This window comes from Corynebacterium sp. HMSC036E10 (assembly GCF_001836265.1).
GTDB classification, from domain to species: Bacteria; Actinomycetota; Actinomycetes; order Mycobacteriales; family Mycobacteriaceae; genus Corynebacterium; species Corynebacterium coyleae.
Genome location: NZ_KV827965.1, coordinates 27,359 through 81,860, shown reverse-complemented (window position 1 = coordinate 81,860; position 54,502 = coordinate 27,359). Strand labels below are relative to the sequence as shown.

Here is a 54,502-nt window from a genome sequence, read left to right as displayed (position 1 = left end):
CAGATCGAGCTCGGCGTAACAGGGATGACCTGTTCGTCGTGCTCTTCGCGTATTCAGCGCAAGTTAAACAAGCTCGACGGCGTGGATGCGTCGGTAAATTACTCCACGGAGACTGCGACTGTTTCGTTTGATCCGTCGTCGACGTCGACGCAGTTGCTTATCGACGAAGTCCGCGCCGCCGGCTACGACGCCTTTGAAATGGGTGACGAAAACGGTGGGGAAACTGGAGGGGACGGGGGGTCGTCGACAAGCAATGCTCTCGATGAGGCGCGCGACAATGAAGCGGAGCAGTTGAAGCGCACGACGATTTGGGCGGCGCTGGTGTCGCTGCCAGTGATGCTGGTGAGCATGATCCACGGGCTGCAGTTTCCGAATTGGGAGTTTGCGGCGCTGGCGGCCACGACGCTGGTGTTTTTCTCCGCGGGCAGTGTGTTCCACCGTGCGACGTGGGTGAATCTGAAGCACGGCGCGATGACGATGGACACGCTGATCACGCTGGGTACGTCGGCGGCGTACCTGTGGTCGATTTGGGCGCTGTTTGTTGGTGGCCCTGGTGAGCCGGTGTACCTGGAGACCGCGTGTGTCGTGATCACGTTCCTGCTCTTGGGTAGGTGGTTTGAGACGCGCGCGAAAGGGCAGTCCTCGGAAGCGCTGCGCGAACTGCTGAGCATGGGCGCCAAGGACGCGGCGGTGATCCGCGGGGATAAAGAGGTCCGGGTGCCGATCTCGCAGGTAGTTGTGGGGGATCGTTTCGTGGTTCGCCCTGGTGAGAAGGTGGCCACGGATGGGCGTGTGATCTCGGGGCATTCAGCTATCGACGAATCCATGCTGACCGGCGAGTCCGTCCCGGTGGAGGTCGGCGAGGGCTCGATGGTCACCGGCGCGACCCTGAACACGTCGGGGCGACTGGTGGTGGAGGCCACCCGCGTTGGGTCGGAGACGACGCTGGCGCAGATGGGGCAGCTGGTCAAGGACGCGCAGGCTGGCAAGGCGCCGGTGGAGCGCCTCGTGGACCGGATCTCTCAGGTGTTTGTGCCGACGGTTGTTGTGATTTCCCTGATCACGCTGGTGGGACACCTGTTGGTTGGCCATGCGGTGGAGGACGCGTTCACGGCTGCGGTGGCGGTGCTGATCATCGCGTGCCCGTGCGCGCTGGGCCTGGCCACGCCGACGGCGATCTTGGTGGGTACCGGCCGTGGCGCCCAGATGGGGTTGTTGATTAAGGGCCCGGAGGTGCTCGAATCGACTCGCCAGGTGGACACGGTGGTGATGGATAAGACCGGCACGGTGACTACCGGCCAGATGGGTGTGGCCGAGGTGCTGCCTGGTCCGGGCTACGAAACCGAGGAGGTGCTGCGCCTGGCTGCCGGTGTGGAGGCTGGCTCCGAGCACCCGATCGCACAGGCGATTGTTGAGGCCGCCGACGATGTCCCCGAAGCGACCGGCTTTGAGAATCTTCCAGGCCAGGGCGCTTCCGCGCGTATCGACGACCGCCTTGTCCGCGTCGGCCGCCCCACCGGGGACCTTGGTGCCCTGGCGGATGCGTTCACTGAGGCCGAGCAGCGTGGCGCGACCGCCGTTGCCGTGGAGGTCGACGGGGTTGTGGCCGGTGTGATTGCTGTGCGAGACACCGTAAAGGAGGACTCGCGCGATGCCGTCGCACGCCTGCGAGACCTGGGGATGACCCCGCACCTGCTCACCGGCGACAACCAGGGCGCGGCGGAGGCTGTAGCGGCTGAGGTTGGGATCGACCCCGCCAACGTCACCTCCGGCGTGCTACCGGAGGACAAGGTCAACGTGGTCAAGCGGCTGCAGGAGTCGGGCCACCGGGTGGCCATGATCGGCGACGGTGTCAACGACGCCGCCGCCCTCGCCCAGGCAGACCTTGGTATGGCGATGGGAGCTGGCACCGACGTGGCCATTGAGGCGTCGGACATTACGTTGATGCATTCGTCGCTACGTTCCGCCGTGGACGCCATCCGCCTGTCGCGCAAAACGTTGAAGACCATCAAGGGCAACCTGTTCTGGGCGTTCGCCTACAACGTGTTGCTCATCCCGGTGGCTGCGCTGGGGCTACTCGACCCGATGCTTGCCGGTATTGCGATGGCCTTCTCGTCGGTATTTGTGGTGTCCAACTCGCTGCGCCTCCGGGCGTTCAAGTCGGCGTAGGTGAGCGTTAGTTTCTTGCGCTGCTGCGATCCAGCATGAGCAGGACGAAGCCAACCGCGATCCAGATGGCAAGCACCCACCAGCTGGCTCCGGCGCCGAGCCCGTCGAAGAAGGAGACGGAGCGGATCAGGTGACCGGTGGCGCCGACTGGCATCCACTGGCCCAGTGTCGACCACCCGGCGGGCAGCAGCCACGGCCCAGTTGCCAGTCCTGAGAGCGGATTGGCCAGGAAGATGGTCAGGATTGCGCCGATGCCCACACCTGGGATGCCGATGATCGCGGCGAGGCCTGCAGTGAGCATGGAGGTTGCCAGGATGCCGCAGCCGATGCCGAGCCACTCAAGTGCGAAGTTGCCGGTCAGGGTGCCGTACGCGGAGTGCAGCATCCAGGTGACCACAAGCGAACCAACTGCGGCGATACCGGTCAGTACCGCGAGTTTTGCCCACTTGTTGCCGCGGAAGAGGAAGGTGGCGATCACCGCGGAGATGATGCCGCCAAACGCCAGCGGCAGGCCGAGGACTGCAAGGCCGGTTGCCTGCGGGTCATCTTGAGAGGTCGGTGCCAGCTCTTCGCGGGTGACCTCTACGCCCTGTGCTTCCATCTTGCTGGCCATGCCCTCAATCATCTGCGCGTAGGGTGCGCCGTTTCCGGCCGCGGTGTAGGCGGTTGCGCCGGTGGGTGCGATGCTCAGCCCGCCGACGGCGTCGCGGTTGAGGACGGCATCGCGCACCTCCTCGCCTGAGCCGTAGACGGTGATGTCTGGGCCGTCTTCGCCCATTGTTTGTTCGAGTTGGCTGGCCATTGGTTCGGGCGCGGCGATGGCGATCGGCACGTCCTTTGGCCCGGATGCGAACGTTGGCGCGAGGAACGCGAACAGCATCAATCCGATGATGATTGGGATACCGATGCTCGCTCCAAGCACCTTTGCTACGGCTGGTCGTTGTGTTTTCGATGCGTTAACCATTGCAAATCTCCTATCTGGAACACGGTGTTCTATTTCTATAGTTCGAACATAGTGTTCCGTTTGCTATGGTGTCAGGCATGAGACAGGACGCCGCTGACAACCGATACGCCATCGTCACCGCAGCCAGGCAATTGCTTCTCGACGAAGGCCCGGGTGTGTCCATGCGCACCATCGCCAAGGCCGCCAAAGTGGGTGTGGCAACCGTGACGCGCCACTTCCCTGAGCGCATCGAGCTTCTCGGTGCCGTCGGCGCCCAAGCCGTTAACGACATCGCCCAAGTCATCGACGACCATGCCGTCGAGTTCACGGTTGATACGCGTAAGGCTTGGCGCAGCACCGTCCATGCCATCGGCAACCTTCAACATGCCGCCCTCGCTCAGGCAATATTTATGGACTCCATGCAGGATCCAGGGGTGGGGCCGGAGCGCCAAGGGGTCGTCGATAAGCGTGCTGCAGAGCTCCGGGAGATTTACGGGGGCCTCCTCGCGCCGGCGAAGCGCGCCAAACTGTGTCCGGCCAACCTGGATCCGTTGGAGTTTCACATATCGCTTGGCATTGTGAGCCGACCGCTACCTGCTCAGGCACCGGACCTACTGGGCCAAGACAAGCTCACACACAAGTTGATCGACACACTGCTCGACGGCTTGGAGGCCCAGGCACACTCAGCTGAATATTAAGTTCCGAGTTTTCGCAGGCCACGGCCTAAACTCCCCCTGCATGAACACTGATCAACAGCTCACGCGCACTGAGCGCCTCGACCGCCTTCCTGTCACCCCGAAACACAAACGCCTGCTTGTCGGCTCCGGCATTGGCTGGGCGCTGGACGCGATGGACATCGGCTTGGTGTCGTTCATCATCGCAGCACTCGCCATCCACTGGGATCTAGACAAGACCACGACGAGTTGGATCGCGTCGGTTGGGTTTATCGGTATGGCGATCGGCGCGTCGCTCGGCGGGTTGCTCGCCGACAAGATCGGACGCCGCCAGGTGTTCGCCGCGACGCTGCTGCTCTACGGGTTGGCCACGGGCGCATCGGCGCTGGCGTGGTCGGTCGCGTCGCTGATCGTGTTCCGCTTCCTGGTGGGCTTGGGCCTCGGCGCGGAACTTCCCGTTGCGTCCACACTGGTCAGCGAGTTTTCTCCACGTAAGGTGCGCGGGCGCATGGTGGTGCTGCTCGAAGCGTTTTGGGCGGTGGGTTGGATTCTGGCGGCGGTGATCGGCACGTTTGTCGTCGCTAATGGCGAGACCGGTTGGCGCTGGGGCTTCGCCATCGGCGCGCTACCCGCCCTGTACGCGATCGTGGTGCGCCTGGGCCTGCCGGAATCGGTGCGCTTCCTGGAATCCAAGGGCCGCCACGACGAGGCTGAGGAGATCGTGCGTTCCTTCGAGGCTGAGGCCGACCCCGCCAACTACGACACCACTGTCCCTGCACAGGAGGAGCCGATCCAAGGTGGCATCTGGGGCGCTGCTTTGCGACGACGCACCGCCGCCTTCTGGACCGTCTGGTTCTGCGTGTCGCTGTCCTACTACGGCGCCTTCATCTGGATCCCATCCCTGCTGGTGGAGCAGGGTTTCTCGCTCGTGCGGTCATTCACGTTCACGCTGATTATCACGCTTGCGCAGTTGCCGGGCTACGCGGTTGCCGCCTGGCTCATCGAGGTCTGGGGGCGCAGGACGACCCTGTCCGTGTTCCTCGCAGGGTCTGCGGTCTCCGCGTTCGGCTTCGGCATGGCGAGTGCCGAGTGGCAGATCATCCTCGCGGGCTGCCTGCTGTCGTTCTTCAATCTCGGCGCATGGGGCGCGTTGTACGCGATCGGCCCGGAGCTCTACCCCACCGCGATCCGCGCGACCGGCACCGGCGCGGGTGCCGCGTTCGGCCGCATCGGTTCGATCCTCGCCCCGCTCGTGGTCCCGCCGGTGCTGGCGTTCGGCGGCTCGACCGCAGTGTTCGGCGTGTTTGCCGCAGCGTTCCTGCTGGCGTGCGTCGCTGCGTTTACGTTGCCGGAGCAAAAGGGAGTTGCGCTTGCCTAGCGACGACACCACGTACCATCCCACTCATCCCCCGTTCCCGTGTTAAGGATTGCCATGCGTCGCGTACTCGCCCCCTTGTCTCTGCTGACCGCCTTGTTGCTCGCCGGTTGCGCGGGTGGGACCGGCGAGCCGGAGACCATCGTGGTCACGTCGACCGAAGTCGTCGACGCACCCGCACCTGAATCGGCGCCGGAGGCGAATCCTGAAACCGAGCCGGAATCCGAACCTGCACCTGCTTCAGAACCAGAGCAGCCCGCTGCCCCGCTAGCCGGAGCGTTCGAACTCGACCCGGCGTACAAAGATCAGGTCGGCGGCAAGTGCGGCATGACACCCGACGGCGCGAAGATTTCCGTCGGCGACACCACCTCCTGCGACCTCGCGGCAGCGGCCTACCCACATGCGATTAACGCCACGTGGGCCTGGAGTAACAAACCAAACGTAACGTCGGTGCCGTTCACGAATATCTCCGGTGTACCCAGCCCCATCACCGGCGGTGCGTATGACCTGCGCTGCGCTGTCGGATCTTCGGGGCAGACGATGAGCTGCTACGGCCCGGACAACGACCCGTACATGACCTACGAGCTCGAGATGACCACAACGTGGCACCCGCGCATCAACATCGTTGGGGAGTACCCACACAACTAACTAACCGTGGGCCATGTTGACAAAGCGCGAGTAGTGCAGCTGGTGCGCCACCGGGATGGTGTCAATCGGGCCGCCACGGTGCTTGGCCACGATGATGTCGGCTTCGCCGGCGCGCTCGTCGTCACGATCCTGTGAGTCCGGGCGGTACAGCAGGAACACCATGTCGGCGTCCTGCTCCAGCGAGCCCGACTCACGCAGGTCAGCCAACTGCGGGCGCTTGTCGGTACGTGCTTCGGGGCCACGGTTGAGCTGCGAAATCGCAATGACCGGCACCTCGAGCTCCTTGGCCAACAGTTTCAGGTGGCGGGAGAACTCCGAGACCTCCTGCTGGCGGGACTCAACGCGCTTGCCGGAGCTCATCAGCTGCAGGTAGTCCACCACAACCAGGTCCAGGCCGTGCTGCTGCTTGAGGCGGCGGGCCTTGGAGCGAATCTCCATCATGGTGAGGTTCGGGGAGTCGTCGATAAATAGCGGCGCATCCTGGATCTCCGTGAGGCGCTTGGTCAGCTTCTCCCAGTCGCGCTCCTCCATCTGGCCGGAACGCATCGCGGAAAGCTTGATCTCCGTCTCGGCGGAGAGCATGCGCATAATGATCTCGGAGGCACTCATTTCCAGCGAGAAGATCACGCTGGTTTTGCCCTGGTGGATCGAGCAGGAGCGCATGAAGTCCAGCGCTAGTGTCGACTTACCCACACCAGGACGTGCTGCGATGATGATCATCTGGCCGGCGTGAAGGCCGTTGGTGAGCTTGTCTAGGTCGATAAACCCAGTCGGCACGCCGGCCTCGAGGGCGCCGCCGGATGCGATCATGGTCAGCTCGTCGATAGTTGGCTTGAGCAATTCCGAGAGCGGACGGTAATCCTCGCCCACGTTATTGCGGGAAATGGAGAACACCTTCTGCTGCGCATGGTCGACGAGCGCTTCGATCTCCATGCCCTCTTCGCCCTCGTAGCCCAACTGGACCACCTGGGTGCCGGCGTTAACCAGCTGGCGCAGGATCGACTTCTCTTCGACGATCTCCGCGTAGTAGCCGGCGTTCGCCGACGTCGGCACCTCAGAGATCAGCGTGTGCAGATACGGGGCGCCACCGACGCGCTCCAGTTCGTTGAGACGGTCCAAGCGTGCCGCGACAATGAGCACGTCGACGGAGCTTCCCTGGGAGAACAGGTCCAGAATCGCCTGGTAGATAAGCTGGTGCGCCGGGTGGTAAAAGTCATCCGGCCGCAGCCCGTCGGCCACGTCCAGGATCACGTCCGGGTTGAGCAGCATTGCGCCGAGGACGGAACGCTCCGCGCGCTCGTCGTGGGGCGGGGTGCGGTACTCCTGCTGTACGTCACCACGGTTGTTGCCGTACTTGTTGTAGCGCTTCTGGCCACCCTTGCCGTTGCCGCCGAAGTTATCGCCGCCGGCGAAGCGGTTGGAGCCGCCAGTGTTTTGTTCGAAGTCGGCGAAGTCCCCAAAGTCGCCGTAGTCCGCTACCGGCTCCGGTGGTGGTACGTAGTCGTCGAAGCTGTCGTTCGCACCCATGTTTTCCCCTTTCACTGTGGCTATGACACTACCCTCTCCTCCGACATTTTCTAGACCCACTAAACGAGTTATCCACAGGGGCTGTGAAATCTTTCGACATTGTGCGGGTAGTTATTCACAAGTCATCCACCCAGCTTGTGGAGAACTTGTGTACAGCGACACCAAAACCGCAGGAACTTATCCCAAACGCGCAGGTCACACGCTATTCATCCAAACCGCATACCCCGGGTGTAGCCGGGGGATAACTTCTCACCACGGGGTTTGACAAAGCACATTTCAACAGTTTCGGACCCCTTTTTCGACCCTGCAGCCACGTGCCCAGGCACTTTGGATCCACACTTATCCACATCTTTCACACCACGCGACACCTGTCTCGCAGTTAGAGTGCATACATGGAAACACGAGGCATTCTTTGGATCTACGCCATCGCGATGGTGGCGTTTCCCGCGGCGTGGATAAGCCTGTTGCGTCTGATCGGCGGCGGTTGGGAATTTCGGACCGTCACGGCGGCCTTCGGCACTCTCGAGGCCGTGACCGCATTGCTCGCACTCGGTGGTGCCACGTGGTTCACCGCCGCGGCGCGCGGTCGCAAGAAAATAGGCGCACTGGTCACGGTGTGGCTCGCAACCGCCTGCCTCGTCGTCGGCTGGGGCTCGATGGCCGTTGCGCATTGGGAGGAGTACCAGGCCGACATGGCGTTACCGATCATCAACTTGTTCATGCTCCTCATCCCAGTCGGCACGGTGCTTGTCTTCGCCGCCGCTATCGCCGAGTCCGCATCACGCGCGCGAAGCAAACGCCAGCGGTAGCACCTCCACCCCGTACCGCTCCGCAATGTCGGCCGCCGCAACCGTGACCGACCAGCCCGAATCCATCTCCCCGGTCAGCAGCAGCACGGGGCCTGTCTCCACCTCAAGGCCCGTGTAGTCGTAGTACCGGTCAAGCCCGTTGACGCGAAACGCCGAGTTTCGTGCTTCTACCTCGCGCGATGGCGTATCGACGACCCCACCAAACCGCATCTGCCCCACCCTTGCCAGCGCTTCTGCGGTAGCCACGATCATCTCGTTTCGTGCCGGATCAGCATCGCCCAAAGCGACGACAGTGGTGGGGCGTTCCTCCCAGGCCCAGTCCGCGAGCACGGCGACGAACCGGCCCAGCCAGGCATCCTCACGCCAGTTGCTCAGCGGCCGGTAGGTGTTCGCCCGCAGCAGCTCTGCCAGGGCGGGACCGCGGGCGACGTCGTTAAGGCGCCCCAACGCTTTGCCTTGCAGCACGCCCTTGATCTTGCCGCGGCGCGCGGAGCCGGTCGGCCACATTTTGCGTTGGGTGATTTGGACGCCGGGGGTGCGCAGTTGTTCGTCCATACGCTGCGCCAACGCAGCGTCCACGTCCACTGGCAGGTGATTGCCGGTGCAGTTGTCGCAGCGCCCGCAACGCTCATCGGGCGCGAGAGTGGGGTCGTCGAGTTCACGACGTAGAAACGCCATACGGCACCCATCCGTGGCTTCGTAGGCCAGCATCAGGTCCTGTTCGCGCTTACGCGCTTCGGCGAGCCCACCGTAGCGCTCGTGGTCATACTTCCAGGCAGCACCCGTGGATACCCAGCCGCCCTTCACGCGACGCACGGCGCCGTCGACGTCGAGAACCTTCAGGGCCTGGTCGATACGCGTACGGGAGAGGTCCACGAAGTTCTCCAGCCGAGGTGTGGAGAACGGTTCCTCGCTCAGCGCACCCAGCAGTTGATGCACCACGTGTTCCTCCGGCATGGACACGGACGCAAAGTAGTCCCACACGCGTTCGTCCTCAGGGCCGGGCAGCAGCACAACCTCGGCGTGGTCGGTGGCACGCCCGGCGCGGCCGATCTGCTGGTAGTAACTCACTGGCGACGACGGCGCCCCCAAGTGCACAACGAAGCCCAGGTCCGGTTTGTCGAAGCCCATGCCCAGCGCGGACGTAGCCACGAGCGCTTTGAGTTCGTTGTCGATCAGGGCGCGCTCGAGGCGTTCGCGCTCCTCCGCTTCGGTGCGTCCGGTGTACGCGGCGACGTTCCAGCCAGCGTTTTCGAGTGCCTCGGCGAGGTCGTGCGCAGCGGCGACGGTCAGGCAATAGATGATGCCGGAGCCGTTGACATAGGCGAGGTACTGCGCGATCCACGCCGCGCGCTGGGTTGGGTCCGGCAACTGCACCACGTTCAGCGCGAGCGACTCGCGGTCCAGCCCGCCACGCAGCACACCGGTGTTCTCGCCGAGTTGAGCCACAACGTCAGCCACCACACGGTCGTTCGCGGTCGCTGTCGTGGCGAGGACCGGGGTGGCCTCCGGGAGGTCGCTAATTAGCACCGCAATACGGCGATAATCGGGGCGGAAGTCGTGGCCCCAGTCCGAAATACAGTGCGCCTCGTCCACCACCAACATCCCGGCGGAGCGCGCGAGTTGCGGCAGCACCTGCTCCCGAAAGTCCGGCGCGTTGAGGCGCTCCGGGCTGATCAGCAGCAGGTCGTAGTCGTTCAGGCGCGCCTGGATCTCGTCCCACTCGGTCATGTTCGCCGAGTTGATCGTCGCCGCGCGAATCCCTGCGCGCGCCGCCGACTCCACCTGGTTACGCATCAACGCCAACAGCGGCGACACAATAATCGACGGCCCGGCCCCTTCCTCACGCAGCAACTTCGCCGCAATGAAGTACACCGCCGACTTACCCCAACCGGTGCGCTGCACGACGAGCATGCGTTTTCGCTGATTCACCAACGCGTCGATGGCGGTCCACTGGTCGTCGCGAAGCATGGCCTCGGGACCCGCAATGCCTTTGAGAAGTTCGTCTGCTTGTGTGCGCGTCGCTGTCATGGCGCAACCCTATAACACCGCCACGACACGGCCCTGGCCTGCAGCTACAGTAGTATCAGCGTCATGGAATCATTCGACGAGTCGGAAGTCGCGAGCTACGAGGAAACACGGCGACTTACGCACGCTGAGCTCGATCGTATTTTCAACGAGCGCGCTAACCTCATGGCGCGACTCAAGGACGCTTAACCAAATTCCCCCTCTGCCCAGTCCGCCATGAACTCGGCGATGCCGTGCGGGTCCGCAAGGAAGTCGCGCGTCGCCCGAAACGCCAGCGTGTCCTCCACCGCAAGGTTGCGCTCCACCCCGTCGTCGCTGATCTCGATGATCTCCGCACCCGGGATCGCCGCCACGATGGGCGAATGCGTGACGACGACTACCTGCGCCCCCACCTCACCCAACGCATGCAACTGCGCCAACAGGGCCATTTGGGCGACGGGGGACAGGCCGGACTCGGGCTCGTCGAGAAGATACAGCGCGTTGGGGATCAGCCGCGATGTCAGTTCGAGGACCGATTCGCCGTGGGAGCGCCCGCCGAATTCGGTGATGCGCGTATGTGTTTCGCCGCGCAGGAAGTAGCCGACTTTCGCCCGCGGGCCGGTGGTCAGGGTGAGCACGCCGTACAGCGGGTCGTGGGCGCCCGCCTTTTCCACACCCCACGTGCCGCCTTCCAACGTGAACCCCCAGGCACGCGCCATGCCTTCCAACAGCGTGGACTTGCCCACCCCGTTGCCGCCGGTAATCACCGTGATTGGCCGCCTCAAGGCAAAACCGAACTCGGCGACGTGCGCGATGGCCGGGGTTTCCACAGCCCATGGCGGTGCGGCTTGGGCGTCGACGTCAACGCGTTGAATGAACATCATGGCCCCACCAGGTAGCGGGCGGTGCCGGCTGGGTCGTTGATGAATTCGCGGGTGGCGGTGACGGGCTCGCAGTCGTCGTAAAGCATGGGCTCAAGGTCGGGAACATGCAGGATGCGGGCGTCTGGGATGGCGAGGAGCACGGGCGAATGCGTTGCGACGACCACCTGTGCCCCACGCCGCGCTAGCACCGTCAGCAGGCCGAGGAGTTCGAGTTGGGAGAAGGTGGAGAGGCCGTCTTCGGGCTCGTCGAGAAGAATTAGCGAGTCCGGGCCGAAGCGGGTGCGCGCCAGGTCCATGATGCCCTGGCCGTGGCTGCGTCTGGTGAGGCCTACAAGCGGGTCGGCGGGCCCCAGGCTCTCGTGGTATTCCGCAAGGTCAAGGTATGTTTCGCCGCGCAGGAAGTAGACGTCGCGGGGGTTTTCGCGGCGCGTCAGCGTGAGCGAGCGGTGCAGGGCCGAATGGTCTGCGGCGGTAAAGCGCGCGTGGCGCGAACCGCCAGCAGCGTTGGCGCCCATGGCCACGGCGATCGCCTCGACGAGCGTGGATTTTCCGGAACCGTTATCGCCGGTCAACAGCGTGACCTGGCCTAACTCGAGCGGCGTTTGCTGGAGGGAGTGCACCACCGACAGATCACGCGCGTAGCCCTGGACAGGAGCATCAATGCGCACACGGGTAAGAAACATGGGGCTACCGCCAGTTCTCAATCTTCAAGCCGCCAACCCGTGAAAACTCTTTCTCGTTGGCGGTGACTAGGACTAAGTCTTGTCGGATCGCTTGGGCCGCAATCCATAGATCGTTAGCCCCAATCGGTAGCCCTCTATCTAGAAGATCTGCCCGAAGCCGTCCGTAAATCGATGCACATTCCTCATCGACTCCCAATATGCGTCTACCGTGTAGCAGTACCCTGTACGTCCGGTGCAGGATCTCTGGATTTACCGACCGCTGAATACCCGCTTCAATCTCACCGAGAACAACAGTAGAGAGCCATAGCTTTGAGCTCGCACATTCAGTTACTCGTTGGACAACCCGGGGTTGAGTTCCCCGTTCAATGTCGATCCAGACATTCGTGTCAAGAAGATATCCCATCGAATCGTTCATCCTCCGTGATCAGGGGAATGATCGAGGTTCGGCACTTCGTCGAGTGGGAGGTCTTCAATTTCCTCAATTAGTCCCTGCTCGAGGTTGTGTTCCTTCTGGAATTCACGAAGCCTGGCGACGACAAGTCCGAAATCCTCTTCCTCCGGCCTCAGAAGAAGCCCTTCCGGCACGGCTTCAATGGACACAGCCCCAGATGCAATGCGTAGTGCTGCAGGGATTCGCACTGCCTGGCTGTTCCCAGATTTAAAAACAGTCGTACGGATCGGACCGCTCACATTCGGTTCCTCTCGAATAGGTTCTGCCATGACACCCTCCACAGATCGATGTATATCCGCAACGATATACAGATTCGCGGTGTCCAGCAAGACCCTCTTTTACCGCAGACCTGCTGGCAGTGGCGTTGCGGCATCTGCCGCGACGAGGATCCCGTAGGCCGCGCCGGAGATGATCCCGACGATGTTGGTGCTGCCGTCCGGATTCACGGTGTACAGCGGGGAGCCCGAATCGCCCTGCAGCGACAGGATCATCACCGCGATCTCTCCGGTGCGCGGGTTCACGTTGAGCACCGGGCCGCAGGTACGGGACGTGCGTGCGCCGTCCTTGCACACGATCTGACCTTCGCGTACCGAGGTCACCGGCGCGCGCCCCGCCACACGCCGCGTGGGGTTGATGAACTGCGCGAACTGGCTCAGACCATGCAGCGCACCGATGAACGGAATATCGATAAAGCCGCCGCGCATGGCGCGGGCATCGGTGACGTGACGGTCCATGCGGAACCAGGCAACGTCCTTCAACTCGCCGCCGAGCGTGTTGTCGCCCTCGAGCTCAAAACCCGAATCCTGCAGGTTGCTCGCTACTGGGGTGCGCGCATCCGCAGCCAGCACCCGCACCGCGTGCGCCCCACCGATCGGCGCGAGGCAGTGACCGGCGGTCACGCCGTACATCGCGCCGTCCCGGTACGCGATGGAGTTCAACGTGCAGCCATACTTCTCCCCATCGCTGTATTCGATACGGATGCTGTCGCCCGCATACATGGCCAGTGCTTGGGCTGGGGTGGCTGCCATGCCAAGCACGCCCGCTGCTGCGACAGTGAGGGACAAAACGGTGTTGCGCATCCGGCGCAGGCGGGAAGAGATCATGGCGAAGATTCTTCCACACTTTGGGTATGCAAAAAGCGCGGGCCCCACTCCTCACAAGTGGGACCCGCGCTACAAGTGCTGTTGTCGTTGGACTGCTGCGTGCTGTTCTGACGCGCAGTCGTCGTCAAGCGGTGCTTATGCGCTTACGACCTCGAAGTTCACCTTGCCCTCCACGTCGTCGTGGAGGTTAACCTTGACCTGGTAGCCACCGGTCTTGGTCACCAGGCCCTTAGGCACGGTGATGCGGCGCTTGTCCAGGTTCGGGCCGCCGGCAGCCTTGACGGCGTCGGCGATGTCGGCAGCCTTCACGGAGCCGAAGAGCTTGCCGTTGTTCGCAGTGCGAACGGCAACCTTGACGCCGGTGAGCTGGTCGAGCTGGTCGCGCAGCTCCTTGGCGTGATCCAGGTCGCGGACCTGGCGCTCAGCCTGAGCACGCTTAATGTCTTCAATCTGCTTCTCTGCGCCGCGGGTAGCCGGGATAGCCAGGCCGCGCGGGAGCAGGAAGTTGCGTCCGTAACCGTTCTTGACCTCGACGACCTCGCCAGGTTCGCCAAGCTTCTCGACGGCAGCGGTGAGGATCAGCTTCATAATCCTAACCTTCCTTATGGTGAAAAATGCTTGATGTGTGGTTGTCGTTTAGAACGGTGGCTCATCGCCCGCGCCACCGAAGCCACCGGCCTCGGGTGCGGAACCCCACGGATCATGTGCAGGCTGCTGGGGCTGGTTCTGGCCGCCTTGGCCCTGGCCCTGGGTTTGGCCGCCGAAGCCGCCACCCTGGTTACCTTGGCCGCCGCCGAAACCGCCCTGGTTAAAGCCGCCCTGCTGCTGGTTCTGGCCGCCGAAGCCGCCACCCTGGTTGCCCTGGCCGCCGCCGTAGCCGCCCTGCCCGCCCTCACGCGGGTTGCGGTTGACGTTAGCCGTGGCGTACTTCAGGGACGGGCCGACCTCATCGACCTCGACCTCGAACACAGTACGGTTTTCGCCCTCTTTAGTTTGGTAGGAACGCTGCTTGAGCTTGCCGGTGACCACAACGCGCATGCCCTTGGTCAGGGACTCTGCGACGTTCTCGGCCATCTGGCGCCAGCAGTTACAGGTCAGAAACAGTGCTTCGCCATCCTCGAACTGGTTCGTCTCCCGGTTATACGTACGTGGGGTGGACGCGATGCGGAAGTTCGCAACCGCGGCACCGCTCGGGATGAAACGCAGTTCCGGGTCAGCAACCAAGTTGCCGACAACGGTAATCGGGGTATCGCCTTGAGCCATGTTTCGTGAACCTTCCTACCTGCTGATCGTGTGGTTGTAGAGCCTACCGGTCTTACTTATCGGTACGCAGAACCTTGGTACGAAGAACGTTGTCGTTCAGGTTCAGCAGACGGTCGAGCTCCTTGACCGTGTCAGCCTCGCAGTCGAGGTTCACAACGGCGTAGATGCCCTCTTCCTTCTTGTTGATCGGGTAAGCAAGACGCTTCTTGCCCCACACATCAACGTTCTCCACCTTGCCGTTGTCCTTGCGGACAGTCTCCAGGAACTTATCCAGGGACGGGGCAACGGTGCGCTCATCCTGCTGCGGATCGAGGATGATCATTACTTCGTAGTGACGCACGGACCTCATCACCTCCTATGGTCTTAGTCTGTTCGGCCATAACCCTTGTGGTCATGGCAGGAGGGTCGTTGCGTCAAGCAACCTGAACAGACTACCCCACGGTTTGCACTGCTCAAAACCCTGGCCGCGGGGATGACATGAAAGACTCCGCATTGCGGACAATTGGCCGGCAACCAATCGTTGGCAGGCACCAACGGCTGGCGTTAGAACGGCAACCCCGGCAACTTCGGCAGAGCCGGCAGCGGGATGCCCAACGACGGCCCGACCGCCGCAACCGCAATACCCAAAGCTGCGAGAACTCCGACCACAAGGCCCACGATCGCGAGCGGGGATACCTCAACCTCACCCTGAGAACTCAAACTGCTCAAGCCCGCCTCACCGCGCAGCGAGTCGATGTTCCAATTACGAACCTCGTCAATGCTGGTCGGGTACTTCACCTCTCGGTTGCCGCCGTCTGCGCAGGCAACCCGCGCGTTCATATCCACTTCGAGGTACGCCATCGTTCCCCCGATGGCGAGTTGGACATCGTCGGCGGCCAAGAACGTTTTCCGGAAAGTCTTCAGATCGGACTGGGACAGGTTGCCCTGCACAACGAAGCTCTTCCAGGCAACGTCTTCAAAGTCCTGCCGGTTCACGCGCTTGCCCCGCACACGGTTCGCCTCCTCAACACCAAGTGCGCTGACCGGCCGCTCCGAGATGCTGCCCTGTTTGATGCTCGGCTTTACCGCCCACACCTCGACCTTTGTAAGTTCCTCGGTGAGGTGTTGTGCCAGCACATGCTCCATACCTACCTGCTGGAGGCGTTCCGTGTACCGCTGCTCAGTGCGCTTTTGAGCCTCTTTGGCGTCTGCGAGCCTGCTCGCGAGATTCTTCTGTGCCTCCACAAGCTCTGCAAGCGAGGGTTCTGCCCGGAACTCCCGAACGATGTTCTCTGTTCCGGGGTACAGCACCTCAAATGCTTTCACCGCAGCGTTGGCGTACACCTCTTGTGTGCTGACGTTGGCCCAGGCGCTGTAGGTTGCCGCTTCCCGGTCGTTCAGCTTTAACATGCAGATCCCGTTCGCCGCCAACACCATGGGCCCTTCATTCGGCCCGACTGTAGCGGCGACTGCAGCTGGGGCAAGGCCGCCCGCGACCAGCGATACGGCGAGCGGCAGGGTAAGAATTCGACGGTTCAACGCGGGCTCCTTTTTAGCAACAGCAGTCCGGTATCGGACACGGTGCTTTCAGGATATTTTCACCGAGCAGAACCCGCAGCAAAACGCGAAAATCTTCGGTCTTAGCGGTCGACGTCTAAAACGAGGCCGTCCTTATCGATATCAATGTCGATTTCGCCGAACTCCACCTCGAAGTAGCCGTCATCGTCCCACTCCACTTTGGCCTTGCCATCCTGGGCGGCCTTTAAGACGTCTTGGACTTCGGCTTCGGTCACGTTTTCGTCGACAAGATCCTTGCGCGCCTCGTCCGAGTAGCCGGTCACAGCGGCTGGGAGATCCTCGGACACAGCGGCTCCAGCGTTCGACGTTTCCGTCACCGTTTCGGGCGCGACGGTTTCAGTGACTGTTTCGGGCGCAGTCTCGCCAGAATCAGAACACGCCGCCACGGCAAGTCCTGCTGTGGCGGCGACTGTCAGGGCAACCATCTTCTTCGTAAGCATGGCCCCACTGTAACGACGAAGATCAGGTCGGGTTTGGCACCGCGACGAAAAGTGCGAGCGACACCGGGATGATCGTCATGAACACAAACGCAACCGCGCCGTAGATGATCGACTCTTTCTTGCGGCCCTTCGTTGCCATGTAGAACGACGCGCCGAACAGGGCAAACGCGATCAGGATAGAGACGATGCCGAGGACCGTTGCGGTGGTCATGGTTGCGTACTCACCGCCTCCACCTCAGGCTCGGGCGTGGGCTCGTCGATAAGCACAGGCTCTTTCCACTGCGCAGGCAGCGACATCAGCGGGTCGTGGCCGTTGTGCGCGTCGCGGACCTTGTCCGGGCGCTTGCCGAGCATTTGCTTGACGACGAGCACCATCACCGCCACGATAAACGCATCGCGCGCCAGGATGAAGATGTCCAGGAACCAACCCGGCACACCCATGTTGTCGTCGCCCATCATGTGCCACATCAGCACCGGCCAAACCATCATGTCCGCCACCATCCAGGACAGCAGCAGACGCCAGTACGGCAGTGCGAGGACCGCGGGAACCACGAACCACAGAGAGTACTGCGGGCTCCATACCTTGTTAAACAGCAGGAAGAAGCCGACGATGAGCACGATCAGTTCCGCAATGCGCGGGGTTTGCGGCGCACGCAGGCCGAGGATGAGGACGAACAGGCAGCCGAGCAGGAACAGGATCAGGGTGACGGCGTTGAGGATCACCGGGGCGCCCTCACCGGAGTCGAAGCCGGCCCACCCGAACTCGCGGGAGAGCACCGCGTAGATGGTGGTCCACTCCCAGCCGCGGTCGGTGTTGAGGCGGTTGAACTCGCTCCATGCGTCTGGGTAACGCAGGTACACCGGCGCGTTGACGGCGATCCAGGTGATGGCGGTGGCGCCGACCATCTTGAAGAACGGCACGAGGTCACGCTTGCGGATCGCCACAGTGACGTACGCGCCGAGGATGAACAGCGGCCACAGTTTGAACGCGGTGCCCAAACCGACGAGCACACCGGCCAGCCACCACTTGCGGTTGCGCGCCGCGAGCATCGCTGCGACGGCGAAGAAGATCGAGGGGATGTCCCAGTTGGTAAACGCGTGGACGATCAGCAGCGGCGAACCGGCGACGAGCAGCGTGTCCCAGATGCGGTTGCCGGCAAGTTCCGCGACCATGCGGATGGTGATCACCCAGATGATGGACATCAGCAGTGCGGTGACGTAGAAGTACCAGCCGGATTCCGGCAGGAAGCTATCAGTCAGGAAGTAGGTACCGCGCGCGATCCAGGCGCTGAGCTGCTGGAACAGGCCAGCGAGCACCGGGTATTCCATGTAGCGGGTCAGGTCGTCTTCTACCCACGAGTAGGCGTAGACAAAGCCCGGCTGGTCCAGACCGCGTGCTCCGTAGAGCGGGATGATGTCGTTGTAGCAGGCAGCGACGAACTGGCGGTTGCCGTCCCAGTTGAGCTGCATGATGCCGTTGTCGTCCAGTTTGCCGCCAGCGCAGCGCGACTTCTGTAGTGCGCCGAAGGACAAGAAGATGTATGCGACGGCGATGATGGCGCGCAGCGGCGTCCAGAACCGGGCGCGGCCGATCTGGGCGAAGCGGCCCATTGGTCCGCCGAGGTAGTTCACCCAGCCGCGTGCCACCGGTTCGGTTTTGCCGGGCTGGACGCGGTCGGCCGGGTCCGGCCATGTGACGGTTGTTTGATCAGTCTGAGACATGCTGTTACTGGAACGCCTCCTGAACTTGGCCGATCACATCGTTGACAGCATCACGCAAGTCCGGCGCAGGCGCCGGTGCGGGAGCAGGTGCAGGTGCCGGTGCTGGCGCGGGAGCCGGTGCTGGTGCCGGAGCAGGTGCTTCGCTCGGAGCGGAAGATGCAGCCGACTCGGATTCCGTCGGCGCAGTCCCGGTAGCCGAGTTTTGGGTTGCCGGAGTGGAGTAGTAACCACCCAGGCCAACGCCACCCTTGTAGGCGTTCACGCCCCAGTACACCGGGCTTGCCGGCTCGAAGTACTCAAAGTCTTGATCCGCCAGCTCAGTGTCCAGGACCTGCTTCCAGATCTGCGACGGCGTGTTCGAGCCGAACATGTTGCCGCCCCACTCATTGAAGATGGCGGAGGTGTTGTCGGCGGTACCGACCCACACGGCCACAGCGAGCTGCGGGGTGGAGCCGACCATCCAGGCGTCCTTGTTCATGCCGGTGTTGCCCAGCTGCGCAGTGCCGGTCTTTGCCGCGGACGGGCGGCCGCCAGCGAGCACCGCGTTGGAGTACGCCGGCACGGTCTGCATTGCTTCGAGGACGTTGTCCGCCACCTGCTCGGAGACGCGACGTTCGGTGTAGTTGCGGTCCACCTCGTAGAGGACCTCACCGTTGGCGTCCACAACCTTTTCCACGAAGTGGGTCGGGTGCATGGCGCCGCGGTTGGTCAGGGTTGCCACTGCGGTAGCCATGTCCAGCACGCGCGACTGGTACTGGCCCAGCACGATGCCTTCGTAGGGCTGGCCGCCGTTTTCACGCAGCGTTACAGGGATGCCCGGGATGGACTTGGCCACGCCGAGGGCATGCGCCATGTCGGCGGTGTCCTGGGTGGTGTTATCCAATTCGTCCTGGATGCGCAGGTACGCGGTGTTGGAGGACACGCGGGTGGCCTCAGTCATGGACAGCATTCCGCCTCCGCCGCCGTCCCAGTTGGTCACGACGTGGTTGCCCGGCAGGGTCACCGGGGAAGAATCGAACATGGACGTCAGCGGGATGCCCTGCTGCAGGGCGGCCGCGAGCGCGAAGATCTTGAACGTCGAACCCGTTTGCAGGCCCGCGTTGGCGTAGTCCCAGCCAGACGGGTCGTCGCCGCCGTAGTAGGCGCGCACGGCACCGGTACTCGGCTCGATGGCAACGACGCCGGAGCGGGCGTCATCCTGTAGGTAGGACAGGCGCTGACGGGTGATCTCTTCGACGTTTTGCTGGGTGCCGGCATCGATCGTGGTGGTGATCTGCAGGCCACGGTTGGTCAGGTCGTCCTCGGTGATGCCGATGGTGGCCAACTCCGCCACAACCTGGTTTTTAATCAGGCCATTTGCGCCGGTTGCTTCCGTGTAGGCCGAGTAGGTGGCCGGGTCACGGGTCTCCGGGTAGTGGGCGGCCGCGCGACGCTCCTGGGTGATGGCGCCGGTTTCCACCATGCCGTCCATGACGTAGTTCCAGCGGCCTTCCGCGGCTTCGCGGTTGCTCCACGGGTCAAGCTGGCTCGGCAGCTGGATCGACGCGGCCAGGACTGCGCCCTCCTCCAGTGTGAGCTGGGAGGCTGGTTTGTTGAAGTAGGCGTGCGCTGCGGCTTCGATGCCGTAGGCGTTGCGGCCGAAGTAGACCGTGTTCAGGTAGGCGCGCAGAATGTCGGCCTTTTCCCACTGGTTGGTCATCTTCACCGAGTAGACGAGCTCTTTAGCTTTACGCTCGTAGGAGTGCTCGTTGCCCACCAGTGCGTTCTTCACGTACTGCTGGGTGATGGTGGAGCCGCCACCTGCGGATGCGTTGCCGGTGAGCTGCCCGATGGCGGCGCGAGCGAAGCCTGTCGGGGAGAAGCCGGAGTTGGTCCAGAAGTCACGGTCTTCTGCCGCAAGCACCGCGTTTTGGACGTCTTCGGGCACCTGGTCAAGCGGGATCTGCTTACGGTTGCCTTCCGGCGGGACGATGCGGGCGAGTTCCTTGTCGCCGTCGCGGTAGAAGATGTTGGAGATCTGCGCCGTTTCAATCTTGCCCGGCTCGGGCACCTCGGCGCGTGCGTAGCTCCAGAAGAACCACGCCAGCGGGATCGCCGCAATCATGGCCAAGAACAGCAAGAACGCGATAAACCACTGCCATGCGCGCGACCGTTTCTTGGTTGTGACGGTCGTTGAGCCATTGCTTTTCTTTTTGGCGGTCGTGTCGCCGCCGTTGTCTTTATCTGACACTCGTTTTTCCCTGCGCAATTTGACTCGCGGCCCCCGCGGGGAGGGCGAAACCGCGAGCTACCTACTCGTTTTCTATGCACACCCTACCCGGCCAACGCGAAATCACACTACTGGTACTGCAGTGACTTCCTTTAACAGATGGTTCCACTTGCAGTCGCGGCAAACCTCCACGAAGTGGACGGTGATGGGGCCGACCTCGTGCACTATGCGGTCGATTTCTTCTGCGCTGCGGGCGGTGCCGGTGCGTCGGCCGAGTTTTTCGCTGTATACCCAGGTGATCTCCCGCAGTTCAGCGCCACAGATGGGGCAGGGCCGTGGGGATGCGGTGCCGTGGTGTTCGGCGGCGGCGCGGAGGATGAAGTCGGCGTCGCAGGCGTCGTCGATACGCATGCGCCCTGCGTTGAGCTCGCGCAATGCGTGGCGACGACGCCACTCGTGCGACACCTCACCCTCATACACAAACATCTGCGCAATGGTAACGCCGTTTTCGGTGCGTCGCCGACGCCACATATGATGTTGATGTTCAAACGTTTGCTAGCGACACTGCCACTTCGAGGAGCCACGACGTGAGCCACCACGCTGTATCCCCCGAGTCTGCACGCCTACCGAACACTGTCGATTCGGATGCTCCTCTCCGCGTTGCGGTTGGCTGGGACACCACAAGCGGCGAAGCCGTCGAGTTTGCCGCCTGGCTCGGCCGCTCCCTGCCGATGAAGGTGCAGGTCATGGCATCTGCGCAACTGCCGCCGATCCAGGCGCTGACAACCTCGGCGAAGAGCCGCAAGAAGCAGCTGAAGAAGATGCGCGAAGAGTTCCACAAACGCGTGGTCGAAGAACTCGACGGGCAGATCCCGAAAGCGCAGTGGTCCAAAGAGGTGGCCACACTCAAGGACGGCAAAGATACCGTCCGCTCGCTTCTCGACAACGCCTTAGAGTTCAACGCTGACCTCATCGTCATGGGCTCCCGCGCAAAATCACCCAAGGGCCGACTACGCCCGTCCAGCGTTACGGACGAAATGCTCTACTCCTCCCCCATCCCCCTCGGGCTGGCACCGCGCGGAGTGAAGCTGTCTAAGAAGGGCATCACGCGCGTGACCTACGCCGTGGTGGACACCGACGGGAAGAAAGAGCCCGAGTTTTACGGCCTGGACTACGCCACCGCCCTCGCGTGCGCGCTGCCCCTGCCGCTGCGCATCATCGCGTTCTCCCCGACGAGTTACGACGAGCACGGCCCGAAATGGTACGAACGCACCCTTGGCATGCTTGACCACGCCCGCGACCGAGCCTGGGAGTACGCATGCGAACTCTCCCCCGACCGCCTCGACCATTTCGACGTGACCAGCTCCGTGTCCACCGGCAAGAGCTGGAAGCGCTCGATTGACTCGGTGAAGTGGCGCAAGGGCGACATCATGTGCCTGGGTTCGCAGCCGTCGCCGAATCTGCGCACGGTGTTTTTGGGCACGCTCGAAGGCGAGTTCATCCGCTACGCGCCTGTGCCCGTCATCGTCTGTCCGGAGGCAGCGAAGTAGGTTAGGGCGTATGCGCGACCATCCTGAAAACGACCTGCACTCCCCCGCCGACCGCTTTTCCCGCGTTCGCCCGGAGCCCCGTTCCTTTGATGAGTTGGCGGATGCCCCGGATCCGCTGGAGGTAGACCGGCGCAATAAGCGCTCCACCCGTCAGGCGATCACGTGGGCGCTGGGCACCGTTGGGGTGACGTTCCTGTTGGCGTTTGTGTTAGGCCTGGTCGCCCGCCTGCAGGGCGGGCCGCTGTGCAGCGACGGCGACGCCACCTGGCTGTGCACCCCAACCTGGCGCACCACCTGGGCTGTAGTCACCTCTCTCCCACCGATCGCCGGCCTGATTGGCTGCGCGGTGATCATGGTGCGCAAACTCAACCGCTACGAGCGCTGGATCCCGTGGATGGGCGTGTTCTGGATCCCGCTCGTGCCGTTCACCATGGCGTGGCTGATTCTGACTATTGGGATGCTGGCAACGATGTAGTTGCGCACTGCGCACAGTACGGGTTCTTCTCCCGGCAGGCCTCGCAGCTTAAGTACTGCTGGCGGCACTCCGGCTCGTTGGCGCAGTTGTAGAACTGGTTGGTCGCCTCCCCGCAGTGCACGCAGTGGCCGAGCTGGACGTAGTCCGGGTCGTCCGCGGAACCGAATTCGGTGTGCATGCGGTCGTCGAACACGTAGAGGGAGCCTTCCCACAGTCCGGAGTTGCCGAAGGCTTCGCCGTAGCGGACGATGCCGCCGTCGATTTGGTAGACCTCTTCGAACCCGCGGTTGATCATCAGGCTGGACAGCACCTCGCAGCGAATGCCGCCGGTGCAGTACGAGATGACCGGCTTGTCCTTCATCCAGTCGTACTTGCCGGACTCGAGCTCTTTGATGAAGTCGTGAGTGGTTTCCACATCTGGCACCACCGCGTTTTTAAACCGTCCGATCTCGGCCTCGCGGGTGTTGCGGCCATCGAAGAAGACCACGTCCGGGTTGGCCTCCACGAACTCGTTGACCTGCTGCGGAGTGAGGTGCTTGCCTCCCCCGATCACACCGTTTTCATCAACCTTCAACTCCCCCGGCGCGCCAAACGCCACGATCTCGTCGCGGGCTTTGACGCTGAGTTTCGGAAAGTCTTCGGCACCGCCTTCGGACCACTTGAACTCGATGCCCTTGAAGTACTCTTTGGTCTTCTTCGCGTAGGTCTTGCAGGCACGGATGTCGCCACCGACGGTGCCGTTAATGCCGTGTTCGGAGACGATAATCCTGCCGGTCAGGCCGAGCCCTTCGCACAGGTCACGCTGCCACAGACGCACCGCGTCCGGGTCGGCGATGGGCTGGAACTTGTAGTAGAGCAGGATTTTGCTGGTCATGCCTGGCAGTCTACGTCGAGCGGGTCCGTTCTTTGTAGGCGTATACGTCGCGCGTGTACACGCGGCGGTGTGTACCGACTCTGTGGCCGGGCAGTGTGCCTTCGTCGATAAGCTTGACCACGTATGGACGAGACACGTTGAGCAGGTCAGCTACCTGCTGGGTGGTCATTTCATCTTCGGGGCTGGGTGGGCGCATGAGGCGCCCCTCCGCAAGATCCTCGAGCAGATCACGGATCCAGGCAGCGGTCTGTTTGGGTAGCGTGACTTCCTCACGCTGGTCAGCTCGGGCGGCAGCAATGCCGTCGTTGAGCTGAGCCAACGCGGTCTCCACCGGCGGTTGTTGTACAGGCATACAGGCGACCATAAACCACAAATACAACGAGCGGAGCCGTTTTAAAGAAGAAATCTAAGATTTTCTTAGCGTTTGTGGTACAGCCCTTTTCGCCAGTACTGCGGCTCAGACGTTGCAAGCACACCAAGGTTGCGGAAAATGCCCTCGTCCACAGACCCAAGGATCGCCGTGATGTGAGCATCGCAACCACGAAGGGACTTCAGGTGATCCAACGCGAGCGCCGCGTCCGGGTTCGAAGCCGCCGACACGGACAAGGCAATAAGTACCTCGTCGGTGTGCAGGCGCGGGTTGACCGAACCCAGGTGGCGGGTCTTCAGCGACTGGATCGGCTCGATGGAATCGGGGGAGAGCAGGTGCACATCGTCGTCGATACCCGCGAGCTGCTTCAGGGCATTGAGCAGCACCGCAGCCGAAGGTCCGAGCAGGTCAGAAGTCTTACCGGTAACAATGCGGCCGTCCGGCAACTCAAGTGCCGCGCCCGGCTTGCCGGTCGCCTCCGCGACGTCGAGCGCAGGGGCAACCACAACGCGGTCCTGCACAGAGAGATCCGCCTTGCGCATCACGTTCATCACACGGTCAGAGATGGAGGAGTCGGAGCCGGTGCGGCGTTCGTCGACACGCGATGCAAAGTAGCGGCGAATGATTTCCTGCTGGGCGGCGTGGCGGCAGGCCTCGTCGTCGGAAATGCAATAGCCCGCCATGTTGACGCCCATGTCGGTCGGGGACTGGTACGGCTCGGTGCCCGTAACCTCACGCAGCAGCGTCTTCAGCAGCGGGAAGACCTCAATGTCGCGGTTGTAGGAGGTGACCTTCTCCCCGTAGGCGTCGAGGTGGTACTGGTCGATCACGTTGATATCGTCCAGGTCCGCGGTGGCCGCCTCGTAGGCTAGGTTCACCGGATGGGAGAGCGGCAGGTTCCAGATGGGGAACGTCTCAAACTTGGCGTAACCTGCGGCAATGCCTCGCTGGTTCTCGTGGTAGACCTGCGACAGACAGGTGGCCAGCTTGCCGGAGCCAGGTCCCGGCGCAGTCATGACAATCAGGTCGCGGGAGGTTTCCACATAGTCGTTGCGGCCAAACCCTTCTTCGCTGACCACCTTGGCGGTGTCGTTGGGGTAGCCAGGGATCATGTAGTGGCGCGACACCTTCAGGCCAAGGCGAGAAAGACGCTCGAGGAACGCCTCCACGGTGCGGTTGTGGCCGTCGAGTTGGGTGCACACCACATTTTCGACGAGGAAGCCACGGTCGCGGAACACATCCACAAGACGCAGCACGTCATCTTCGTATGTAATACCCAGGTCAGCGCGCACTTTTTGGCGGATGACATCACCAGCGTTGAAGCAGATGACAATTTCCACTTCGTCCTTGATGCGGTCAAGCATGGCGATTTTGTTATCCGGAGTGAATCCGGGGAGAACACGGGAGGCGTGGTTGTCGTCGAAAAGCTTCCCACCCATCTCCAGGTAGAGTTTGCCGCCTACCTCGGCTCTCCGCGCTTGGATGTGCTCGGACTGCATTGCAATGTATTTTTCGCGGTCAAAACCGGTCGTGTACGGCATGCGCGCAATTCTATTGCTTTGCTGCGACACCACGCACCCCGCTACCTCCACACGGTGGTAGCGCTACGGTGGCAGGCATGTTTTCCTCCACGTTTACCGCCGACCAGATCCGAGCTGCGGAAGCACCCCTGCTTGCGGCGCAGGAGTTCGAGGACCAGTTGATGCAATCCGCTGCCCACGCCGTGGCGGAGGTAGCCAACGTGATGCTCGCTGAAGGTACTGAGGCACGCGCCCGGGTGCTCGTGCTTGCAGGGCCTGGCGGCAACGGGGGAGACGGCCTCTACGCCGGCGCGGAGTTGTTGCTGGCAGGCCACCGGGTGGATGCGGTGTTGCCCACAGGCTCGGCGCAGGAGCGTGCCCTGCGGGCGTTCACAGCGGCCGGCGGGGAGGTGCTGGAGGAACTCCCGGAGCAGTGGCAGGACTACGCCCTGGTTATCGACGCGATGACGGGCATCGGCGCGACCGGCGAGGTACGCGAGAACCTTCGCCCCGCCGTCGAGTTAGCCAACGCACTCAACGCCCAAGTGCTGGCCGTGGACGTGCCCACCGGCGTGGAGGCCGACACCGGCTGGGCAGGGCAGTGCCACGTCAACGCCGATGTGACGGTCACCTTCGGCGGGTTGCGCCGCGCCCACGGGCTGTCGCCAGCGTGCGGGGTGCAGTTGCTCGCCGACATCGGATTGCCGGGCAAGCGCCTGCACGAAACGCTCGGCGACCAACTCACCTTGTGGGCAGAGGATGGCCCGCCGCTGTTGATTGCAAACCGGGCGGTGCTGCCGGAGCAGAAGTGGACCGAGCAGAAGTGGCCCGACGGGATACAGACCCTGTGGCAGCCACCGCTCCAAGACATCGCGCCAGGGCCTGAGGACGACAAGTACACCGGTGGTGTGGTCGGCATCCGCGCAGGCAGCGGCGACTATCCCGGCGCGGCTATCCTGTCTACTGCGGGCGCGGTGAACGCCACACCGGCGATGGTGCGCTACGCCGGCCCGCAGGCGGTGGAGGTGGTGCGGGCGCATCCGGAGGTCGTCGCTACGCACACGCTCCAGGATGCTGGCCGGGTGCAGGCGTGGGTGTTTGGGCCGGGCGCGGGCACCGACGAGGCTGCGGCGGCGGAGTTGCGGTGGGTGCTCGGCCAGGAGGTGCCTGTGCTTATCGACGCCGACGGCCTGACCCTCCTCACCCAACACCCCAACCTGCGCGAACAGGTGGCCAAGCGCGAACAGATGACCGTGCTGACCCCGCACGACGGCGAGTTCGCCCGGCTGTGTGAAGCCGCCGACGTGGGGGAGAGCGATCGCATGGCGGAGACCATCGCCCTGGCCGCCGCGCTGCAGTGCACGGTGGTACGCAAGGGGCGGGTGACGGTGATTGCGCACGAGGGCGACCCGTACACGGCGTACGCGATCGACGCGGGGCATTCCTGGGCGGCGACTCCGGGATCGGGCGATGTGCTCGCGGGCATCGCGGGGGCGCACCTGGCGCTTATGCATGCCAAGCGGCTATGGGAGGAGGTCGCACTCGCCGGCGCGGTGGCCGTGCACGCTTTGGCTGCGAAACTGGCCGCTGCTACTGCGTACGGTGACGCGACGGCGCCAGCGAGCCGGATCGCCGAGTTCATCCGCCCCGCAACCGCGAAGATGCGAAATGATGCTTGATGCGGTCGTGATCGGCGGCGGCCAGTCCGGCCTTGCCGTGTCGTATTACCTACGCAAATACGGCGTGAACTTCGTGGTTTTGGATGCCGCCGACGCTCCCGGTGGGGCGTGGCCGAACTACTGGGACTCGCTGACGCTGTTTTCGCGCGCGGAGTTTTCCAACCTGCCGGGTTGGCCGATGCCTTCGTTTGATGGGTATCCGCCGCGTGATCATGTCGTCGATTATTTAACGCGCTACGAGGCCCGCTACGACCTTCCCATTCGCCGTGGGCAGCGCGTGGAGCGTGTGCTTATCGACGACACTGGCTTCACCATCCGCCCCCAAAACCTCCACGCCCGCAACGTGGTGGTTGCAACCGGGATCTGGTCGGCGCCGTTCGTGCCGTTTGTGCCGGGTGAGTTCTCGGGCAGGCAGTTGCACTCGGCGCACTACACGCGACCGGGAGATTTCGCAGGCCAGCGCGTCGCGGTCGTCGGTGGCGGTAACTCGGGTGCCCAGATCACGGCGGACCTCGCGCTAGCCGGGGTAAAGGCGCAGTGGCTGACACGTTCTGCACCGGGTTTCATGCCGGACGACGTGGACGGTTCCACGCTGTTTCGCCGCAATCGTGAGCGCCTCACTGCGATTGCGAAGGGGGAGCCAGATCCGGGCGGGGTGGACTTCGGCGGAGAGATCGTCGTCGTACCGGAGGTGCGCCGAGCGCGCGACGCCGGCCTGCTTCAGGCGCGTCCGATGGTAGGTTCGCTCGACGAGGTGGACGCGGACGTGATCATCTGGGCAACCGGGTTTCGCCCGGCCCTCGGGCCTATCCGCGGGCTGCCCCGGGACACGCATGGTTTGTACGTGTTGGGGTTTGACAACATCAACGGACCGGGTGCCGGAACGATTCGAGGGGTGAGCCCGTTTGCCCGCGATATTGCGGCTCGGATCGCCGATTCTTTTGGCGCACACCGTCGCAGGTAAGCACGCTTCGACAAAATTACATAGGTGTTATTTAGGCCTTGACGTGGAAAAATAGCCCTTTTCGGGGATACATTCACCTTTTCGTTGCATGAGAGTTTCCTGAGTAGCACTAACTCAGCTTTCTCCAACCAGCACGTACGTTAATTAAGCACGGACTGGCCCGCACTTGAGACGCAGGTCACCCTACTCACGAAGGGTGAATAGTTGGACATCTGCGCTACGCTTACTTATGTGTTAAATAAACGGAGGATCGCAGCGCTTGCCCTGACAGCTACTACAGCAGCGGCTGTCACTGCCGTGCCCTCCGCCGACGCGGCCACTGTAGGCAAGCCCATTAACGGCGTGTGCTCATTGCAAATGAGCATTGCAGAAAAGGATTTCGCCGCAGCATTGCCGCGAGACCTTAGGAGCCCCCAAGCGCAGCAAAAACAGCAGTGGACCAACGCCTTCGAGGTAGCGTTCCCGGAAGCTGCGCCCATCGCACAAGAATTCCTCGAAGCATTCAACGGCCCATACTTCAGGCAGTTCCATGCCAACCGCAACGCTGAAACCGCCCGTTGGGAAGACCGCATCGCTACTGCCGCAAATGTAGATCCGGCAGGCGCAAAGTGGTACTTCACCGAAATCATGAACAGCGTGCTGGTATCCAGTGAAGACGGACTGGCGCTGGATCATGTTGAGTTCTGGCGCGTTGTGGATGACGCCCTTGAAAGTGGCACCATCAGCGCCACTGACCCACGCGACATTTACCCCGCTTTCCCACAGGAAATTAGCGACAGGCTTCTCGAGGGCGCTCTGGCAGACATGCCGGCAGACCAGCGCAAAAAGTGGGTAAACGCGCACGCCTCGTCCAAGGAAGCCATCGGCTCGGTCAATGCGGCACAGTTCCGCGATGCCTTCAAGAAGGCACGCGAGGCCTGCGCCAATGGTGGCGGCTCGGTCACTCTGCCCGTCGCTCCCAAGCCGACCACTCCGTACGACGTGCCACCGGTACAGCGCGGCAAGGACAAGCCTGGCAAGACCACAGAGCCGTCCACACCGACTGAGTCGAAGACCACCACCAACATCAGCGTTGACTTCTCCACCTCGGTTGAGCGCCAGAAGAACGAACCACAAGCGTCGATGCCTGTCGGTGCGATCATCGGCATCGTCGTCGCTCTGTTGACAATCATTGGTGGCGCTGGGGCAGCATTTGTCATGGGCGGGCGATAGGCGTAATTTGGCGCGGTGTCCAACACCGCGAAAACCCCCCAGAAAACCCCGGGCCAATTCCCCCTCGTACCACTGGCGGCGATGAGTTTCGCCGCCTTTGTTTATGTCACTTTCGAGATGTTCTCGGTGGGGCTCATCTCCCCGATGGCGCGAGACCTCGGCGTCTCCGAAGGCCAAATTGGCCTCCTCATGAGCGTCTATGCGGGCTTGGTCGCAGTGGTGACCATCCCGCTGATCCACTTCACACGCAGCGTCAATAGGCGTCCGCTGCTTATCGCCACTCTGGTGTTTCTCCTCGGCGGGATCGTGCTGCAGGCAACAGCCAGCAACTACTGGATGCTGGTGGCCGGGCGCGTCACCGCAGCATTTACACACGGCGTGTTCTGGTCGCTGGTCAACCCGATGGCGGCACGCATCGCTCCCGCCGGGCAGACAGGTAAAGCGGTGGCTGCGGTGTCCATCGGCTCTACCTTGTCGCTGGTTGCTGGCTCGCCGCTGACCACTGCGTTGGGCACGATGATCGGCTGGCGGGCGTCCACGTGGGTGCTTGGCGTAGCGACGATCGGCGCACTGGTCACCCTGATCGCTACCCTGCCAAGCCTGCCGGCGGTGCCACCGGCGAACAGGGCGAAGGTGACGAAGACGAAGTCCGCCATCCCTTCGCTTGTGGTGTACGTGCTGCTCGCGGTGACGGGTATCTTCTCCACCTTTACGTACTTGGCGCTGCTGGTGGAAGGCACCGCCGGCCACGCGTATGTGCCGTTCGGCGTGTCCCTGTACGGCATCGCGGGCTTGGTCGGCATCACGATCGCCGGCCGGAGGGTGGATAGCCGAATGATCCGGCTCAATGCCCTGGCCGCTGCCGTGATGGTGGTGTCCGCCATCGCAGGTTTGCTCGCGCTCGGTGCCGGAAGCGGCCTAGGCATGTTCGCGGTGATCGCCGTGTTCGGCATGGCCGCCGGTGCGCTGCCCACGGTGGCCACCACCATCTTCTTGCACGCAGGCCAGCGCAACCAGGACCTGGCAAGTTCGGTGTACGTGGTCACGTTCCAGGTCGGCATCGCATCCGGTTCCGCGGTTGGTGCTGCGGTGGTAGATGCGGGCTACTTGTCCGGCACCCTGATCTCTACCGGTGTGCTCGGCGCGCTGGCGTTTGCGGTGCTGGCGCTGTGGTCGCGCAGGCTCCTGCGCTAGCGCCAGCGATTGAAGCACCAGACATACAAACCCCAGACATATAAGCGCAGTCTTATGCGTAGACCGGGGTGCGTGCGTTGACGCCAACCTCGAAGACCTCGTCTCGCGGATTGATCAGCGAGCGGTCGTGGGTGACAAACCCGCAGGCAATGTTGCGCTCTTCAACCAGGTCACGCAACAATTTCACAATCTCTTGGGAGCGGTCGTGGTCGAGGGCGGCGGTGGGCTCGTCGGCAAGCAAAAGCTCTGGCTCACCCATCAACGCGCGGGCGATGCCGACGCGCTGGCGCTGACCGCCGGAGAGTTCGCCCATACGGCGATCGCCAAGACCCTCGAGGCCGACCTTGGCCAGGAGCTCATCGGCGCGGTCCGGGCGTGGCTTGATGCCGCGGATGTCGTCGGTGACCAGCAGCTGGTCGCGAACGTTGAGCGCGGCGATCAGGTTGGCCTGCTGGAAGATCATGCCGATCTTGTCGCGGCGCACATCGTTGTTCACCTCAACGCCGTTGAGGGTGGCGGTGCCGGAATCCGGTGTGATCAGGCCCGCGGCGACGGAAAGCATGGTGGATTTTCCGGAGCCGGACTCGCCAACAATGAAGGTCAGCTCGCCGGGCTTGGCGGTGAAGTTCATGTTGTCCAGCACGGTTCGCATTTCCTGGCCGTCCTGGAAGGCGACGGTGACATTTTTCAGTTCAAGCATTATGCGGCACCTCCAAGGGCCTGTTGAGGGTTAACTTTGGTGATGGAACGGGTGGCGATCATTGCGCCGACCATGCCGAGCGCCCAGATGGCAACTGGCGGGGCGACGGCGGTGAGTGCGGTCAGGGAGAACGGTGCAGCGCCCTGCATCGCCAGCCCGAGGCCGAAGGCGACCACGCCTCCGATTAGCGCACCTGCGCCGAGCAGCACCGCGGACTGGCCGAGTGCGTCCTTGAGCAGGTACTTGTTCGATGCGCCGATGGCCTTCAGGATGGCTAGGTCGCGGCCGCGCTGCATCGTCCACACCGTGAGGAACGCGACGATCACCAGCGCGGCGATCGCGTAGAGGAAGCCCTGGATGAGCTTCAGGGAGCCCTGCTCAGAGGAGTACGCGGGCAGGCCCTCGAAGGACTCCTTTAACGACACACCGCCTTCGACCTCGTGGTCGGCGAGCAGCACGGTGCCGTCAGCGTCGGTGTGCATGATCTCTTTCCAAAAGTCCGTGGGCACCCACAGGACAGGGGAGTGGGAGAACGCAAGGTCCTCGCCAATCGCGCCGACGGTGATGGCCTTGCCGGCGACGGTGATCTCCTCGCCCTGTGTGAGTTCAAGGCCCGGCGCGGCAACCGCGTCCTTGCCCAGCGTCTGGCCGCCCGGCAGCACAGTGCCTTCCGGCAGGGACAGGATCGCCACCGCAGCATCTTCGCCGTTTTGCTTGGTCAGCAGCATTTGGCTGGTGCCAAGCGGGGTCATGCCGTCGCGAGCCTCCACGCGCGAGGTGGTAAACGACAGGTCTTCCGGGTCCTGGAAGACAACGGATTCCGGCTCGAGCGCTTCAAGTGCTGAGGTGTTCTGCTTGCCCAAGCCTGCGGTCAGGCCGGTCAGCACGACCACCAGCAGGGTGATCAGGGTGACCGTGCCCACGATCAGCCCGAAGCGCCCCTTGGCCGACTTCATTTCTCTCAAACCTACGAACATGACACCGATTATGGCCTTGACCTGCACTGTTCCACATCGGGCAGGCGGTTGAAATCCCAATCAACCGATCGGTTGATCTACGCTCAGTCCTATGTTGTCCACGACCCGGATTCTGGATTTGTTGCGCGTGAGCTTGCACGTGCTGGTCGCCGTATTGCTTGTGGTGGGTCTTATGGGGCAATTGCGTATCGACGACCCCCTGCCCGGCCTCGTTCTCTCCACCGTCTTCGCCGCTGTGTACATGGCGGGCACGGTGTGGCACTACGAGGGCCGGGCCTATCCAAGTTGGGCGCCGTACGCGTGGCTGGCGGTCGTGGCCGCGCTGTGGGTGGGGCTGGTGCAGGTTTCCGCGGACTTCGTGTGGCTGGAGTTTCCGCTGGTCATGTTGGGGTGTGTGATCCTGCCGCGCTGGTGGGAGCTGCTGGCTGCGGCCGGCTTGCTGTGTGTGTCCCTGTGGGCAGTGGCAGCGCCGGGTGGAAATATCGGTGCGGTGGTGGGGCCGTCGATAGGCACGGTGCTCGCGGTGTTCATCGTGCACGCGTACCGGGCGCTGCGCGCGGAGGCGGACCACTACAAGCAGATGGCCGATGACCTGCGCTCGGCCCAGCGGGAGCGCGCCGCTGCGGAGCACGCTGCGGGCGTGGCGCAGGAGCGAGCGCGCCTGGCGCGCGAGGTGCACGACACGATGGCGCAGGGGCTCAGTTCGATCGTGCTGCTCGGCCGCGCGCTGGATAAGCAGCTCGGCGACGACGCCGCGGCGCGCGAGACCCTGGACGTGATTCGCTCGACGGCTGCGGACAACCTGGCGGAGGCGCGTCGTTTTGTCAAAATCAACTCGGCGGACACGGTCTCGGTTGAAGACAAGCCCCAGCGTGTGGCGCTTCCGGCACGGTTGGAGCGGCTTGCCCGGGCAGCGTCGGACCGCCAGCGCGCACTCGACGAGCCACTGGAGGTGCAGGTCAACGCGGTTGATTTGCCGGAGCCGGCGGCGTCGGTAGCTGAGCGCATGGTGCGCGAGGGCTTAAGCAACATCGTGCGCCACGCGGGCGCATCTAAGGCGGTGATCACGGTGGATAAGCTGGGCGCGACCGCAACCATCGACGTCTTTGACAACGGCCGCGGCATCTCCGGCAAGGAGGGCTACGGGCTCAAGGGCCTGCGCGCCCGCGTGGAGGAGATCGGTGGGGAACTTTCGGTGGAGGGCAACGTCCTCGCCGCGACACTGCCTGTGGAGGAGCAATGACGCTGCGCGTAATGCTTATCGACGACCACCCGGTCGTCCGCGCCGGCCTTCGCGCCGTTCTCAACTCGTTCGGCGATATGGAAGTGGTGGCTGAGGCCGCCGACGGCGATGTTGAGGTGCCGGGAGACGTGGACGTGGTGGTCTCCGACATTCAGATGCCCGGCGCGTCCGGAATCGACCTGACCCGCCGTTTGGTCAAGGCGGGCGGGCCGCCGGTGCTCATCCTGACCACCTACGACACGCAGGCCGACGTGGTCGCGGCGGTGGAGTCCGGCGCGATGGGCTACCTGCTCAAAGACGCGCCGGAGGATGAATTGCATGACGCGGTGGTGCAGGCGTCGAAACGCAAGCGCGTGCTCTCTCCGCAAGTGGCGAATGTGCTGGCAGACCGTCTGGTCAACCCCGACGAGGCTCTGTCCGCCCGCGAGATCGAACTGCTTCGCGCACTGCAGACGGGCGCGTCGAACCGGGAGATCGCCGAACAGCTCTTCATCTCCCAAGCCACGGTGAAAACGCACCTGATCCACATCTATTCAAAGTTGGGGGTTGACAACAGAACAGCTGCCGTAGAGCAAGCTCGGCAGCGTCGCATCATCTAGTGTGTCCCGTATGACTTTCATCGAGCTGCATACTGGGCCCTGGCGCGCCAGTACCTGCTTGCTGGGGCTCAGCGGCCCGCATGACGCGCCAGTTGGCTTGGCCAGCCTGACCTGGCGCCATAACGGCTCGCTGCGTACCGGCGACGATTTGGACCGCCCTCAAGGGCAGATGTTCATCGAGGCAGATGCGTTGCCCGCCCGCCAGCAAATCGCCGAACCTGAGGCGTTTCCGCTGCGTACCGTGACCACTCGAACCGCCGGCGAGGCGTACGTGTTCATCGGTGAAATGTTCGGCCGCAAAGGAGAAATTGAGACGCTCACGCCGTGTGTCGCAGCGCAGATGACGCTTGCCACGGACGCTGAACTTGCGATGACGCTCAACCCTGACTTCGAGTACGCCATCATTGCCTGCGACGGCGATATCGAGGTCAACCGCTCCTCGGTGGTCTCTCACTCCCACATGCTCATTGGTCCGGGTGAGCGCACGCTCGGTTTGGAGAACCGTTCCGAGCATTTCACCCACGTGCTGGTGTTGGGTGGTCTTCCCGAGTAACACGAACCGGGGAGATCTTGCCCACATATAGGCCACTTACCGTGCAGACATGCGGTAACAGCGCAATAATCGGATAGTGCTATATATTCTGATTGCTGTCTTGGCCGTCGCTGCCGTCGGCTACTTCATTTACAAAAAAGTCCACGCCGCCTCCGCCATCTTCGCGGTGGGTGTGCTGCTGCTCATGATCGCCGCCGCAACCGGCCGCATCGACTACGCCTCAACCGAGTTCGAATCTTCCGGCAACGCGTTCTACGACGAGTTGCTCATCATCGAGGCCCTGTTCAAGTCCCGTTTCGCCGGCACCGGCATGGCAATTATGGTGCTGTTCGGTTTCGTCGGCTACATGCGCCACATCGGCGCCGACGCAAAGACCGTAGTGGCACTGTCTAGCCCGCTGCGTCGCTTCAACGGCTCCTACTGGCTCGTACCCATCGGCTACTTGGTGGCGACGCTGCTGTCGTTCGTGGTGCCCTCTGCCAGTGCGTTGGCGCTGTTGCTCGTGGCCACGCTCATGCCGGCGTTGATCGCTGCGGGGCTGACTCCGCTGACGGTGGGTGCGATCGTCGCTACGGCCTCCACTATTGCCCCGTCCCCGCTGGAGGCGGGCCTGATTCAGGCCGCTGACCTGACCGGCATGACGGTCACCGAGTTCACCTTCGGCAACGTGGCTAAGGCCACCATCCCGGGCCTGATCGTCATCGCGTTTGTGCACATGTGGTGGCAGCACCGCTGCGACAAGAAGGACCTGGTCAAAGCCGGTGCCGCCGCAGGCGAGGCCGACCTGGAGGCCGCGAAGCACGAAGAGTCCGACCGCCGCATCCACGAAGCCATGGAGCGCGCCGAGGGCCTGCCGGGCTTCTACGCCATCTTGCCGCTGATGCCGCTGCTGCTGATCATCGTCTCCGCAATCCTGAACCGCCTGGACATCGTCGGTTTCGAGGCCGGCATTCTCCCCGTGACCGTCGTGTCGCTCATGCTGACCATGATCATCGAGGCCATCCGCCTGCGCGACGTGAACTACGCCGCGGATTCCCTCCAGGACTTCTTCAAAGGCCTCGGCGAGGGCGCCGCAGGCGTGGTGTCCCTCATCGTCGCCGCCGCCATCCTGGTGGAAGGCATCACCCAGATGGGCGTTATCGAGGGCCTGACCAGCCTCGCCCAGGCGTCCTCGGGTGCTGCGATCCTGATGGTGCTGGTGTTCGTCATCGCCACCTCTGTCATGGCAATGCTCACCGGCTCCGGCGTGGCCCCGTACTTCGCGTTCTCCGAAATGGTGCCGGGCATCGCGGCCGACTCCGCCGTGTCCGCCCCGCAGATGCTCACCTCCATTTGGGCCGCCTCCAACACCATGCGCCAGGCTTCCCCGGTCAACGCTGCGGTGCTCATCGTCGCTGGCGCACTGAACGTGAACCCGGTTGACGTTGTTCGCCGCACCCTCGTGCCGTTGGCAGCGGGCATGGTCACGTCGGTGGTGTGCGCGCTGTTGTTCGTCGTGTAGCAAAAGTCCGTATTGTGACCGGTATGACTGTCTCAGTGCTGATCACCGTCGAAGACTCTTCGCCGGAAATCTCACGTTGCTTCAACGTTGACCCCGACATGACGCTCGGCGCGCTCGCCGAGGTCATCGACGCATCCCTCGGGTTCTCCGGCGCGTCCTCGCACCTGTTCGTGGGCAAGCACGGCACGCAACGTGAGGTGTACGCCGAAAGCCCCGGTGCGGGTGAGCAGCACGAAGACACCATCACGGTCGCTGAGATGGAGCCGATGACCTACATTTACGACGCGGCGGCCGACTGGTCCATCCACGTCGAAGTCCTCGGCCCCTCCCACATCGATGCGCCAACGCCGATGCTTGTCGACGCCGCCGGCCCCGACGTCATCGAAGCCTGCAACGGCCCCGCCATGATGACCGAGTTCCGCCGCCAGGCCCGCCTGCTCGCCGCCGGTATCGAACCCGACGTGGACACCGTCACCTTGCTGTTTAGCTTCCTGCCGGTCATGCCGCCGGAGCGCATGCTGGACCGGCTGACCTTCGCCGACCCGGTCACGGTCGCCTCCCGCATGGCCAACGTCGCCGAGGAGCAGTTTTTCGACGAGATGGCCGCCGCCGAATCCGAGGGTCTAGGCCTGGCGGAGCGCTTTGACAACTTCATCAACTCCCAGCCCGGCCTGCGCGAAATCCTGGACGTGGACCCCCACCCGGAGCGCAACCCGGCGATGATCTCGGCCGTGACCGACTTCTTCAACTCCGTCCTCGGCGAAGGCACCGATTTCCCCGAACTCGCCGAACTGGCCAGCCTGCCCGGCTTCGCCGGCCTGCCAGGGCTCGAAGGGCTCGAAGGGCTTCTCGACGACACCGATGACCTCGAAGCCCCCAACTCCCTGACCTTGGTGTTCGGCGACCTGATCAGCCTGTTCATCGCCAGCGTGCCCTACAACGTGGGCGAGCTAACCCCCGAGGTATCCCGCGAGATCCGCGAGATCACAGCGCTGCCGTTCCCGGGTACCGTCGTCGATTTTCTTCTCGACGCCGGCCTGTTAAAGAAGCGCCACGAAATCCTCACCCCGACCAAGGCGGGCCTGACCTTCCTCAGCAGTGACGACGCCGTCGCCGCCAACGCCGACAACCTGCGTCGCTTCTTCGAATCCGTCATGGGTGCGGACCTGTGGCGCGCCACCGTCGACTGGTTCATCGGGGAGCCCCAACCCAACCCCGACATCGACGACTACATCCCGTGGCTTTACGGCTTCTGCGTCGTCGAAGAGTACGAACCGGGCCGCTCCGGGCTTTCCGACGAAGGCCGCGCCATGATGCACCTCCACCGCGCCTACTACGAAGGCTAGGTCTAGACCCCGCCCGGTTGGCCCCGCCCGGTTAACTCAGGCGAGCACCAGGTAGAGCCCCACCACGGCAATGCCCAGCATCATCGCGGTGAGAATGGCGATGGGGGCGGTGTTCGGGGCGCTGCGCTCGTCGGCAAGAGCAAATGCGTCGCGCCTGTACAGCCGGCGGTTCAGCAGCCCGATCGCCACCGCGCCAAGCGACAACGCGCACGCCGCGAACACAATTAACTCCGGGTAAGCGTCCGCCCAGCGCAGCAGCGTCGCCGCGCACACCAGCATCGCCAGCCCGGTGCGCGTCCAGCTCATCGCGGTGCGCTCCGGCTGCAGGCCCGGGTCCGCGACGACGATGCTCACAGCAGGCTCACCCCAACCACCACCGCGGCGACGAACACACCGATGCCCAGAATCGGCACGATCGCCGGCGCCGGGATTGGTTTGCCGTGGCGCAAGGCGCGTTCGATCCGTACCCAACGCACCGCAGCACCTGCAGAAATAGCCATTGAGATCACGATGATGGTGGCGGCGGCGATGGAGCGCACGGTGTCGTCGATACGCGGAAGCTCAAACGCCTCCAACGCAATCCCGCCCGCCAAAAACGCGAGCGCAGTACGCGTCCACGCGAGGAACGTGCGCTCGTTGGCCAAGGTGAAACGCGGATCCGGCTCGTTGCCATCCGGAAACACCCGTCGGGTAAACCAACCACGCTCACTCATGCGCTCAACCCTAGCGCCGCATACACCGTCAGGAGAACCACCCCAACCGCAGCGATCACCCACATCGCGCTATTGCTTTGCGACGACACCCTCGCCCACACCGCCCCCAACAACGCACCCGCCGCGTTGCAGATGATATCGTCCGTATCGCTATACCCCCACCCGCCCAGATACTGCGCCGTCTCGATGCCCAGGCTGAACAGCGTGCCTGCCGCGAGCGCCCTCACGATCGAGCCCCGATACGCCACGAACCCCACCGGAATGAACAGCGCAATGTTGCCAAACAAGTTCAGCCACGGACCCCACCACACCCGCGCACACGTGAACGTCTGCAACGGATTCAGCCGGATCTGACTGATCTGGTGCGACTCCGCCGCCCACACTCCCGGGATCGACACGAACGCCTTACCCACCGTAAACGCAAGCACGACAACGACAGTCACCACTGCCGCGGCGACCGTTGCCGGTGTACTTCTGGTCGTATTCACCCGCCCCACGGTAGACGCACGTTAGGCTGGCGACCATGAATAGCACCTTGCTGGTTACTGACAATGGTCCCGAGATCGTAGAAACCCGCGATGAATACGCCGGCGAAGGCGACACGCTGATCAACGTCTCGCACTCGTCGCTGAACTACAAAGACGCAATGGCACTGTCCGGCAACCGCGGTGTCCTGCGCGAACTGCCGCGCGTCCCCGGCATCGACGCGGTGGGCACCCTCGAAGACGGCACGCTGGTCACGGTGAACGGCCGTGGGCTGGGGGAGCGCCGTCACGGTGGCTACACCCCGCGCGTGCGTATCGACGACACCCACATCACCCGCGTCCCATCCCGCTTCACCGCCGAGGACGCCGCCGCCATCGGCACCGCCGGCTACACCGCGGCACTCTCCGTCGCGGCGTTCGAGCGCGCCTCCTACTCCGTGGACGGACCCATCCTGGTCACCGGAGCGACCGGCGGCGTCGGTTCCATCGCCGTGTCTCTGCTCGCGGAGCGCGGCCACGAGGTCTGGGCGCTCACCGGGCGTATCGACGAACACAGCACCTGGCTGCGCGAACTCGGCGCCACCGAAATCTTCGACCGCGCCGACTTCACCGGCAAAGGCAAACCGCTGCAGAAGGCGCGCCTCGGCGGCGTGATCGACACCGTCGGCTCCGACATCCTGGCCAACGCGCTGACCCAACTGCGCTGGGGCGGCGTCGCCACCGCATGCGGCATGGCCGCCGGCAACGACCTGCCCGCCTCCGTCCTGCCGTTCATCCTGCGCGGTGTCCAACTGATCGGTGTGAACTCCGTCGACACCCCCAACGACCTTCGCGACGAAGCCTGGTCACTCCTCGACACCTCCCTCAACACAAACGCCATCCGCACCGAAACAATCGGATTGGATGGCGTCATCGAAGCCGGCCAGGCCCTGTTGGAGGGCCGGGGCGGTGGAAGGGTCGTCGTTAAGCTGTAGGCTCCTGCGGCACCGGACCAGCCGAAATCTGCCGGTAGCCGTACGCCAACGCGAGCATCGTCGCCGGCAGGGTCACAATCAAACCAAGACCAAACGGGATCGCACCAATGAGGTTGATCAAACCAGCCAACACCGCGAAGCCCAACAGACGGCCATAATTACGCGCACCCGCCTTGAAACCGCCGGTGAACGCCTGGCCAAACGTGCCATTGTTGTCACCCGCGAACCACGGCTGCAGCATAAACAGCGGGCTGATCAGCAGCATCACCAACAAACCAATGCCGAATGCCGCCATCACCGGGCCCATCACCGCAAAGAACGTCTCCGGGTCATCCATGATCGCCTCCGGGTTCTCCGGGATCATCGTCGGATCGATCGCCGAAAACGCACCAATGCCCAGCGCCGTCAGCAGCACCGTCATGCCAAGCATGGCGATGACCGACAACAACACCGACATGCCCAGCGTCTTACCAAACGTCGGCGACTTCACATCCCCGAAGTTCAGGTTGCGCGCCAGCGTCGCCTGCAACGCCGCACCAATCATCCACGGGCCGAACACCGTCGTGCCGCCCACCTGAATCCAGGTGCCCACCGTCGGCACAAACTGCACCGCCACGCTCAGCAGCAGGTACACCACGCCAAGCGGCAGCCACAGCTTCGGGTTGCCAAACACGGTCTTGAAGCCCCAGCCGATCGCCTCCAAAATGTTCAGCTTGCCAGTGCCCTTCACATGCGACCAGCCGTTATTCGCCGGGTCGTTAATCGGGTGCGGGCTCACACCATCGCCCGGAACGTTGTCCGTCAACTGCTGGCCATGGAACCGCAACGCCGTGTTGCCCGCCATCGACGCCGCCGAATTGACCTCAAACGCGCTGTAGTCGCTGTAGCCGTTTTGGTAGTTGCCGGCTTGGTCGGCGTAGTTGCCGGCGTCGGCGGGGTCGGCGTAACTGTCGTAGCTCGGGTAACCCCCGTCGTTCTCCGGGTGGCTTCCTTGCGGATGCTGCGGATACGGCTCGAAGCCGTCATTGTTCGGAGTGGACATTGATGTGTTCCTTCATTGGATAGGTATCAGTTTTGCCCAGCCGAGTTTAACAACCCTGCGCGGTGGGACGCCGGGCCGGAACGTTGGCGCTGCCCGGGCCGCCTCCTGACAAACTTTGCAAAATCTGTCAGGAACGTTTTCTGACCTGCACGTTTACCGACGCCTGACAGATTCCGCCGTGATCTGTCAGCCGGACGGGGCGGTGGGGGGGGCGGTGGGGCCGGGCCCGCGGGTCGGGGTGAGGCGGCGGGGTCGAGCCGAGCCCGCGGGTCGGGGTGAGGCGGCGGGGCGCCCGGGGTGAGGCAGGCCGGGCATTTTGGGCATCACCGGCAAAATAGTTCCCGGGCGAGGAACTTTCTTCGTCCGGCGGGCTAAGAAAATTCACTACGCCCAGGACAGATCGGGCAGGGCACAAAAAAGTTCCCCGGTTCGACCGAATCCGGGGAACTTTTTTGGGAAGGGTATGAGAAAGGGTAGGGCAGCAGAACCCGAGCAGAACCCCTACTTGACCACGAGGTTGACCATGCGGCCCGGGATCGCGATCACCTTGACTACGGTCTTGCCGTCCACCAAGGCGGCGACGCGGTCGTCGGCAAGGGCGGCGGCTTCGAGGTCGTCCTTAGAGGCGTCGGTGGCCACGTCGATGCGGGCCTTGACTTTGCCGTTGATTTGGACGGGGACCTCGACGGTGTCGTCGGTAAGCCATTGCTCGGCGAACTCCGGGAACGGCTCGAACGTGATGGTCTCGGGGTGGCCCAAACGGGACCAGAGTTCTTCGGCGATGTGCGGGGCCAGCGGCGAGACCATCTGGACCAGCGGCTCGACGGCGTCGCGAGGCGCACCCGACGGGTAGGTCTTGGTCAGGTAGTTGACGTACTCGATGAGTTTCGCGGCGACGGTGTTGTCGCGAAGGTGGGCGTAGTCGTCGCGTACGCCGGCGATGGTGCGGTGGAGGGCTTTGAGGTCGTCTTCCGTAAGCGAAGCGTCCACCACGGTGACCTCGCCGGTGGCCTCGGATACGACCAGGCGCCAGAGGCGCTGCAGGAAGCGTTGTGCGCCGACGACGTCCTTGGTTGCCCACGGACGGGAGGTGTCCAAAGGCCCCATGGACATTTCGTAGACGCGCAGGGTGTCGGCGCCGTAGTCCTCGACGACCTCGTCGGGTGCGACAGAGTTCTTCAGGGACTTGCCCATCTTGCCGTATTCGCGGTTGACCTCTTCGCCCTGGTAGAAGAATCGGCCGTCCTTCTCTTCGACCTCGGCGGCGGGGACGTAGACGCCGCGGGAGTCGGTGTAGGCGTAGGCCTGGATGTAACCCTGGTTGAACAGGCGGCGGTAGGGCTCCTTGGAGGTGACAAAGCCGAGGTCGTAAAGCACCTTGTGCCAGAAGCGTGCGTAGAGCAGGTGCAGCACGGCGTGTTCGACGCCGCCGACGTACAGGTCAACGCCGCCTGGGTCGTTGGCGCCGTGCTCGTCGGGGCGCGGGCCGGTCCAGTAGCGCTCGTTTTCAATGTCGACCAGTGCATCCGTGTTGGTCGGGTCGATGTAGCGCAGTTGGTACCAGGAGGAGCCGGCCCATTGTGGCATGACGTTGGTGTCGCGCCAGTACTTCTGCTTGCCGTGGCCGAGGTCCAGTTCGACTTCGACCCAGTCGGTGGCCTTGGCCAACGGCGGGGCGGGTTCGGAGTCGGCGTCTTCGGGGTCGAAGGCGACGGGGTTGTAGTCCTCTACCTGCGGCAATTCGACGGGCAGCATGTCTTCCGGCAGGCCGTGCGCCTGGCCGTTTTCGTCGTACACGATGGGGAATGGCTCGCCCCAGTAGCGCTGGCGAGCAAACAGCCAGTCGCGCAGTTTGTACTGGATTTTCTCGGAGCCCTTTTGCTTATCGACGACCCACCCAAGGGCCGCTTCAATCGCCTCATCCTTACCCATACCGTTGAGGTCCAGGCCGGATTCGTTGGCGGAGTTGATGTGGGTGGCGTCGCCGGTGAAGGCGGCTTCGGAGACGTCGCCGTCCAGAACAGGCGTAATCGGCAGGCCGAAGACGGTGGCGAACTCGTAGTCGCGCTCGTCGTGGGCCGGGACCGCCATGATGGCGCCGGTGCCGTAGCCGGTGAGCACGTAGTCGGCGATAAAGATCGGGACCTGCTCGCCGTTGACCGGGTTGACCGCGTAGGTGCCCAGGAACACGCCGGTCTTTTCCTTGTTTTCCTGGCGTTCCACATCAGACTTGGCGGCGATGGAGCGCAGGTACGCGTCGACGGCTTCGCGCGGGGTGGCTTCGCCGTTGGTCCAGCGGGTGTCGACGTCGGTGGGGTAGGAGTCGGCCACGAGGTCGTCGACAAGCGAATGCTCGGGCGCGAGCACCACGTAGGACGCGCCGAACAGGGTGTCGGGGCGGGTGGTGAAGACGGTGATGTCGCCGGCGGGCGATTCGAACACGACCTCTGCGCCGCGGGACCGGCCGATCCAGTTGCGCTGCATGCTCTTGACCTTTTCCGGCCATTCGAGCAGGTCAAGGTCGTCAAGCAGACGGTCGGAGTAGTCCGTGATGCGCATCATCCACTGGCGCAGGCGCTTACGGAAGACCGGGTAGTTGCCGCGCTCAGAACGGCCCTCGGCGGTGACCTCCTCGTTGGCCAGCACGGTGCCCAGGCCCGGGCACCAGTTGACCATGGAGTCGGAGAGGTAGACGAGGCGGAACTCGTCGATAGCCTTGTGCTTCTCCTCGGTGGTCAGGTCGCGGAAGTTGCGGCCGTCCTTGGTCTGGCGAGCGCCGGACATGAGGTCACGCACGAGGTCCTCAATCGGGCGAGCCTTCTGCTGCTCCTCGTCGAACCAGGCGTTGTAGATCTGCAGGAAGATCCACTGCGTCCAGCGGTAGAACTCCGGGTCCGTGGTAGCAACGGAGCGGCGCGGGTCGTGGCCGAGGCCCAGCATGGCCAGCTGGCGGCGCATGTTGGCAATGTTTGCCTCGGTGGTCGTGCGCGGGTGGGTGCCGGTCTGGATGGCGTACTGCTCCGCCGGCAGACCAAACGCGTCATACCCCAGCGTGTGCAGCACGTTCTTGCCCAGCATGCGGTTGTAGCGCGCGTACACATCCGTCGCGATGTAACTCAGCGGGTGGCCGACGTGCAGCCCCGCACCCGACGGGTAGGGGAACATGTCCTGAACGTTGAGTTTGTCCTTGGGCAGCTCGGTCTGGCCTTGCGGAGCAAGGTCACCAACCGGGTTGGGTGCGTAAAACGTCTGGTTGTCGCGCCAGTACGCCTGCCACTTCTTCTCGATCTCATTGGCCAGCTCGGCCGTATAGCGGTGCGGGGTCGCCTCAGTCATGGTTATGCAGTGTAGTGAACAGGCATTGCTTATCGACGACCTCCGCCCCGAACGCCATTTCCCCAGGGAATTGTTTTCTGGCCCGTTTTTAGGGCCTGAAAGATATAGAAAAGATATAGCAGGCTTGCGGCCGGACTTTTACCGCAGTTTCCGCAGGTCAGCGAATTGTTCCGATATCTTTCTATATCTTTCGGAATTGTTTTCTGCGCGGATTTACGCGCGAATCCAGCGGGTGCCGCGGCCACGAGGGGGACCTTCCGGATCGATCTTTGCCCTACCGAGGCTTCGAAGGTGTCGCAGGATTCTGCCCGCCTCTGCAACGCTGACGCCAGTTTGATCGGCGATGTCGGCGGACCGGAGGGTTTCGCCGTCGAGAAGCTTTGCTTCGATCCATTCCTGAATACTGACCGTTGCCAGTTCGCCCGCCTGGCCCAAGTTGAGAAGTTTCCGAGCCTCGCCACTGAGTGTCCATTCGTTTGCGTCGGCTACGGAATCGAGGAGGCCGCGCTCCACAAGGTCGTCCATGAGCTCCCTAACTTCAAGCGATGTGAGCTGGGTTTTCTGCACTGCGGTCGTTGCCGTGATGAGCGCTGCGGAGTTGAGGTGCCACAACACAATCAAGGACGCCACACTATCGACGACAACCTCCCCGTAACGCTTCGACAGCCTCCTCAGCCCCTTGATGAAGTCCACGTCCGGTTTTTGTGCAGCCAGAATCACTTGGACGTTCACATCGGTTGCGATAACCTCCGGCTCACTGCGTCCGGTTCGGAGCATGGTTGCCCACATACGGTCAAAACCACGAGAGCTTTCTTCCGCCAACCCCAGCGTGCGCATTGCCGCCATCAGCCGGTTGTTCCGCGGAACCGAGGACGTAGATAGGAGTTTGTCCCGGGTCACACCTGGCGGGAGTGGGCCAGGGGAGGTGACTTTAAGCGTTCGATTGGACTGCTCGACAACCACCGGGCCGGGCAGTCGCCAGTCGCGGTGAATGAATGCATTCGCAACAACTTCATCAACGGCCTGCTCGGGAAAACGGCTGATGGCAACCTCTTCACCGTCGTCAAACTGGACCCGTTCAATCTCAGTGTCACCGTTTTCGGTGATCAGTCGGCGAAGGCGGGGCAGTGCCAGCAGGACCGGGTCTGAAATCAACGTCGCCCGGGGTTCCTCACCCGGCAACGTCCGCCAAAGGTGGCGCACAACCACGTCCGTTGGTTCTGGACTGGCCAGGAGAATCTCGCCGGCGCGTTTAAGTTTGCCGTCGTCACGCAAAAGCCCAAGTTCCCGCAACAGTCCCGTTGTGGTCTGAGGGACGGCAGCATCGAGGCCGCGTGTCCTGCGGTGTTGGCGGAGCATCCTGCGTGCCTCGTCAACTACCGCTAACGGCAAGTCGTCTATCGAGATATCGGCTGGTCCGTTTGAGTAGTCCGGGTTGCGACGTGCCGCGTCGATAGCGCGTCGCTCCTCTTCCGTGATCTCCTTGCAGGAGAATTGGCCGTCTGCGGTGCGTTTCTTCGCGGCGCCGTCGCTACGCGTGTACAACGCCCGCGCTTCAGGGATGTGGATAACAACGAGCCTTGCACCCCACGCATCCAACGCCGTGACCTGGACGTTCATGTTGGGGTTCGTCTTGATGAAGATCCGGTGCGTGATCTTCTCTTCATCCAGTTTGGTACCCGTGAACGCTTCCCTCCCGGGAACCTTGTCGGCGACACCCACCACGATGTACCCCATGGCCGCTTCCCCGTTCGCCATGCAGACGGCCTCATCCACCAACTTGTCGACGAACCGCTCCCTCTCCGCCTGCCCTGCCCCTCGAGCAGCGGGGTCCTCCTTGAACTCCAAGATGAGCGACTCCTGCGAGTCCGCCGTTGCCCCATCGTTGATCGCCTGAAGCGCATCGCGCACGTTGGGGAGAAGGTCATCCCAGGCAGATTCCGTAACCATGGTGCGATTGTACATTTCCCCAGGGAATTGTTTTCGGGGCCGTTTTTGGGATTTGAAAGATATAGAAAAGATATAGCGGGCTTGCGGGCAGGCATCTACAGACGTTTCCCCAGGTCAGAGAATTGTTCCGATATCTTTCTATATCTTTCGGAATTGTTTCCTGCGCATTTATTCGCCCCAAAATGTCCCTACATTACAAATTAATAACGACAACTGGCTATATTGATAGCTGTTCATAACTCCCCTCTAAGACTTGGAGCTCCCGTGAAGAAGATCGCCGCAGCCACCCTGGCAGCAACCATGACCCTTTCCCTCGGCGCTGTTCAGGCCAACGCCGCAACCAACGAGATGCGCGGCACGGGCGACGACCGCGTCTGCGTTCTGACCCTCGATGGCCAGAAGAACAAGATCGAGGTCGCACCAGCCAAGGTTGACGAAAAGGTCAAGGACATCCTCCCGGACAACAAGAACGGCCTGGTGCGCACCAGCGCTGACCTCGGCCAGGCTTTCGGCTCCTCCGACCAGGAGCTCATCAACGGCGCCAACAACCTCGAGGCCATCGACGCCTGCAAGAAGGGCGTGGACTACAAGACCGCCGATATGACCGCGGGCAAGAAGGCTGCCATCATCGGCTCCACCGTGCTCGCTGTGATCTTGGCAATCGCTGGTCTGGCATCGCCGTTCGTCGGCCCGATGATCCAGCAGTTCCTCCCGCGCTAATCTTTGCGACGACACCACGCGGCCGTTCCTCACCGAACGGCCGCTTTTTCGTTGCCCGGCGCCGATAGTTGGTGCGCCCCCAGTTGTCCGCAATGCGGAGTCCGCAATGCCCGTGACACCTGCGGCACCTGCGGTGCCTGCGGTGCCCCGAACAGGGGTGACGAAATTCCCTTTCGGCGACCGTAATTGTCACCCGCCATACATGGGAATATCTTCATAAGTGGAACCTGTTTTTCCCCTGTCCAAGAATTGGAGTTTCCCTGTGAAGAAGATCGCCGCAGCCACCCTGGCAGCAACCATGGCCCTTTCCCTCGGCGCTGTTGACGCCAACGCTGCGTCCAACACGATGTCCAACCTCAACCACAATTGCCGCGTTGTCACCGCCATGGGCATCGATAACATCACTCCAGACACTGCCCAGGAGTACCTGAAGATGAATCCGGAGCTCGATGCAAAGGTTGTAGGCTCCGCAGACATGGCCGAGGCCTTCGGCTCCAGCGACTCCGCAACCATTGACGGCCGCGAGACCTTTAATGCATACAAGGCCTGCGCTAACCGGGAGAACTACCAGTCCCAACCGATGACCGACACCAAGAAGGCCCTGGTCATCACCGGCACCGTCATCTCCGCTCTGGTCCTGATCGGTGGCGTTCTCGCCCCGGTCGTCGGCCCGATGATCCAGCAATTCCTGCCGTTCTAATTTCGATATAGAACACCAAAGCCGCTCCGGCGAATACCGGAGCGGCGTTTTCGTTGGCCACGACCAATCGTTGGTACGGACCCAATTGTCCGCAATGCGGAGTCCGCAATGCCGCAACTAGCCTCGCGGGTATGCACCTTTTCACCATTGGATACAGCAAGAAGACCGCCGAAGAATTCTTTGACATTCTGCGTGACAACGACATCAAGCAGGTCGTCGATATCCGGCGCCACAACTCGAACCAGCTCGCGGGCTTTACTAAGCAGTCCGATCTGCCGTGGTTCCTCGACACCATCGCGGGCATCGGCTACACCCACGAACTCGCCCTCGCGCCCAGCGAGGACCTCATGCACGCCTACCGCAAGGAGGGCCTGCCGTTCGAGGAGTTCGCGAAGAAGTTGCGGGCAGAGTTCGACGAGCGCGCGATGCCGAAACTTGCCGACGCCTCCGTGCTCCTCTGCTCAGAACCCGACCCCGACGTCTGCCACCGTTCCGTGGCGGCGGACTACCTGGCCGAGCAGGACAGCGATGTCGAGGTCGTGCACCTTTAAGCGTCCGCTTGACGACGAACCCATGCCACCACCGGGTCCAACGCCGCAAAGGCCACCCAGTCGGTGTCTTTGCCGTACATATCCACGGTGTCCTGCTCGGAGGCGCTGAGGTTACCCTTGGCCTTCAGCGCGGTGACCAGCCCGCGCATCACCATCTTGTGCTTGAGCGACAGCCCTGAGTAGTTCATCCGGCCCGGCAGGTAGAAGCGGGTGACGGAGTCGGCACGTTTGCCGAGAAGACCTGCCGCCGGGTCGGTCTCGGGCGCTGCCGTAGACATGCACACGGTCACCAGCGCCACCGGCACGTCGGCCGGCAGCGACTTCACAAACTTCGCGCCGGCGTGCGACGGGCCGTGGATGGGGGAGAGGACCACCACCGGCCCGTCGATTGAAGGCGAGGTGGAGGGAATCGGCTGCGCGGTGTCGTCGAGAAGCGATGCGAGCTCCTCGGCGTACTCGCGGGTCGAGCCATAGACGGTGGAGTAATAGATCCGAACCATGACTCTTATTGTGTCACCTAACCGGCGAACATCTGCCAGATGGCGACGCCCATGATGATCACGCCGAGGACGAACACGAAGATCGTTTCGGGTTTGTTGGCAAAGCGGCGGAAGGCCTTGGCGTTGCGGAAGAGCAGCATCGGCACGATGTACACCAGGAAGGTGATGAATACGCCGCCGACGACAGAGATCAGGTCCAGGATGGACGGGTTGATCACGGCTGCAGCAACGGTGGTGACGAACACGAAGACGTAGATGCCCCAGCGCATCGCCTTGGGGCTGATGCGGTCCGCGAACTTCGGGGCGACGGCGCGCACCAGGTAGGTGGTGCCTTCCTCCGCGCCCATGACGTGTCCGAAGTAGGAGGACGCGATGGCGCACAGGGCGACGATGGGGGAGAGCACCGCCAGGAACGGCGCGTGGGTTTCGTTGGCCAGGTAGGACAGCACGGGGATGTTTTGCTCGCGGGCGGCGTCCATGCCGTCGGCGCCGAGGGCGAGGCTGCAGGACCAGACAAAGAACATGGTGAAGCCGACGAGCATGATCGCGGAGATGGCTTCGATTTTGGAGACGAGTTTCTCGGTGGCCTTTTCGTCGCCGTCGAAACGCTTTTGCGCGTCGAGGGATGCTTGGGAGATCGCCGGCATGTGGCTAAAGGAGAACACGAACACCGGCAGGATCAGCAGCAGCGCCTGCCAGGTTGGGGTGTCGGATTCGTAGGAGCGGAAGCTGGCCAGGTCCCACTGGGGGATGAGGTAGATGGACACGGCCGCGAGCGCGATGATCAGCGGGTAGACCAGGATGTTGGCAAACGCCAGGGTCGCCTTCTTGCCCATGGCGTAGGCGCCGGTGAGCACACCCACGCACAGCGCCGCCAGGACCCAACGCGGCAGCTGCGGCCCGCCCAATTGGTTGACCAGGAAGCTGTCCATCGTGTTGGTGATACTCACGCCGTAGATCAGCACGATGGGGTAGATGGAGAGCCAGTACATCAGGCCGGTCATCAGCCCGCGGGTGCGGCCGGACAGCGCGGTAACCACCTGCAGGACGTCGAGGCCCTTCACCGGGGAGGCCGACACGATGCGCGAGTAGGTGCGGTGCGACATGAACACCATCGGCAGCGCCAGCAGCGAGATGAAGATGAGGGGGAGGATGCCGAACGATCCGGCGTCGATAGGCAGGAACAGAATGCCCGCACCGACTGCGGTACCGAACAGGGTGATCGCCCAGGACAGGGTGCTGCCGTCGGGCGCGTCAGCGGCACGTTCGGCCTTGATTTGCCGCATGTCCGCATCTGTCAGATGGTCTAAGTTAAATTCACGCGCTGGTGTGGTCAATGTCGCCTTCCTCGTTAGGGGGTGTCATACGCCACACGGATCATAGACCACGCCTTTGCTTATCGACGAAAAACGCCCGCGGCCCCAAACCTCAGGGACGCGGGCGTACATGCCGTTTACCGCTTATGCGCGGGGGAGGACTGCCAACGGGGACACGTCGATGTGCGTGGCAAGGCCACGATCCTCATCGCGGAACCACGCGCGAATCTGGTCGAACAGGTTCATCATGCGGGTTCACCTCCTTTCAAAGCGTGAAGGTTGTTCACCTTCCGTTCATCTTGAGGCAACCCTAGGCCGGGCCAAATAGTTTGTCAACACCAACGATTGGCCCTTGCGAATAATCCCTGCATACACACTAAAAAATTAATGTGACGCATGTGACTAGAGGAACGGATACGGGTCCCATCCGGTGAAGTACTCAATGCGCTCGCGAGCGATCAACAGAATCGCTGCCACCACCGCCACCAGCACCACAGCCAGGAACACCCAGCCGATCACCCGGCGCGCACCCACGGGTGCCGTGCCGTCCTCCTCAGGCGACAGGAAGTGGATGCTCAACGAGAACAACGCCGGCAGGCCAGCGCCGAGCAGCAAGCCGGTGCCGAGCACCATCAACAGAGACTTCAGAATTTCAAGCATGCCTATACCTCTTTACTGGTGGTCCAGGCCGCGGGTCGTATCCACGATGTGGGCGGGTTCGCCGCGGTGGGGGGTGGTGGGTTCGTCGATAAGCGAATCGCTCTCCCAGTCATCGTTGACATTGTCGCGGTGCACCGGCTCGCGCTGCGCCACGATGAACATGTAACCGCCGCAGATCACAAGCACCACTGCCAACATGATGCCGCCCCACACGGGGTCGCCACCAAGATCCGAGACCCAGCGGGCTGCCCACCAGGTGACGAACGCGACGAACGCGGCGATCGGCAGGGTGGTGATCCACGCGATGGCCATGCGGCCGGCAACGCCCCAGCGCACCTCGCCCTTCGGGCCCGTCAGGCCGGAGCCCATGATGGAACCGGTGGCGACGTGGGTCGTCGACAAGGCCATGCCCAAGTGCGACGACGTCAGAATGATCGCCGCCGACGACGTCTCCGCAGCCATACCCTGCGGCGGGTGAATCTCCACCAGACCCTTGCCCAGGGTGCGGATCACGCGGAAACCACCCGAGTAGGTGCCAATCGCGATGGCGAGCGCACAGGACGCCTGGATCCAAAACGGCATCGTGTGATCCGAATCAAACTGACCCGCGGCCACCATGGCCAGGAAGATCACACCCATCGTCTTCTGAGCATCCGACGTACCGTGCGCCAACGCCACCAGCGACGCCGTACCAATCTGGCCCCAACGGAAGTAATTGTCGCGGTGCTCCTTCTCCGCATTCGACGTCAGGCGGTACACCAGCCAGGTGCCAATCATTGCGACGAGACCAGCCACGAACGGCGCAAACAACGCCGGCAGGATGATCTTGTGCAGCACGCCGCCCCACACGACGCCCTGCCAGCCAATCGCCGCGATCGCCGCGCCAATCAGGCCGCCGAACAGCGCGTGTGACGACGACGACGGGATGCCGTACAGCCACGTAAACAAATTCCACAGAATGGCGCCCGTCAGGCCCGCGAACACGACCAGCAGGAGCCGCTCCGATTCAACCGTGTCGCTGAGGTCAAACACGTCTAGCTTCACAATGCCGTTGGCTACGGTCTTTGCCACCGCCACCGACAAGAACGCGCCGATGAGGTTCAAAATGCCAGCCAACGCCACAGCCGTCTTCGGCTTCAACGCGCCAGTAGCAATCGACGTCGCCATCGCATTCGCGGTGTCATGGAAGCCGTTCGTGAAATCAAAAAACAGCGCCACAACAATAATTAGGACGAGGAGGATAGTGATGCTCACATCCTGGCATTATGCGCCCTAATTAGCACTTAAGAAACTCACGGTCGCGCCATTAACCTCCCGTTTACCAAGCCCTTTGGTGCTACTTTGCTTTACCTGGGGGTTTCCGGCCTACGGCACCTAGCGTTCACCTTCTGGGGGTAGTTAGCCAGCCACGATGTTCCACACAGTGACACCCATGATCACCAACCCCACCACGAGCACAAAGATCGTGTCCGGGCGACGCGCGTAGTGCTTAAACGCCACCGCCTTATGGAACAGCAACACCGGCATGATGTAGACCAAGAACGCAACGAAAATACCGCCGACCACCGAAATCATGTCCAGAATCGACGGGTTCGCCACCGCCACCAACACCGCGGTGACAAAGACGAAGATGTTGACGGACCAGCGCAGGGTGGTCGTCGATACGCGAGACGCAAAGCCCGGCGCGACCACGCGCACGAGATAGCCGGTGCCCTCCTCCGTCCCCAGGAGGTGACCGAAGTACGACGTGACAATCGCAGCGATGGCAATGATCGGGCTCATCCACGCCATGAACGGCGTATCCGTCTCATTGGCCAGATACGACAGCACCGGCACATTCTGCTCGCGCGCCGCATCCATACCCTCCGCGCCGAGCGACAGCGCGCACGACCACACGAAAAACATAGTGAACGCCACCAGCATCAGCGCCGTGACCAACTCCACCTTGGACACCTCACGCTCGACAGCCTCAACGTCGCCGTCCTTCTTCTTCTGCACATCCAACGCGAACTGGCTCAACGCCGCCATGTGGCTGAACGAAAACACCAACACCGGCAGAATCAGCAGCAGGCCCTGCCACACCGGAACATCCGACTCGTAGCCACGGAAACTGGCAAAGTCCCACCGCGGAATGAGATACAACGACACCGCCGCAAGCGCAATGATCAGCGGATACACCAGTGCATTCGCGATCCACAGCGTGATTTTCTTGCCCAACGCGTAGGCACCCGTCATGATGCCCACCGACACCGTGGCCAGCACCCACCGGTCCACCTGCGCGCCACCCAACTGATTGACGATGAAACTGTCCAGCGTGTTCGTAATCGAAATGCCGTAAATCAACACCGTGGGATAAATCCCCAACCAATACAGCACCGCCGAGGCGAACCCCCGCTTGCGGCCCGTCAGCGCCGTGATCACCTGCAGCACATCCAGGCCCTTCACCGGCGACGCCGCCACAATGCGCGCATACGTCCGATGTGAGAAAAACACCATCGGAGCAATAAGCAGCGTAGCGACGACCAACGGCCAGAACCCGAAACTCCCCGCATTAATCGGCAAGAACAGGATGCCCGCACCCACGCCCGTGCCGAAAAGCGTGATCACCCAACGCATAAACGAACCGTCGGGCTCGTCACCCTCGCGGTGCTCCTTGATCTGGTCAATGTCCGCGTCGGTGAGGTTCTCCGCGTCGAACTCGTCACGCGCGAGTTCCAGGTGTTCATCGCTGTACTGCTCCGGCAGGTCCGCGTTAGTCATAAAGAATTACGGTACAGGCGCCTCCGGCACGCTGCGTGTTTTTGTGCGGTGGGGTTGTCGGTGGTTCGTGCGGAACGCCAAGGTGAGTCGGGGGCGTTACGTTCATATGCAGGGCTCGATATGCGTAAGTGCCGGTCAGAGCGTTTTCCGAAATTTCGGCCGTTTTCCCCGGAAACCCCGTGACCAGGGGTTACGCATATCGAGACCTGCATATGAAGCCTGGAGGGGCAGCGTGAGAGCCGAAACGGAAACTGGTAACGACGCAACCGCGGCCAGCGCTAGATTCGGCGGCCGGCGTGGTCGGCGAACTCGTCGAGAAGTTCGAGCACGTCGGGGGAGCGCCACCCGCGTTGGCGCTTATCTAACTGCGCGGACACGGCGATCCCGTCGACTTCCAGGCGCTCGAGTGCGTTGCGGGCGGTCTCCGCTGACACGCTGAACTCTGCGGACACGGTGGCGGTTGTCAGTACGGGGCGCTGCACGAGGAGGTCGAGGACTCGCCAGGCGAGGGCATCGGCACGTGCGGTGAGCAGGCCGTTCCACTCGTTGCGGATCTGCGTGAGCTCTTCTGTCAACCACGCTCCGCGCCGTGCGGCTTCGATCGATGCCCGGGCGAACAGTTGGACGGTGCTATCGACATCACCAGCGCGGTACGCGTCCAGTGCTGCGAAATATCGTGTGGTGTCGGTGAGGAGGCTGGCAGAGATGGGCAGTGCGGTGGTCGTCGCTAAGCAACGGCTCCGCATTAACACGTGGACGAGCGCTCGCCCTGTGCGGCCGTTGCCGTCGGCGAACGGGTGGATCGTTTCAAACTGCGCGTGCGCAATCGCCGCCTGCGCCAGCGCCGGCATGTCGTCGCGTTGCATGAACGTGCCGAGGTCCTTCATCAACGTCTCGAGGTGCCGGTGGTGCGGCGGAACAAACAGAGCGCCGGCGGAGGAGTGGTCGCTACCGCCGATCCAAACCTGCTGGTCACGCAGCCGCCCTGCGATGTTCGGAGAAGACTGCCCCAACAGAATTCGGTGCATCTCCACGATCCCCTGGACGTCCGCCCGCGCGTTCTCCACCGCCGCCGCCATCTGCCGTGTGTTGGCCACGATGAGGTTCGCGTTGGCGCTGCCTCGTCCAGTCACCTCGGCTTCCAGCACTTTCCTTGCCGACGACGTCAGCTTCTCAATCCGACTCGACGCCACCGACTCGCTCCGCAACAACAACGGCGTAAACGGTACGACCCGGTGTGCCTCGGTGGCGTCGAAACGAACCGTCTCAATCGTTGCTGCGTCCAGGATCGTCTGCGTCTCCTGCGACAGTGCAACGCGTTCGTTGGCAATGCGTGGCACCACGGCCGCTGCGTATTGACGCGGCGCATTCCGAATCGCCCGCCGCGAGTACCCAGCAGGCGACGGTGTCCACGGCAGCGTCTCACTACCAACCTTGGGCCAAGTCATGATTTTGACGCTACCACCAAACTTACGGACTTAAGTTTGGCAGTTTGCGCGGACCGCCAAGGTTTCGGTGGCCTTACCGACGTGCCCGTTTCCGTTCATATGCAGGGCTCGATATGCGTAAGTGCC

General features: G+C 62.9%; 55 protein-coding genes (1 of these 55 only partly in view). 21 read left to right on the top strand and 34 right to left on the bottom strand.

Features of this window, described 5'->3' with window-relative positions:
* A protein-coding gene (locus HMPREF2736_RS03145) for a heavy metal translocating P-type ATPase (protein WP_070828864.1) crosses the window boundary here: on the top strand, nt 1–2,169 show its 3' portion. 27 nt of this gene lie to the left of the window's left edge; the window shows 2,169 of its 2,196 coding nt (coding positions 28–2,196); the start codon falls outside the window, past its left edge; its stop codon occupies nt 2,167–2,169.
* A 7-nt stretch (nt 2,170–2,176) separates the two neighbouring features.
* Here the strand turns inward: HMPREF2736_RS03145 and HMPREF2736_RS03140 are convergent, their stop codons facing one another.
* A complete protein-coding gene (locus HMPREF2736_RS03140; RefSeq protein ID WP_070828863.1) occupies nt 2,177–3,133 on the bottom strand; it encodes a hypothetical protein in 957 nt (318 codons plus the stop codon).
* Between the two features lie 77 nt (nt 3,134–3,210).
* Here HMPREF2736_RS03140 and HMPREF2736_RS03135 point away from each other — a divergent pair, with 77 nt between their 5' ends.
* The 3 genes from HMPREF2736_RS03135 to HMPREF2736_RS03125 are packed head-to-tail and all read left to right on the top strand — an operon-like array spanning nt 3,211 to nt 5,809.
* Complete coding sequence (locus HMPREF2736_RS03135) at nt 3,211–3,810, top strand: TetR/AcrR family transcriptional regulator (protein WP_168167613.1); 600 nt, start codon at nt 3,211–3,213, stop codon at nt 3,808–3,810.
* 40 nt (nt 3,811–3,850) lie between these two features.
* Nucleotides 3,851–5,164, top strand: a complete 1,314-nt coding sequence (locus HMPREF2736_RS03130; RefSeq protein ID WP_070484985.1) for an MFS transporter — start codon at nt 3,851–3,853, stop codon at nt 5,162–5,164.
* A gap of 54 nt (nt 5,165–5,218) precedes the next feature.
* A complete protein-coding gene (locus HMPREF2736_RS03125) occupies nt 5,219–5,809 on the top strand; it encodes a hypothetical protein (RefSeq protein WP_070484986.1) in 591 nt (196 codons plus the stop codon).
* Here the strand turns inward: HMPREF2736_RS03125 and dnaB are convergent, their stop codons facing one another.
* On the bottom strand, nt 5,810–7,336 hold the full coding sequence (gene dnaB / locus HMPREF2736_RS03120) for a replicative DNA helicase (RefSeq protein ID WP_070450684.1): 1,527 nt from the start codon (nt 7,334–7,336) through the stop codon (nt 5,810–5,812).
* A gap of 392 nt (nt 7,337–7,728) precedes the next feature.
* Here dnaB and HMPREF2736_RS03115 point away from each other — a divergent pair, with 392 nt between their 5' ends.
* Entirely contained in the window at nt 7,729–8,145 is a 417-nt protein-coding gene (locus HMPREF2736_RS03115) for a hypothetical protein (protein ID WP_070828861.1), read from the top strand.
* Here HMPREF2736_RS03115 and HMPREF2736_RS03110 read toward each other — a convergent pair.
* Nucleotides 8,116–10,176 (bottom strand): RecQ family ATP-dependent DNA helicase, encoded by a 2,061-nt coding sequence (locus HMPREF2736_RS03110; protein ID WP_070828860.1) that lies wholly within the window; start codon nt 10,174–10,176, stop codon nt 8,116–8,118. The two genes, HMPREF2736_RS03115 and HMPREF2736_RS03110, sit on opposite strands and share 30 nt — an antisense overlap.
* A gap of 63 nt (nt 10,177–10,239) precedes the next feature.
* Between HMPREF2736_RS03110 and HMPREF2736_RS12765 the strand changes: the two genes are divergently transcribed.
* Nucleotides 10,240–10,362 carry a hypothetical protein gene (locus HMPREF2736_RS12765; RefSeq protein WP_256365573.1) on the top strand — a complete coding sequence of 41 codons (123 nt, stop codon included), beginning with the start codon at nt 10,240–10,242 and terminating at the stop codon, nt 10,360–10,362.
* On the opposite strand, the gene HMPREF2736_RS03105 is transcribed toward HMPREF2736_RS12765, so the two are convergent.
* The 14 genes from HMPREF2736_RS03105 to HMPREF2736_RS03040 all read right to left on the bottom strand — a co-directional run bounded on the left by HMPREF2736_RS03105 (nt 10,359) and on the right by HMPREF2736_RS03040 (nt 20,950).
* On the bottom strand, nt 10,359–11,036 hold the full coding sequence (locus tag HMPREF2736_RS03105) for an AAA family ATPase (RefSeq protein ID WP_083322961.1): 678 nt from the start codon (nt 11,034–11,036) through the stop codon (nt 10,359–10,361). The genes HMPREF2736_RS12765 and HMPREF2736_RS03105 overlap by 4 nt on opposite strands.
* The gene (locus HMPREF2736_RS03100) at nt 11,033–11,719 is read right to left on the bottom strand and encodes an AAA family ATPase (protein ID WP_070828859.1); all 687 of its coding nucleotides are present in this window, start codon (nt 11,717–11,719) and stop codon (nt 11,033–11,035) included. The genes HMPREF2736_RS03105 and HMPREF2736_RS03100 overlap by 4 nt, the downstream gene beginning before the upstream one ends.
* A 4-nt stretch (nt 11,720–11,723) precedes the next feature.
* Entirely contained in the window at nt 11,724–12,122 is a 399-nt protein-coding gene (locus HMPREF2736_RS12855; RefSeq protein ID WP_070450728.1) for a type II toxin-antitoxin system VapC family toxin, read from the bottom strand.
* An 8-nt stretch (nt 12,123–12,130) separates the two neighbouring features.
* Nucleotides 12,131–12,439: an antitoxin gene (locus HMPREF2736_RS03090; protein WP_141739352.1), complete on the bottom strand. Its 309-nt coding sequence runs from the start codon at nt 12,437–12,439 to the stop codon at nt 12,131–12,133.
* 69 nt (nt 12,440–12,508) lie between these two features.
* Nucleotides 12,509–13,273: a chymotrypsin family serine protease gene (locus HMPREF2736_RS03085; RefSeq protein WP_070828858.1), complete on the bottom strand. Its 765-nt coding sequence runs from the start codon at nt 13,271–13,273 to the stop codon at nt 12,509–12,511.
* A 135-nt stretch (nt 13,274–13,408) separates the two neighbouring features.
* Nucleotides 13,409–13,861, bottom strand: a complete 453-nt coding sequence (gene rplI / locus HMPREF2736_RS03080; RefSeq protein ID WP_070422053.1) for a 50S ribosomal protein L9 — start codon at nt 13,859–13,861, stop codon at nt 13,409–13,411.
* 48 nt (nt 13,862–13,909) lie between these two features.
* Nucleotides 13,910–14,536 (bottom strand): single-stranded DNA-binding protein, encoded by a 627-nt coding sequence (locus HMPREF2736_RS03075; protein ID WP_070422054.1) that lies wholly within the window; start codon nt 14,534–14,536, stop codon nt 13,910–13,912.
* A 52-nt stretch (nt 14,537–14,588) separates the two neighbouring features.
* Nucleotides 14,589–14,885, bottom strand: coding sequence for a 30S ribosomal protein S6 (gene rpsF / locus HMPREF2736_RS03070; protein ID WP_070422055.1), 297 nt, complete (start codon nt 14,883–14,885; stop codon nt 14,589–14,591).
* Between the two features lie 194 nt (nt 14,886–15,079).
* Nucleotides 15,080–16,054 (bottom strand): hypothetical protein, encoded by a 975-nt coding sequence (locus tag HMPREF2736_RS03065; protein WP_070828857.1) that lies wholly within the window; start codon nt 16,052–16,054, stop codon nt 15,080–15,082.
* 101 nt (nt 16,055–16,155) lie between these two features.
* Complete coding sequence (locus HMPREF2736_RS03060; protein ID WP_070450698.1) at nt 16,156–16,533, bottom strand: hypothetical protein; 378 nt, start codon at nt 16,531–16,533, stop codon at nt 16,156–16,158.
* A gap of 22 nt (nt 16,534–16,555) precedes the next feature.
* On the bottom strand, nt 16,556–16,744 hold the full coding sequence (locus tag HMPREF2736_RS03055; protein WP_070422058.1) for a hypothetical protein: 189 nt from the start codon (nt 16,742–16,744) through the stop codon (nt 16,556–16,558).
* A complete protein-coding gene (locus HMPREF2736_RS03050) occupies nt 16,741–18,255 on the bottom strand; it encodes a glycosyltransferase family 87 protein (RefSeq protein ID WP_083322960.1) in 1,515 nt (504 codons plus the stop codon). Before HMPREF2736_RS03050 ends, HMPREF2736_RS03055 begins: the two co-directional genes overlap by 4 nt.
* A gap of 4 nt (nt 18,256–18,259) precedes the next feature.
* On the bottom strand, nt 18,260–20,485 hold the full coding sequence (locus tag HMPREF2736_RS03045) for a transglycosylase domain-containing protein (protein WP_070828856.1): 2,226 nt from the start codon (nt 20,483–20,485) through the stop codon (nt 18,260–18,262).
* Between the two features lie 102 nt (nt 20,486–20,587).
* The gene (locus tag HMPREF2736_RS03040; RefSeq protein ID WP_070828873.1) at nt 20,588–20,950 is read right to left on the bottom strand and encodes a DUF5318 family protein; all 363 of its coding nucleotides are present in this window, start codon (nt 20,948–20,950) and stop codon (nt 20,588–20,590) included.
* Nucleotides 20,951–21,051: 101 nt separating this feature from the next.
* Between HMPREF2736_RS03040 and HMPREF2736_RS03035 the strand changes: the two genes are divergently transcribed.
* Both HMPREF2736_RS03035 and HMPREF2736_RS03030 read left to right on the top strand, forming a co-directional pair.
* Nucleotides 21,052–22,014, top strand: a complete 963-nt coding sequence (locus tag HMPREF2736_RS03035) for a universal stress protein (RefSeq protein WP_070828855.1) — start codon at nt 21,052–21,054, stop codon at nt 22,012–22,014.
* A gap of 10 nt (nt 22,015–22,024) precedes the next feature.
* A complete protein-coding gene (locus tag HMPREF2736_RS03030) occupies nt 22,025–22,489 on the top strand; it encodes a hypothetical protein (RefSeq protein ID WP_070422061.1) in 465 nt (154 codons plus the stop codon).
* Here the strand turns inward: HMPREF2736_RS03030 and HMPREF2736_RS03025 are convergent.
* The 3 genes from HMPREF2736_RS03025 to HMPREF2736_RS03015 all read right to left on the bottom strand — a co-directional run bounded on the left by HMPREF2736_RS03025 (nt 22,464) and on the right by HMPREF2736_RS03015 (nt 25,274).
* Nucleotides 22,464–23,363, bottom strand: a complete 900-nt coding sequence (locus HMPREF2736_RS03025; protein ID WP_070828854.1) for an oxygen-dependent tRNA uridine(34) hydroxylase TrhO — start codon at nt 23,361–23,363, stop codon at nt 22,464–22,466. The two genes, HMPREF2736_RS03030 and HMPREF2736_RS03025, sit on opposite strands and share 26 nt — an antisense overlap.
* 10 nt (nt 23,364–23,373) lie before the next feature.
* Nucleotides 23,374–23,715 (bottom strand): helix-turn-helix domain-containing protein, encoded by a 342-nt coding sequence (locus HMPREF2736_RS03020; protein ID WP_070450708.1) that lies wholly within the window; start codon nt 23,713–23,715, stop codon nt 23,374–23,376.
* 65 nt (nt 23,716–23,780) lie between these two features.
* On the bottom strand, nt 23,781–25,274 hold the full coding sequence (locus tag HMPREF2736_RS03015; protein ID WP_070614181.1) for a DUF1846 domain-containing protein: 1,494 nt from the start codon (nt 25,272–25,274) through the stop codon (nt 23,781–23,783).
* Between the two features lie 77 nt (nt 25,275–25,351).
* Between HMPREF2736_RS03015 and HMPREF2736_RS03010 the strand changes: the two genes are divergently transcribed.
* The 4 genes from HMPREF2736_RS03010 to HMPREF2736_RS02995 all read left to right on the top strand — a co-directional run bounded on the left by HMPREF2736_RS03010 (nt 25,352) and on the right by HMPREF2736_RS02995 (nt 30,302).
* On the top strand, nt 25,352–26,932 hold the full coding sequence (locus HMPREF2736_RS03010; RefSeq protein WP_070828853.1) for an NAD(P)H-hydrate epimerase: 1,581 nt from the start codon (nt 25,352–25,354) through the stop codon (nt 26,930–26,932).
* On the top strand, nt 26,925–27,896 hold the full coding sequence (locus tag HMPREF2736_RS03005) for an NAD(P)-binding domain-containing protein (protein ID WP_070828872.1): 972 nt from the start codon (nt 26,925–26,927) through the stop codon (nt 27,894–27,896). The genes HMPREF2736_RS03010 and HMPREF2736_RS03005 overlap by 8 nt, the downstream gene beginning before the upstream one ends.
* 357 nt (nt 27,897–28,253) lie before the next feature.
* Nucleotides 28,254–29,108 (top strand): hypothetical protein, encoded by an 855-nt coding sequence (locus tag HMPREF2736_RS03000; protein ID WP_070422066.1) that lies wholly within the window; start codon nt 28,254–28,256, stop codon nt 29,106–29,108.
* 81 nt (nt 29,109–29,189) lie between these two features.
* A complete protein-coding gene (locus HMPREF2736_RS02995; protein WP_070485006.1) occupies nt 29,190–30,302 on the top strand; it encodes an MFS transporter in 1,113 nt (370 codons plus the stop codon).
* Nucleotides 30,303–30,354: 52 nt separating this feature from the next.
* Here the strand turns inward: HMPREF2736_RS02995 and HMPREF2736_RS02990 are convergent, their stop codons facing one another.
* Both HMPREF2736_RS02990 and HMPREF2736_RS02985 read right to left on the bottom strand, forming a co-directional pair.
* A complete protein-coding gene (locus HMPREF2736_RS02990) occupies nt 30,355–31,002 on the bottom strand; it encodes an ABC transporter ATP-binding protein (RefSeq protein ID WP_070450720.1) in 648 nt (215 codons plus the stop codon).
* Entirely contained in the window at nt 31,002–31,958 is a 957-nt protein-coding gene (locus HMPREF2736_RS02985) for an ABC transporter permease (RefSeq protein WP_371326401.1), read from the bottom strand. Before HMPREF2736_RS02985 ends, HMPREF2736_RS02990 begins: the two co-directional genes overlap by 1 nt.
* Nucleotides 31,959–32,070: 112 nt before the next feature.
* Here HMPREF2736_RS02985 and HMPREF2736_RS02980 point away from each other — a divergent pair, with 112 nt between their 5' ends.
* The 5 genes from HMPREF2736_RS02980 (at nt 32,071) to HMPREF2736_RS02960 (ending at nt 37,221) form a co-directional block, all read left to right on the top strand.
* Entirely contained in the window at nt 32,071–33,222 is a 1,152-nt protein-coding gene (locus tag HMPREF2736_RS02980) for a sensor histidine kinase (protein WP_070828852.1), read from the top strand.
* Nucleotides 33,219–33,821 (top strand): response regulator, encoded by a 603-nt coding sequence (locus HMPREF2736_RS02975; protein ID WP_070482281.1) that lies wholly within the window; start codon nt 33,219–33,221, stop codon nt 33,819–33,821. The genes HMPREF2736_RS02980 and HMPREF2736_RS02975 overlap by 4 nt, the downstream gene beginning before the upstream one ends.
* Nucleotides 33,822–33,831: 10 nt before the next feature.
* Nucleotides 33,832–34,374, top strand: a complete 543-nt coding sequence (locus HMPREF2736_RS02970) for a pirin-like C-terminal cupin domain-containing protein (RefSeq protein WP_070484586.1) — start codon at nt 33,832–33,834, stop codon at nt 34,372–34,374.
* Between the two features lie 76 nt (nt 34,375–34,450).
* Complete coding sequence (dcuC, locus tag HMPREF2736_RS02965) at nt 34,451–35,875, top strand: C4-dicarboxylate transporter DcuC (protein ID WP_070422071.1); 1,425 nt, start codon at nt 34,451–34,453, stop codon at nt 35,873–35,875.
* Nucleotides 35,876–35,898: 23 nt separating this feature from the next.
* Nucleotides 35,899–37,221, top strand: coding sequence for an IS1096 element passenger TnpR family protein (locus HMPREF2736_RS02960; RefSeq protein WP_070452874.1), 1,323 nt, complete (start codon nt 35,899–35,901; stop codon nt 37,219–37,221).
* Between the two features lie 36 nt (nt 37,222–37,257).
* Here HMPREF2736_RS02960 and HMPREF2736_RS02955 read toward each other — a convergent pair whose 3' ends face one another.
* From HMPREF2736_RS02955 to HMPREF2736_RS02945, 3 genes are read right to left on the bottom strand one after another with little or no spacing between them, the layout of a single operon-like run.
* Complete coding sequence (locus HMPREF2736_RS02955; protein WP_070771141.1) at nt 37,258–37,575, bottom strand: DUF202 domain-containing protein; 318 nt, start codon at nt 37,573–37,575, stop codon at nt 37,258–37,260.
* Nucleotides 37,572–37,934: a YidH family protein gene (locus HMPREF2736_RS02950; protein WP_070452871.1), complete on the bottom strand. Its 363-nt coding sequence runs from the start codon at nt 37,932–37,934 to the stop codon at nt 37,572–37,574. The genes HMPREF2736_RS02955 and HMPREF2736_RS02950 overlap by 4 nt, the downstream gene beginning before the upstream one ends.
* Nucleotides 37,931–38,422, bottom strand: a complete 492-nt coding sequence (locus tag HMPREF2736_RS02945) for a VanZ family protein (RefSeq protein WP_070828871.1) — start codon at nt 38,420–38,422, stop codon at nt 37,931–37,933. The genes HMPREF2736_RS02950 and HMPREF2736_RS02945 overlap by 4 nt, the downstream gene beginning before the upstream one ends.
* Nucleotides 38,423–38,457: 35 nt before the next feature.
* Here HMPREF2736_RS02945 and HMPREF2736_RS02940 point away from each other — a divergent pair, with 35 nt between their 5' ends.
* Nucleotides 38,458–39,393: an acrylyl-CoA reductase family protein gene (locus HMPREF2736_RS02940; protein ID WP_070828851.1), complete on the top strand. Its 936-nt coding sequence runs from the start codon at nt 38,458–38,460 to the stop codon at nt 39,391–39,393.
* On the opposite strand, the gene HMPREF2736_RS02935 is transcribed toward HMPREF2736_RS02940, so the two are convergent.
* The 3 genes from HMPREF2736_RS02935 to HMPREF2736_RS02925 form a co-directional block, all read right to left on the bottom strand.
* Nucleotides 39,383–40,435 carry a DUF2189 domain-containing protein gene (locus HMPREF2736_RS02935; RefSeq protein ID WP_070568375.1) on the bottom strand — a complete coding sequence of 351 codons (1,053 nt, stop codon included), beginning with the start codon at nt 40,433–40,435 and terminating at the stop codon, nt 39,383–39,385. The two genes, HMPREF2736_RS02940 and HMPREF2736_RS02935, sit on opposite strands and share 11 nt — an antisense overlap.
* 501 nt (nt 40,436–40,936) lie before the next feature.
* Entirely contained in the window at nt 40,937–43,771 is a 2,835-nt protein-coding gene (leuS, locus tag HMPREF2736_RS02930; protein WP_070828850.1) for a leucine--tRNA ligase, read from the bottom strand.
* 213 nt (nt 43,772–43,984) lie between these two features.
* Nucleotides 43,985–45,721 carry an ATP-binding protein gene (locus tag HMPREF2736_RS02925; protein WP_070828870.1) on the bottom strand — a complete coding sequence of 579 codons (1,737 nt, stop codon included), beginning with the start codon at nt 45,719–45,721 and terminating at the stop codon, nt 43,985–43,987.
* 264 nt (nt 45,722–45,985) lie between these two features.
* On the opposite strand from HMPREF2736_RS02925, the gene HMPREF2736_RS02920 reads away from it, so the two are divergent.
* From HMPREF2736_RS02920 to HMPREF2736_RS02910, 3 genes are all read left to right on the top strand, one after another.
* Entirely contained in the window at nt 45,986–46,441 is a 456-nt protein-coding gene (locus tag HMPREF2736_RS02920; RefSeq protein WP_070422077.1) for a hypothetical protein, read from the top strand.
* A 262-nt stretch (nt 46,442–46,703) separates the two neighbouring features.
* Nucleotides 46,704–47,141 (top strand): hypothetical protein, encoded by a 438-nt coding sequence (locus HMPREF2736_RS02915; protein WP_070771136.1) that lies wholly within the window; start codon nt 46,704–46,706, stop codon nt 47,139–47,141.
* Nucleotides 47,142–47,272: 131 nt separating this feature from the next.
* Nucleotides 47,273–47,692 (top strand): DUF488 domain-containing protein, encoded by a 420-nt coding sequence (locus HMPREF2736_RS02910; RefSeq protein WP_070422079.1) that lies wholly within the window; start codon nt 47,273–47,275, stop codon nt 47,690–47,692.
* Here HMPREF2736_RS02910 and HMPREF2736_RS02905 read toward each other — a convergent pair.
* The 6 genes from HMPREF2736_RS02905 to HMPREF2736_RS02880 form a co-directional block, all read right to left on the bottom strand.
* Nucleotides 47,689–48,192, bottom strand: a complete 504-nt coding sequence (locus HMPREF2736_RS02905; protein ID WP_070422080.1) for a flavodoxin domain-containing protein — start codon at nt 48,190–48,192, stop codon at nt 47,689–47,691. The two genes, HMPREF2736_RS02910 and HMPREF2736_RS02905, sit on opposite strands and share 4 nt — an antisense overlap.
* Nucleotides 48,193–48,209: 17 nt before the next feature.
* A complete protein-coding gene (locus tag HMPREF2736_RS02900; RefSeq protein WP_070828849.1) occupies nt 48,210–49,478 on the bottom strand; it encodes an amino acid permease in 1,269 nt (422 codons plus the stop codon).
* Nucleotides 49,479–49,910: 432 nt separating this feature from the next.
* Nucleotides 49,911–50,168: a hypothetical protein gene (locus HMPREF2736_RS02895; protein WP_070422082.1), complete on the bottom strand. Its 258-nt coding sequence runs from the start codon at nt 50,166–50,168 to the stop codon at nt 49,911–49,913.
* Nucleotides 50,169–50,180: 12 nt separating this feature from the next.
* The gene (locus tag HMPREF2736_RS02890; RefSeq protein ID WP_083316681.1) at nt 50,181–51,422 is read right to left on the bottom strand and encodes an inorganic phosphate transporter; all 1,242 of its coding nucleotides are present in this window, start codon (nt 51,420–51,422) and stop codon (nt 50,181–50,183) included.
* Nucleotides 51,423–51,566: 144 nt separating this feature from the next.
* Nucleotides 51,567–52,928: an SLC5/6 family protein gene (locus HMPREF2736_RS02885; protein ID WP_070828848.1), complete on the bottom strand. Its 1,362-nt coding sequence runs from the start codon at nt 52,926–52,928 to the stop codon at nt 51,567–51,569.
* A 278-nt stretch (nt 52,929–53,206) separates the two neighbouring features.
* Nucleotides 53,207–54,376, bottom strand: coding sequence for a Fic family protein (locus tag HMPREF2736_RS02880; RefSeq protein WP_070828847.1), 1,170 nt, complete (start codon nt 54,374–54,376; stop codon nt 53,207–53,209).
* Between the last annotated feature and the right edge of the window lie 126 nt (nt 54,377–54,502).

Excerpts from the sequence above, each read along its gene's own strand:
- HMPREF2736_RS03135 (WP_168167613.1), top strand. The coding sequence starts at position 3,211 with ATGAGACAGGACGCCGCTGACAACCGATACGCCATCGTCACCGCAGCC.
- HMPREF2736_RS03020 (WP_070450708.1), bottom strand. The coding sequence starts at position 23,715 with ATGCCTGTACAACAACCGCCGGTGGAGACCGCGTTGGCTCAGCTCAAC.
- HMPREF2736_RS02905 (WP_070422080.1), bottom strand. The coding sequence starts at position 48,192 with ATGGTTCGGATCTATTACTCCACCGTCTATGGCTCGACCCGCGAGTAC.
- leuS (WP_070828850.1), bottom strand. The coding sequence starts at position 43,771 with ATGACTGAGGCGACCCCGCACCGCTATACGGCCGAGCTGGCCAATGAG.
- HMPREF2736_RS03060 (WP_070450698.1), bottom strand. The coding sequence starts at position 16,533 with ATGCTTACGAAGAAGATGGTTGCCCTGACAGTCGCCGCCACAGCAGGA.
- HMPREF2736_RS03040 (WP_070828873.1), bottom strand. The coding sequence starts at position 20,950 with ATGTTTGTGTATGAGGGTGAGGTGTCGCACGAGTGGCGTCGTCGCCAC.
- HMPREF2736_RS02910 (WP_070422079.1), top strand. The coding sequence starts at position 47,273 with ATGCACCTTTTCACCATTGGATACAGCAAGAAGACCGCCGAAGAATTC.
- rplI (WP_070422053.1), bottom strand. The coding sequence starts at position 13,861 with ATGAAGCTGATCCTCACCGCTGCCGTCGAGAAGCTTGGCGAACCTGGC.
- HMPREF2736_RS02990 (WP_070450720.1), bottom strand. The coding sequence starts at position 31,002 with ATGCTTGAACTGAAAAATGTCACCGTCGCCTTCCAGGACGGCCAGGAA.
- HMPREF2736_RS03055 (WP_070422058.1), bottom strand. The coding sequence starts at position 16,744 with ATGACCACCGCAACGGTCCTCGGCATCGTCTCTATCCTGATCGCGTTT.
- HMPREF2736_RS03090 (WP_141739352.1), bottom strand. The coding sequence starts at position 12,439 with ATGGCAGAACCTATTCGAGAGGAACCGAATGTGAGCGGTCCGATCCGT.
- HMPREF2736_RS03005 (WP_070828872.1), top strand. The coding sequence starts at position 26,925 with ATGCTTGATGCGGTCGTGATCGGCGGCGGCCAGTCCGGCCTTGCCGTG.
- HMPREF2736_RS02995 (WP_070485006.1), top strand. The coding sequence starts at position 29,190 with ATGAGTTTCGCCGCCTTTGTTTATGTCACTTTCGAGATGTTCTCGGTG.
- HMPREF2736_RS03030 (WP_070422061.1), top strand. The coding sequence starts at position 22,025 with ATGCGCGACCATCCTGAAAACGACCTGCACTCCCCCGCCGACCGCTTT.
- HMPREF2736_RS03125 (WP_070484986.1), top strand. The coding sequence starts at position 5,219 with ATGCGTCGCGTACTCGCCCCCTTGTCTCTGCTGACCGCCTTGTTGCTC.
- HMPREF2736_RS02960 (WP_070452874.1), top strand. The coding sequence starts at position 35,899 with ATGACTGTCTCAGTGCTGATCACCGTCGAAGACTCTTCGCCGGAAATC.
- HMPREF2736_RS02975 (WP_070482281.1), top strand. The coding sequence starts at position 33,219 with ATGACGCTGCGCGTAATGCTTATCGACGACCACCCGGTCGTCCGCGCC.
- rpsF (WP_070422055.1), bottom strand. The coding sequence starts at position 14,885 with ATGAGGTCCGTGCGTCACTACGAAGTAATGATCATCCTCGATCCGCAG.
- HMPREF2736_RS03010 (WP_070828853.1), top strand. The coding sequence starts at position 25,352 with ATGTTTTCCTCCACGTTTACCGCCGACCAGATCCGAGCTGCGGAAGCA.
- HMPREF2736_RS02900 (WP_070828849.1), bottom strand. The coding sequence starts at position 49,478 with ATGCGGCAAATCAAGGCCGAACGTGCCGCTGACGCGCCCGACGGCAGC.
- HMPREF2736_RS03130 (WP_070484985.1), top strand. The coding sequence starts at position 3,851 with ATGAACACTGATCAACAGCTCACGCGCACTGAGCGCCTCGACCGCCTT.
- HMPREF2736_RS03110 (WP_070828860.1), bottom strand. The coding sequence starts at position 10,176 with ATGACAGCGACGCGCACACAAGCAGACGAACTTCTCAAAGGCATTGCG.
- HMPREF2736_RS03000 (WP_070422066.1), top strand. The coding sequence starts at position 28,254 with ATGAGCATTGCAGAAAAGGATTTCGCCGCAGCATTGCCGCGAGACCTT.
- HMPREF2736_RS03075 (WP_070422054.1), bottom strand. The coding sequence starts at position 14,536 with ATGGCTCAAGGCGATACCCCGATTACCGTTGTCGGCAACTTGGTTGCT.
- HMPREF2736_RS03105 (WP_083322961.1), bottom strand. The coding sequence starts at position 11,036 with ATGATGTTCATTCAACGCGTTGACGTCGACGCCCAAGCCGCACCGCCA.
- dnaB (WP_070450684.1), bottom strand. The coding sequence starts at position 7,336 with ATGGGTGCGAACGACAGCTTCGACGACTACGTACCACCACCGGAGCCG.
- HMPREF2736_RS03050 (WP_083322960.1), bottom strand. The coding sequence starts at position 18,255 with ATGTCTCAGACTGATCAAACAACCGTCACATGGCCGGACCCGGCCGAC.
- HMPREF2736_RS03015 (WP_070614181.1), bottom strand. The coding sequence starts at position 25,274 with ATGCCGTACACGACCGGTTTTGACCGCGAAAAATACATTGCAATGCAG.
- HMPREF2736_RS02950 (WP_070452871.1), bottom strand. The coding sequence starts at position 37,934 with ATGAGTGAGCGTGGTTGGTTTACCCGACGGGTGTTTCCGGATGGCAAC.
- HMPREF2736_RS12765 (WP_256365573.1), top strand. The coding sequence starts at position 10,240 with ATGGAATCATTCGACGAGTCGGAAGTCGCGAGCTACGAGGAAACACGG.
- HMPREF2736_RS02925 (WP_070828870.1), bottom strand. The coding sequence starts at position 45,721 with ATGGTTACGGAATCTGCCTGGGATGACCTTCTCCCCAACGTGCGCGAT.
- HMPREF2736_RS02980 (WP_070828852.1), top strand. The coding sequence starts at position 32,071 with ATGTTGTCCACGACCCGGATTCTGGATTTGTTGCGCGTGAGCTTGCAC.
- HMPREF2736_RS02885 (WP_070828848.1), bottom strand. The coding sequence starts at position 52,928 with ATGACTAACGCGGACCTGCCGGAGCAGTACAGCGATGAACACCTGGAA.
- HMPREF2736_RS02940 (WP_070828851.1), top strand. The coding sequence starts at position 38,458 with ATGAATAGCACCTTGCTGGTTACTGACAATGGTCCCGAGATCGTAGAA.
- HMPREF2736_RS02985 (WP_371326401.1), bottom strand. The coding sequence starts at position 31,958 with ATGAAGTCGGCCAAGGGGCGCTTCGGGCTGATCGTGGGCACGGTCACC.
- HMPREF2736_RS02880 (WP_070828847.1), bottom strand. The coding sequence starts at position 54,376 with ATGACTTGGCCCAAGGTTGGTAGTGAGACGCTGCCGTGGACACCGTCG.
- HMPREF2736_RS02970 (WP_070484586.1), top strand. The coding sequence starts at position 33,832 with ATGACTTTCATCGAGCTGCATACTGGGCCCTGGCGCGCCAGTACCTGC.
- HMPREF2736_RS03085 (WP_070828858.1), bottom strand. The coding sequence starts at position 13,273 with ATGATCTCTTCCCGCCTGCGCCGGATGCGCAACACCGTTTTGTCCCTC.
- HMPREF2736_RS03100 (WP_070828859.1), bottom strand. The coding sequence starts at position 11,719 with ATGTTTCTTACCCGTGTGCGCATTGATGCTCCTGTCCAGGGCTACGCG.
- HMPREF2736_RS03115 (WP_070828861.1), top strand. The coding sequence starts at position 7,729 with ATGGAAACACGAGGCATTCTTTGGATCTACGCCATCGCGATGGTGGCG.
- HMPREF2736_RS02935 (WP_070568375.1), bottom strand. The coding sequence starts at position 40,435 with ATGTCCACTCCGAACAATGACGGCTTCGAGCCGTATCCGCAGCATCCG.
- HMPREF2736_RS12855 (WP_070450728.1), bottom strand. The coding sequence starts at position 12,122 with ATGGGATATCTTCTTGACACGAATGTCTGGATCGACATTGAACGGGGA.
- HMPREF2736_RS03140 (WP_070828863.1), bottom strand. The coding sequence starts at position 3,133 with ATGGTTAACGCATCGAAAACACAACGACCAGCCGTAGCAAAGGTGCTT.
- HMPREF2736_RS03025 (WP_070828854.1), bottom strand. The coding sequence starts at position 23,363 with ATGACCAGCAAAATCCTGCTCTACTACAAGTTCCAGCCCATCGCCGAC.
- HMPREF2736_RS02895 (WP_070422082.1), bottom strand. The coding sequence starts at position 50,168 with ATGCTTGAAATTCTGAAGTCTCTGTTGATGGTGCTCGGCACCGGCTTG.